Raw genomic sequence first — 48694 nt, 5'->3', positions numbered from 1 at the left:
CTGCTGGTTGGAACCTGCCGTCGGGGCCCTTCTGCGGGCCGGGCCCGGTCTTCACCGCGACGTCGGGAGCACACAGGCGACAGCGCTTGCCTCGTGCCAGCTGCTCGGCGCGTACCGGTAGGTGAATGGTGGGGGCGGCGCAGTATGGGTGATGCTGACACCCAGCGTCGAGCCACTGCTCGGCCTCGCGCAGGATTCGCTTGAGCACCGAACAGGACGGCTCATGGATCACCCCGTGCCCGGTCTGGACGAACCAGCCGTCGGGACTGGCAAGCGCTGCTTCGAAGGTCTCCAGTCCCTGTTCCGCACCTGCTGCCCAGGACTGGTACTCATGGCACCCGCGGCAGTGTCCCGTCGGCACACGGTAGTCGCAGGCGCACACGCCGCAGCACTCGCACACGATGCACTCGTGGAACGCGCCAGTGGCGTCGGCCCGAACAGGTCCCGCCGTGGGGTCGACATCGCCGACTCGGCGGACCTCGAAGCCACTGAAATTCCGCACGATGATCTCGTAACGTCCGGGGACGTCGATGTTGATCTCAGCGACCACAACGCGCTGCTCACCTCGCTCGTGAACCATGCCGCTCCCTACCTTGTCAGGCCAATATCCCAAGCTCAGCTCTGATTCTTGCGCGCCACGCAGCTCGGGGAGCTTCAGGTCGCGTCCTGGGCTCTCTGCCACCACAGGGTGGTGACGCCCCCCAGTGGGCCGCTCCTTCAGGAGCGGCACGTTCGCCCCGGGTGAACGTTCGAGGTCTGGCCCACTGGCGGAACGCGGCGTCCAGTACCGCCAGAGCGGGACGCGGGCCCGTCGCCCGCGCCCGCCGGGCGGCGCCTCATGAGGCGCAGTTCGGGGTCTGCGACTTGGTCACGGTTTGCGCGCGACCGCCCCCACACAGGAGACGTCGGGGTCCCGGCCCCAGAGAGTGGGGTCGGGCCGCCACCTCGACACCAAACCACGCCGGGCTCGAGTACGTCCAGGCCCTCGAAGGTGCGGGCGATCTCCTCGGGGCTACGGGGCGTATAGGGGACGCTGCGGCCACCGGCGTTGGACCGCTGGATGGCCTGCACATAGGCCAGGCCGGAATCGGTGAGGGGTGAGATCAGACTCCGAGTTCGGGTGAGGGACGAAGGAGTCCGGGCGAGGGGCCAGGTACCGGCAGCGGCCTCGGCCGACCTCCGTGAGGACTCCGCCGTTGCGTTCGATCACCGTGCGGGATCCCGCGTTCGTTTCGGCGCAGACCAGCACGACGGGGTCGATCCCCAGATTCCAGGCGATCGGCAGCGCCGCGGCCAGCATCGCGGTGGCGTGCCCCTCGCAGCGCCGACCGGGGCGGACCGCGTACCCGATGTGGTTGGCGTCCCGGACACCGGGGGTCAGGTCGGGGCGGATCGAGATCCGCCCGATGAACTCCCCCGCATCGTCCAGCCACCAGAAGCATCGCACCCAGGAGCCGGCGTACGTCCGCTGCCAGGGGAGACGCCCGTCACGCATCTGCTGGGCGTACTCCTCGAAGCGGCCGGGGACCGACAGGTCGGCCACCGACAGCCCGTCGGCGTCCGCGGTCCCGGACGCCTGCTCCCACTCCCGCATCGCCGCTATGAACGACGCCCGCAGGAGCGGGTTCGGAACCACCAGCACGCCCCTCACACTACGGGCCGCGGGCCGCTATGACCGACGCCATGCGGCGCCGGTGAGGTGCTGGCGTGGTGCGGGCCGGTTTCAGCGATCACGGCGGACAGGTTGGCCGTCAGGTAGGCGGCCAGCTCCGGCGGTTTGAGGTCGTTGGCCGCGAACCACCCAGATTGCAGAGGCGCGAACGCCAGGTCGTAGGCGCCGCGGGCGGCACGGTCGCGGGGCAGGCCGGTGAACTCCGGGCCCGACCGCGCCGACCAGTCGCATTCCAGGAGCTGCGCGACAAGGAAGTGCTGCACGCCGACCAGGCGGACACCGTCGTCGCTGATGCCGATCTGGTCGGTAAGCAACAGCACCTGGACCGGGTCGCCGATCGTGCCGCCGATCTCCTCCCGCACCTCGCGGCGCAACGCCGCCTCCACACTGGAGTCGGTGCCCTCGACTTTCCCGCCGGGGGTGACGAAGTACGGGGGCCGCTCCGGTCTGGTCCGTCTGATCAGCACCAGCTCACCCTTGTGAAGCAGCAGTCCGCGGGCGCTGCGCCGCACGATGACCTCCCCGGCTACCCGGGCGGCTCCTGCGGCGTCGCCGCCGTCGCCGCTGCTGTTGCCGTTGTTGTCGTGCCGTTCCGTCACGGGGCCACCTCTTCCTCTCACTGCTGGCGGGCTGCTCACCAGCGTGGCCTGGGAGAGCGACGGCCGCCTTGGACACGGCGATGATGCCGCGACAGGTCACGGTCCCGGGCATGCTGCGCTGGCTGGCCTGCCCGCGGGCCGGTGAGCTGTTCGACCCGCCGCTGCCCTGGCAGGAGCAGGCCCGCCGCCGCCCGGAGATCCGGCACGCCCGCAACATCGTGTTCGACCTGGCGGCCTCCTGCCGAGCGACCCCGCCCGGCAGGAGGCGAACGTGGTGTTCTCCGGCTGCACCCACCTCACCTTGGACGACCTTGCGGCCACCTGCGGCCTGATCGCACGGGGCGGGTTCGTGGTGATGCCGGGGCGGGGACGCCCTGGTTATGGTCACGACGGGACGCCGGACGCTGACGGGTGGTCGCTGATGAAGCAGCTCGGGCTCGCCTCCTACGACCGGCGTGTCTCCCGCGCCGCCCGCACCCTGCTGGACAGCCAGGGCTTCGACGGCGGCTGGGGCCTGACGCTCTCGTCGGTCTCCTCGATCGTCAACACCAGTGAGGTGCTGGCGATCCTGCGGGCAGCGGGGATCGGCGGGCAGCCGGTCCGAGACGCGCTGCGCTACCTGGCCGGCGCGATCGAGGAGCACTGCCGGCCGCGGCAGAAGGGCGGCCGCGGCGAGAACACCCGCTTTGTCTGTTTCGGCCTGACCGGCCTGCTGCACTACCCGGAGTTCGTCACCCAGCCGGAGGTCGCGCAGACCGCGGCCTGGTGCGTCGACTGGCTGAGCACCCACCAGATCGAACAGGGCTGGCCGGAAGTCGCCGGGATCGACGACGTGTCCCTCCACCAGACCGCTCTGGCGGTCCTGGCGCTGGCCCGGCTCCGCGACGCGGCGGCCGTACTCGGCCCCGGCCTGGAACTCCCCGGCGGCATCGACACCACACGGCTCACCTCCCGGATCGCCCCGCTCATCGGCCACGGCCTGGCCGGGCTCCTCTACCATCGGCGGACCTCCGGGGCCTGGGGGTGGCGGACCTACGTCGACACCGCGCCGAGCCCGAGCAAGACCGCGCTCTGCGCGATGGCGGTCGCCGCCGCGACCGGCCACACCATCGGCAGGACACCGGCCGACGACAGCCCGCTGGAGGTCGGCGGCGCATCCGACGGCATCGAGCTGAAACGCCCGTCGCAGATCATCGGCGAAGCCGGGCAGTGGCTGCTGCGCCACCACCCGCGCTGGGAGACGTTCGTCGAGGACGACAAGGACGTTCAGGGCACCGCCTGGGAGCACATGGCCTACGCCCTCGGCGTTCGGGGCGTCCTGCTGGCCGGAGGCAGCCCCTACGACCAGCGCCTGGCCCGCGCCTGGAAGCTGATGGACGGCCTCTGGGATGCCGAGGGCGGGCTCTGGATGGAGCCGGGCGCCTCGGGCCGGCGGCCGACGATCCGCGCCGCCTACTACACCGTCTGCGCCTATGAGGCCGCGCGGATCCGGGTCGCGCAGCTGACGATGGCCGGCCACGACGCCGCCGCGGCGGCCGGGCCGCTCACTACCGGCCACGCCGAGTTCCGCGAGGTCTCCCTCATCGCCGACGGCTGCCAGATCCTGGTCAGCACGACGGAGGAGTCGGTGGCCTGCACCGTCTCCGGCCGGCTCTTCGACCTGGCCGTCCTGCTGCACCGCGCCCCGCACGGCCTGACCACCCAAGCGATCGGGCGAGCGCTGGGAGTCGCGCCGTCCTCGATCCCGAAGTACGTGCAGCGCCTCAACGCCGCGATCACCGACGGGCTCGGCGGCGCTCCTATCCGGCTCATCACCGCCTGCCAGACCACCCATGGCAGCGGCTACGCCCTCGCCGCCTGCGCCCACGGCCGGAGCACCCAGCCCGCCCCACCCCGCACCGGCCAGTAGCCTCCCCCGCACCGCCATCTCGACCACGGGCCGGGCCCAGACCCACATCGGCGGGGGTAGAGCACGCCGAGCACCCGGGCGCCTACGCTTTCCCCGTGAACCCGCCGATCCCGCTGGGCTACTGCACGATCATCCCCACCGACAGCCCAGGCACCTGCTGCTCCGGCTGCCAGGAACACCTCGACCCCGGCGTGCTCGCGCGCCTGACCCAGGCCGAGGAACGGCTCCTCTGGCAGCGCGAGCGCGTCAAGCGCGAGCAGTGGCACGGCGAGATCGCGGGCATCGACCGCATCCTGGACCTCCTCCGCGCCGAGCAGACCGCCGCCGAGACCGCCCGCTGACCTACCGCCCCCGGGCACACCGGCGCGGTGTTCAGCCGCGTTCGGACGCGATCGGGTAGTTGCGGATCGCCCACCGGGCCAGCGAGCGAACCTGTTCGAAGGTCGGCAGATCGTCGAGCTCGTCGAGGCCGAACCAGCGGACGTCATACACCTCTGCGAGGTCGGCCTGCAGCTGCGCTTCGTCCTGGCCGGGCAGGCGGCGGACGAAGTAGAACTGGACGAGCGCGGGGACCCGGAACCCTTCCCGCTCGATATCGACATGGAACGGCACCGGCTCGGGAGTGGCGTTCCCATCCGCGGGATGGATGATCTCGGGCTGGAAGGAGATGGCCTCGACCAGCAGGCCGGTCTCCTCCTTGACCTCGCGGACGGCGGTCTCGGCGAAGCTCTCGCCGGGCTCGATATGGCCGCCGGGCGGCACCCACTTGTTGAACCCGTTGTGATGCACCAGCAGGACCCGGCCGCCCTCGACGAGATAGCCCGAGCAGATATAGACGAGCCCCGACGCTCTGGTCACGCCGTCATCGTCTATGAGGATCGTGCGCTGCACCATGCCCAGCAACCTAACCCACCAGCCATGCTCAACCACGGTGATCGCGGCACTCGATGACATGACACCCCCGCCCCGATGACAGGTCATCGCGCCGCCGGGGACAGGTCACCGGTCATGACATCGCACTGTCACCGGGAAACCGTCATCGACGGCCGCAACCTCAAGGCATGGACACCAGCGCCCCCACCCGCCGGACGAGGTTCGACGAGCGGATCGGCCGGAGTTTCCGGACCGTGATCCTGCAGCCCACCAGCCTTTGCAACCTCGATTGCGGCTACTGCTACCTGCCCGGACGCAAGAAGCGCTACGAGATCCTCCCGACCGTGGTGAAGGCGGCGGCGGCCTCGATCGCCGAGCAGAACGCCCCGGAGCCCGTCGGAGTCGTCTGGCACGGCGGCGAACCCACCGCCCTGCCCATCGCGACCTTCAAGCAGCGGCTGCTGGCGTTCGAGGACCTGCGGATCGGCGGGCGCGTTGAGCACTCGATCCAGACGAACGCGACCCTGATCAACGAGCAGTGGTGCGAGTTGTTCCGGACCTACCGGTTCCAGGTCGGGGTCAGCATCGACGGGCCCGAGAGCGCGAACGTGAACCGGGTCGACCGGGCGGGGCGGCCCGCGTTCACGAAGATCATGCGCGGCATCGGGGTGCTGCGCGACCACGAGATCCCCTTCAGCGTCATCTGCGTCGTCTCCCCCGAGACGATCGGCGACCCGGCCGGGCTCATGGAGTTCTTCGCCGGCCTCGGCTGCACGCAGGTCGGGTTCAACATCGAGGAACTCGAAGGAGTCAACGACTCCCGCGCCCTGGTCGACACCGGCCTCGCCGAGACGTTCTGGGCCGGGGTGATCGCCGCCCACCACCGCTTCCCGGACCTGCGGGTCCGGGAGATCGACCAGCTCGCCAGCTACCTGAACAAGGCCCGGACCGGGCGGAAGGAGGAATGGAGCAAGGCCAAACACGACCCGATCCCCACGATCGCCTGGAACGGAGACCTCGCCTTGATGTCTCCGGAACTGCTGGGCATCGACGCCCCCGAGCACCACGGCTTCGTCGCCGGGAACGTGCTGACCGAGTCTCTGCCCCAGATCCTGCGCCGCGCCCACCACGTCTCCTACATCGCCGAACTGCTCGACGGCCTGGACGGCTGCGAACAGACCTGCACGTTCTGGGACTTCTGCCGCGGCGCACACGCCGGCAACCGGTACTTCGAGCACGGCAGCTTCACCGCGACCGAGACCGCCCACTGCCGCAACACAAGGCAAGCCCTCGTCACCGCCTTCGCGGCCACCACCATCAGCCCGGCCGCGATCAACCCGAAGGAGAAGTGAACATGCCCGTCCTCGAACTGCTCGAGACCACCACCGCCGCTACGGTGGAGGACTTCCTCGCCGAAATCACCGCCGCGACCCCGGACCTCGCGCCCGAGGCCCACGACAACCGGCCGACCTGGGACAACTGGAACAACAAGAAGTAGCCCCGCCAGCACCACCACGACGGCGCGCCCCGGCCCTTCCTCGGACCGGGGCGCGCCCCACGACCTCGGAGGCATCTCGATGGACGTCCGGCAGATCCGCGACATCAAGGTCCTGCTGCCCTCCGACGACGAGCTCTTCCCCGCCGACACCCCGCCTGCCCGCGGCGACATCACCGGCCTCGCCGTCACCGGCGCCGACTGGTCCCGCCTCCAGCTCAACGGCCGTGCCCTCAGCGGCTGCCGCCTCACCAGGGTCTCCCTCGGCGAAGCCGCCCTCGAACAGGCCCGGCTCAGCAACACGACCTTCAACGACTGCAACTTCGCCTCCGCCCGCCTCACCGACACCAAGATCGACCGCTGCGTCTTCACCGGCTGCCGCCTCCTGGGAGTCAACGCACGCCAGCTCACCCTCACCGATGTGATCTTCGAACGGTGCCGGTTCGACTACGCGACCCTCACCGGCCTCACCGCGACCGGGTCAGTCGCGTTCGTCGACTGCATGCTCCGCGAGGCCACGATCGCCGAGTCCAAGCTGGAAAGCGTCGTCTTCGCCGACTGCCCCATGCCCAGCGCCACCCTGGCACGCACCCAACTGCGCGGCGCAGACCTACGCGGCAGCCAGATCAGCACCCTCGCCGGCGCGACCCAGCTCGCCGGAGCCGTCCTCGACCACGGCCAAGTCACCCAGCTGACCGACGCGCTCCTCACTGAACTCCAGATCAGCATCCGCGACTGACACGACGCCCGATCCGGCCCAAACCCAACCCCTCAACCCGGCCGTACCTGAAAGCGGCAACCCCTAGCCGGCCAAGCCCGACCCCTGGAGCGAGGCACGCCCCGCTCCGGCCCTACCGCCGGTAGCCGAACAGCAGGAGGTGACCCGTGCAGGGCGACGAGGCCGACGCCGTGCTCTCCACCGACATCCACACCGCACCGCACGGCGCCCGCCACCCCCTGGGCAGCGCCGAGCCTCGCGGGAGCCGGATCGCGCACCGAGTCGCGGGCCGGGCGCGTGCCGAGTCCGCCCGGATCACCGCGCCGCTGCGCACCTCGCCCGGGTACCGGCGGTACTACGCCTCCACGGTCGCCAACGCCCTCGGGTCGGGGATCGCGACCGGCGCGGTCTCGATGACGATCCCTGAACACCGGTGGCGGCGCGACCGGGATCGCGATGCTGCTGCTGGCGCAGATCGGGACGCAGGTGCTGCTGATGCCGGTGTCCGGGGTGGCCGCCGACCGGATCCCCCGCCGGATCCTGCTGGTCGGATCGTTGGTGGCGTTCGGGGCTATCGGCGCAGCCCAGACCGCGCTGGCCGCGACCAGGACGGCGACGGTCGCCGCCCTGGCGGCCTCGGGGCGGTCACCTTCGCGGTGTCCTCGTTCATCATCCCCGCCCAAGAAGGCATCGTCCGCTCACTGGTGAGCCTGGAGCATCTGCGGGAAGCGAACGCGTTGGCCAAGCTCACCCGATACAGCGCCACCATTGTCGGCCCGTCCGTTGGCGGTGTGCTGGTCGCCGCGTTCGGCACGCCGGTCACCCTCGGCATCGACGCGATGTCCTACTTCACTGCGGCCGCCCTCATGGCCCGGGTGCCGGTCCCTGCCCTGAAACGATCCCCCACCCGGTTCCGAACCGACGTCGCCGGGATGTGGACGATCGCCACCTCGACGCAGTGGCTGTGGGTGAACGTTCTGGCCGGGGCGTTCGGTGTCGCGTGCTGGCACATCGGCTACGGCATCGTCGGCATCACCTACGTCCGCGCGCACCTCGGCGGCCCGGCCGCCTGGGGCGTCATCGCCAGCTGCCTCGGTGGCGGGATGGTCGCGGGCGCGGTGATCAGCCTGGTCTGGCCGCCGGTGCGGGCGGGCTGGCGCAACCGTCCCGATGCTGCTCCCTGGCACGTTCATGGCCCTGCAAGCCCATCTGTGGACGGTCGGCGCCGGAGTGGCTGTCGCCGCGGCCGGGATGTCCATCGCGGCCGTCGCCTGGCGCGCCATCCTCCAGCAGGAATTCCCCGACGCGCTCCAGGGCCGCGTATCGGCCGTGGCATGGACGGGCGAGCTGGTCATCGCACCGCTCGGCTACCCGCTCGTCCCCGCCCTGCTCGCAGCCTTCGGGACCCGCGGGACACTCGCGGCGTGCAGCGCCGGAATGGCCCTGGCCGCGCTCGCCCCGCTGGCCGTCCCGTCCTGCCGGCGGCTACGCCTCCACGCCGGTCCCTGAATCGAAGCGTCGGCGGAAGTCGGCGAAGGTGGGGAAGGCGGCGGTGTCGACCGTTCCCGCGTGCTCGTACTGTTCCAGGCAGTTGGTGAACAGGTGCCGGCGGTACAGCCATTTGCCTGCCTTGCCGTCGCCCGCGACGTCGGATGCGCAGTCGGGTGAAGCGCTGGCGGGGCGGGTGAGCGCGAGGAAGAACGCGCTCTTGATGACCAGGAACTCCCCGAGGAACGCGCTGGGCGCCTGGTCGAGGAACGGGACGGTCGCGTTGTCGACGGCCGTCAGGTAGGTGGCGCGTTGCGCAGGCGTGGGTGAGTAGCGGCCTGTGCCGCCGTGGAACGCGATGATCTCCAGGGCTGGGGCGACGTCGTAGCCGACGGGGGCCAGGCCGTGGTGCTGCCAGTCGATGACACCGGTGGGGAAGGTGTTCGGCAGGCCGTAGTCCAGGCTGGACGCGCACAGCGGCAGGTCTTCCAGCCGCCGCAACGCGGTCGCGATCACCTCTCGGCGGTGCGGGGTGTCCAGGTCGGGGTTCTCCGCCCACACGTTGGCCACGTATCCGCCCTTCTCCGCGAACTCGGCCAGCAGGTCGGCGGAGGTGGCGACCGGGTGGGCGGCTTGGGCCCGCAGCAACTCGGCCGACACCTTCACCGCCGCCGCGACGACCTCGTCGGCGAGCACACCACCCGATGCGCCGGTGGAGGCGCCGCCCGCCAGGCGGTCGGCCATCTGGTGCAACGACAAGCCGGGCAACGCCTCCTCGACGAGAAAGCCCGACCCGGTGGCGTCAAGGCCCTCTTCCAGCACCCGCGGCACCGGGTAGCCCAACGCCCGCACGCGGCGCAGGAACGCCGCTTCGCCCAGGACGTCTGGTCCGGTCCGCTTGAAGCGGCTTCCGTCGGCTGACCGCCACACCGCACCGTCGGCCCCGGTCCGGTGCTGCACCAGCTCCCATGCACCGGTCATGACATCCCCCCTGCCTTGTCCTACCTGCCGATTGTCGGCCGTGAGCTTCGCCGGGGCCCTTGGGTGCCCACCGCCACGGTCACGGGCTCGCGCGCCTCCGCCCGCGCCGTCCTTGAGATCGTTGGTGTCAATCAGCACTGTGTGGATCGGCCAGGTGGGCGAGTCCGTCCAGCAGGGCGCTGGTCTCAGGTCCTCTCACCGGGATGAGCACGTCGGGGGTGTCGTCGCGCACCACGAACGCGACGTCGCCGGTGTGGCCGACCAGAGACCAGCCGTCGCCGTCAGCGCGCACGATCCAGCCCACCGTGCCCTCGGCCCGGTAGCGGCGGACCCTGCCCGCGGGCGGTGGGTCGAGCAGGTAGGCGCGGGCCGCCTCGAACGCGGCGTCCAGGCCCGCCAGGGCGGGGACGCCGGGCTCGCTGGTGTACTCCACCTCCTCCCGCCGGAAGGCATCGGTGACCGCGTCCCAGCCGAGTCGGACCCGGTGGGCCTCGAGCCGCCTCCGGGCGGGGGTCCAGGCGGGCGGCGGCAGGGGGCGGGCGCCGCGGTGGTTGCCCCAGAACTCCCGCCAGGCCGCCTGGACCGGCATCGGAACCCCGTCCCGCCCGCCGTAGCGGCGCAGCAGCCGGTGCCAGGCATCGCCGGTCCGGGCGTCGATCAGCTCGCGGCAGCCCTGACAGGCGGGCCAGTCGACGCACCCGGTGATCTCGGCGCCGAGCACCGGCGCCATGGTGATGTCGCCGGCCGGGTCGCCGAGCAGCACCTCGACATCAGCGGCCTCATACACCCAGGACGGTGCCGGATCCAGGCAGAACTGGCACCGCGGGCCGCCGCCGAACTCCTCCGGCCAGCCCGGCCGGACCTCGACCACGTGCCCGCTCCGAACCTCCCGCGCGACCGTGGCCAGGGCGCACACCAGCTCGCCGTTCGTTCTCTCCGTTCCTCGGGAGTCCAGGGCCTCGGCCACGGGAGCGGTGTGGGTGCTGATGCACGTGCCGCGCGTGTGCATCACATCCAGCAGGTAGAGCACCCATCCCGAGGTGGACTGCTCCAGTTCCAGCGCCTGGCACGCGTCGCTGTAGCTGCCGCCCACCTCGTCGGGGACGTGGCCGGGAGCGATGAGCTTGACCGTGACGTCGTCCATCGGTCCATGCTCGCCGCCAGGCGACCCCTCCGCCAGGCAGATGAGGAGTTGGCTACCGAGTCCACTCATCCTGCGCGTTCACCGGTGGCGTCTTTGACGGGTATCTGCGGGGCCGGGCTGGTGGTCTCCGGTTCAAGCGCTGCCGAGGGGATGTGGGTGTTCTGGGAGGGTTGCGGTGTTTCGCGTGGCGGATCCGGTCGATCGTCTTATGGTGGTCAGGAGCTTTCGAGTCGTGAGCGGTGTGAACGGCCGTGGCCGTTGACGGGGACTGCTCGGCTTCTTGTGAGGTGACGTGCGCGACCTGGACGGGTTCGACCGGATGATCCTGTCCGCCCTGCAGCAGGACGGACGTGTCACCTACCAGGCCCTGACCGATCAGACCAGGCTGTCTCGCACCAGCACCCGAACCCGCCTCCACATGCTCCTCGACCAGGGCGCCGCCACGGTCGTCGCGTCTGCACATCCCGCCCTGTTCGGCCAGGCGGTCCAGGCGCAGCTGCTGGTGACCGCCCACGCTGATCCCGCAGAAGCGGCCAAGACGCTCATCGCACACCGGTCGACGAGCGGCTGCCAACGCACCACCGGCGCGAACCACGACCTTGTCGTGCGGATCCGCGCCCGCGACGACGCCGACCTTGCGGCCGAGGTGGACCAGCTCCGCCGCCACCGCGCCGTCCACCGGCTCAAGGTGTTCCGCGCGGTGAACGTCATCACCGACGCCGCCGAACCCGCACCCCCTCCCTCCCCAGGACCGGCGGCAAGCAGTCTCGACGCGGTCGACTGGCAGCTGCTGGTCCTCCTCCAGGACGACCCGCGGGCGTCGTTCTCGACGCTGAGCCAGGGCGTCGGCCTGTCGCAGGCGGCGACCCGGGCCCGGGTACGGGGGTTGCTGGAGGCCGGTGTTGTCCGCATCGCGGCCGTCGTCCACCCGGCCGGGGCCGGGCTGCCACAAGCCCTTGGTTTCGCGGTCTCCCCTACCACGGCCGCCGAGGATGTCGGAGCCGAACTCGCGCAACGACCGGGCGTGACGGCCGTCGCGACGGGCTGGGGTCCCTGTGACATCCTCGGCACGGCCGCTGCGCGCTCCACACCTCACCTGGCGGCCGTCCTCGGCGGCATGAGGAGCGTCGGCGGGATCGACCGGTTGACCACCTGGACGGTGCTGGACACCCTCGCCCCGGTCACCCCGATCGCCGTCCGCCGGCACCGCCCACCTCGGACCCTCACCACCCTGGACGACCAGCCTTGGGCGCCGGTCTCGCCGTAGCTGGCTTCGGCCTCACCTTGCGGGTCAGACCGGCGTTCGCGCGCTTGGAGATGCACTCCCTGTTCCGCCCACGGCGATCGGGGACCTCACCACCGCAGAAGCCTGCCGTCGGCGCTTCGTCTTGAGCACTCGCGTCCTGACTGGAGCGGGCCGGAATGTCGGGGTCGCGTGTCATCATCGGCACGGGGAGGCGATGAATACGGCTCAACCGCGCAGTCGCAGGTGGGCTCAGGGACACGCCGCACGCTTGGCGCGGGACTCCCGGATCGAGGCCGGCCAACAACGCCGCGTCCTTCCGGCCGTCGTCTGCGAACACCAGCCCACCGACACCGCCCTCGTTCGCGCCTGCCGCGACCACGGCATCGCCCTCATCTGGCCTGAACACTTCGCCGCCTGGATCCACGAACACACCACGCCACCGGAGCCAACACCGCCACAGGGTGCGCGACCAGCGCGAACGAAAGACACCCCCAACAAGCCCGGGAACTCAGGACCGTCCCTGGAAGGTCGCGTGAACGCACCCGCGACCGAGCCCACCGAGAGGAACGTTGATGCCTTTCACAGCCGCTGACCTGAACCTGACCGACCCCACCAAGGGCTACTTCCACTTCGTCCTGTACGCCGAGCCACAGAACGGTGCCGCAGGGGCCGCATGGAACGCCACGATCTCCATCGAGCGGCCGTCGATGTACTCCCGAGAGTGGATGAACAGGCTCCAGCGGTGCGAGCCTGACACGCTGCACACCACGCTGGTGCACCCCCAGAAGATGCCCTCGCTGTTTCAGCCGTGCGTGGATGAGGACCCCGACAGCCCGTCGGCGTTGATGGGGTCGGGCTGCACCTGTCGCCGGACCTGGACCGACCCGCTGTTCGGCTTGCCCGTCGTCGGCGAGCACTACCGGACCGTCGGCGGGCAGATCGACCAGTGGACCTACTTCACCTACGCGCCCCTGGACCTGCGCCCTGACGACGTTCTGTCCGCGGTGGTCATCGACCGAGACAGCGGCCTGTTCTGGGCCCGCACCAGCACCGGCGACCTGGCTTTGCTCCCGATGTCCAACTCTCAGGGCTACGACGTCGGGCGGCGCGGCGGAGGGCCCGGCTACTTCGCCGAGTACCTCCACCAGGTCGTCGCCTCCAACGGTCGTGACACCGCCATCGCTCGCCAGCCCTACAACCCCGACGTCGACCCGAACCTGCTGGCCTGGGTCTCAAGCCCGCACTCCAACCGCACCCAGGAACTGACCTTGCCGGACCTCAAAGCGATCCAACGCGGCTGACGTGCCGCGCCGCCAGTCGGCCCTCAACCGATGCACCGCTCCTTCGGCGCAACCGGTCGCGTTCCCGCAGTTCACTCTTCCCCGGGCAGGAGGCGCCGCAGGGACAGCCGCCGCACGCCGGGTGCCGAGACGTGCACGGCGAAGCAGGTGTCGTCGCGGACAAGTGTGCCTGCGCCCGCCCTCACCAGCAGCTTGGGGACCTCGCAGCGGCACGGGCGAGCTGGTGCGTTGATCGCAAGCCCGCCTTCGGGGTCCAGGAGCCGGTCCACAACCGTCCGGTGGGTGACTCCCCCTTCCCATTCCAGGATGAGGTGCTGGTCGTCGGAACGCCACACGTGCCAGAACCGGGTGAAGTCCGGGCCGGCGCGTTTGTCGGCGGCATCGCGGGGAAGCTGATGGACGTCCCGGACCCGGCCGTGGTCGTGTACCGCAGCGACGCCGAGTACCACGCCGCGAACCCCGCCGCCGAGTTCCCCACCCGGTGGCTGCGGATGGTCGTCATACGTGTCGCCTTGGAGGTGCCCGCGCTCAGCATCGCCTACGCCGACCAGGTCGTCCGCACCGAGGCGCCATGACCATCCACCCGCGCGACCTGCCCGCCGCCGCAACCTGCTGCTCAAACACCTCACCGACCCCGCCAACCCGCTTCGCGCGGAGTCCGGGGACCAGAACCGGCCCGACACCCCCACCAGCACACCGGCCCGACCATGCCTGAAATGCCACACTGCACTATGCCCCTGAGCCCCTCACCCACCCTCATCGTGGTCAGCGGCCCTCCTGGCAGCGGCAAGACGACCCTGGCCCGCAAGATCGCCGCACAGATCGGCTGCCCGCTGATCGTCCGCGACGAGATCAAGCAGGGCCTGGTCATCGCAACACCCGGATACAGGCCCGGCGGCGAGGACCCACTCAACCTGACCGCGCTCGCAGCCTTCACCGACGTGCTCACCACGCTGCTGAAGGCAGGAAGCACCACGGTCGCCGAGGCCGCCTTCCAAGACCGCCTGTGGCGGCCCATCCTCGAAGGCCTCACCGGGACCGCCGACATCCGCATCATCCGCTGCGAACTCCCCGCAGGCACCGCCCACGCCCGGGTCTCCGAACGCGCCGCCACCGACGCACACCGAGCCGCCCACGGTGACGCCGGACTCCTGAACGCCATCGCCGCGGGCGCCAGCCCCATCGTTTCCTTCAGCCCGATCACGATGGACGTGCCGACCCTGACCGTCGACACCTCCGACGGCTACCAACCGGCCCTGCCCGACATCATCGCCTTCGCCACCGGCGAATAGGCGAAGGTCACCGCTGGCCAGTGCACCCCAACCACCAAAGGCCCCCATGACCCGCCCCAGCACCTGAACCGCCTCGCCGCCAGCCCGCCCTTCTCCCCCGCAACCCAGCACGGCGGCCGACTCGACTCCTCGAGACGGCCGCGGTTCGGCGTTCCGCGAGCACAACCCGTGCACGCACGCACACGTGGGGTCGTGATGAAACTGACGAAACCCTGGTCAGCGCGGCCTGGCGAACGCGGGCTCGTGACGTCGGTTCTTTGGCAAGGGCACCTCAACGTGGACCGGCTCACCCTTGCCGCTGGCTATCGGAGGGAGCCGCGCGGGAGGATCGGCGGATGGCATCGCAGGAGATCGACACCGATGTGCCGCATCAGGCGCGGATCTGGAACCACTGGCTGGGCGGAAAGGACAACTACCCGATCGACCGGCAGGTCGGGGACCAGGTCCGCGCGGTGTTCCCGGAGATCGCCGACATCGCGCGGCACAGCCGGGCGTTCCTGGCCCGCGCCGTGCGGTTCCTGGCCGAGGAGCACGGCGTGCGGCAGTTCCTGGATGTCGGGACGGGTCTGCCGACCAGTCCCAACACCCATGAGATCGCTCAGGCGCACGCCCCGGACTCGACGGTGGTGTACGTCGACAACGATCCGCTCGTCCTGGTCCACGCGCGCGCCCTGCTGACCAGCGGCCCCGGCAAGGGCACGACGACCTACATCGACGCCGACGTCCGTGACCCGCGGCGCCTGCTCGAGCAGGCGGGCGCGCATCTGGATCTGTCCCGGCCGGTCGCGCTCATGCTGCTGGGCGTGATGGGCAACGTGGCCGACCAGGATGACCCGCCCACGATCGTCGCCGGGCTGGTGGACGCGCTCGCACCGGGCAGCTGGCTGGTCCTGAACGACGGCACCGACGTCCTGGGCCGCCAACCGGGGCCTGCGCCGGACGAGACCGCGCGCGCCGCGGCGATCACGCTGTACGTGCAGGCCGGGGCCCATCGGTACTACGCGCGGACCCCCGAGTACCTGTCGCGGTTCTTCGAGGGACTGACCCTGGTCGAGCCGGGCATCGTCTCCACCCCGCTTTGGCGACCGGAGCCGACCCAGGTCGGTCTGCCGCGGCCTGTTGATGCGTTCGCAGGCGTCGCTCTCAAACCGTGACAGCGAGTTCCTGGCGGGGCATCGTCGGGTCTTGTGGACGACGCCGACGCGGCCCTTCACCCCGGCGGCGATGGTGCGGATGGGATTCCCCGCGTCGGCGGGGGCGAGGATCGCTGCGCGTTGGACCGTCGTCGACGACGGGGCGGCGGCGGCCGCCCCGTCTCGGTCTGGGGCTGTCCGCCGCTGTTCCTCGCTCCCCGGGCCCCGGCGGCCGTCGGCCGGGTCGGCCTCTGGGATGCAGTGACGGAGATCTGTCCGTCGGCCGGTTCTCGCGCGGCTTCGCCGGGGTGCCCGGGTGGGCCCCTACTTCTCCAGTGTGTAGCGCAGCTGGGCGAAGCCGCCGAGGTCGGCGGTGGAGTCCAGGCGGAGCGGAATGTCCTTGGTCAGCTCGCCGAAGAGCCGGTGGCCGGCCCCGATCAGGACCGGGGCGATGCTGATGATGAACGCGTCGACGCGACCGGCGCGGATGAAGCTCTGGATGAGTCGTCCGCCGTCGGGATAGACATGCTTGATTCCGCGCTGGTCGAGGTCGGTGAGGAGGCTGTCGATGTCCCGGTAGACGGTGATGCGCGGGTCGGCGTCTTCGGGCAGCGTGGTGCTCAGGACGCCCACGTGGCGGCCGTCGTAGTGCCAGTTCTCTTCGCCGAAGCCGACGACCTTGTCGTAGGTGTTGCGGCCCATGATCACGGCGTCGACCGAGTCGAGGAACTCGGTGAAGCCCAGGTCGAAGCCGAGGTCGCCGGCCTTCTCGCCGCGCGAGTTCAGCCATTCGATGTCGTCGTCGGGGCGGGCGATGTAGCCGTCGAGGCTGGTGCCGATGAAGACGGTGGCGCTGAAGGTCATGAGGTCCTCCCGATCAGGTGGTCAAGGTCGGCGCGGAGCAGGTCGGCGGGATCACCGTCGCCGGTGAGGGCCCACCGCAGCAGGGAGCCGTCAGTGGTGATCTTGATGGCGCGGGCGAGGCGCGGTACGTCGGTGCCGGGTGGGAGCTCGCCCTTGCTCACGGCGTCGGTGAGCAGCTCTTGCAGTGCGGCGTCCACCGCGCGGGTGTGCGCGGCGGCATGGACGCGGAACTCGGGATCGGACAGGTCGAGTTGGAGCATGCCGAGGTGGTTGGCCATCTCCTCGGGGGTGGACATGTGGCCGGCGAATTCCTCGGCGACGGCGTGCAGGGCCGCCAGGGGGGATTCGTGCCCGGCCCGCGCATTCTGGTAGGGCTCGGTGGCGTGCTCGGCGGCGTCCGCGGCGAACGCCAGCAGCAGGCCCCGCTTGGACCCGAAACGCTGCGACAGGGTCGCCGGCGAGACCCCCGCCTCGGCGCCGACATGCGCCAGGGTGAGCCTGCCCGGACCGTGCGCGCCGATGGCGCGCCCAGTGGCGGCAAGGATGTCGGCGTCACTGGTGGCACGTGGTCGTGGCATCGGTTCCTCCTCTCGGGGTCGACTGTAGCACATTAATAAATGGCTGTTCATTTATTAATGTGGCTCCGGGGAGGAGCCGGGGAGCGCCCGAGCGGCGGAGGTGAGGTGGAGCACCGCCCCGGGTTGTTCCATGGATGGTGAGCGGCGGCGCCGAACCGGTCGGACACGTCCGTCTCGGCTACGCCCGTGCCTCGACCGCCCGGCAGTCCCTCGACGCACAACTCGACTCGCCTGGCGAGGCCCAGGTCACTCGGGTTCTGTCTCGGGGAAGGTCTCGACCTGCGCCAGGAAGCTGCCGGAGTTGGAGGCCGCCGTGGAGCTCGCCGGGGGGATCCGCTCCTCGCGACCAGCAGCGCCGCGCCAGCCCGCGCGGCGGGCGTTCCAGGTGCTGACCGCGGCGCCGCCTCACGGCGGCTCCTGCCTCGCCGATCTCCTCGCCGACGCCGACGCCGACGCCGGGGCTGGGGCTGGGGCTGGCGGGGGCTGGCGGGGGTTCGCGCCGGCGGTCGCTGCAACGCCGTGCTGGCCCGGTTCGGCGAGCCTCACGTCCCCGACCCGGCCCCGCTCCCGGGGGGTGTGGGCTCCGGTGGTTCCTCGGAGGGGGGTGGGTGCCGGCGGGCCGGGAACGGCTGGTCCGGGGCGGTTCACTCCGCGGGTTGAACGGGGATGGTCAGGCGCGGGGGGCGCCGAGGGGTTGGCAGGTGTCGCACCAGAACACGTTGCGTCCCGCCATGACCTCGGTCCGGACCTCGGTCCCGCACAGCAGGCACGGCTGCCCCGCGCGCCGGTACACATAGACCTCGCCGCCGTGGTCGTCGACGCGCGGGGGGCGGCCCATGGCCTCGGGGGTGTGCTCGGGGCGGACGGTGTCGATGCGCCCGTCGCGGACGCCGTCGGCCATGAGGTGGGTCAGGTCGTCCCAGATCGCGTCCCAGGAGGCGCGGGGCAGGTCACGGCCGGGCAGGCGCGGGTGGACGCCCTGCCGGAACAGGACCTCGGCGCGGTAGATGTTGCCCGGTCCGGCGATGACGGCCTGGTCCATGAGCAGCTGCCCGATGGGGACGCGGCTGGCGTGGACGCGGCGCCAGGCGCGGCCGGGGTCGGCGTCGGGGCGCAGCGGGTCGGGGCCGAGGCGGGCGGTGAGCCGGTCGACGGCGCCGGGTTCGAGGATCTCGCAGGCGTTCGGGCCGCGCAGGTCGGCGTAGCCGGCGCCGCCGGTCAGGCGGAGCCGGACAGCGCCCCACGGGGCGGGCGCGGGCGCGTCCCCGAAGGTGAACGTGCCGTAGATCCCGAGGTGGACGTGGACGGTGAGGTCGCCGGAGAACCCCAGCAGCAGGTGCTTGCCGTGGGCGTCGGCGGTGTCGAGGGTGCGGCCGTCGATGAGGCCGGCGCCGTCGGCGAACCGCCCCTGGGGGCTGGCGGCGGTGACGGCGCGGCCGCCGAACACGCGCTGGTGTTCGGCGGCGAGGCGGTGGATGGTGTGTCCTTCAGGCATGTCCCCGCAAGGATACGGGCGCGGTCAGGACCGCAGCGGCGCGCCGACGTCGTTCATGTGCGCCAGGGCCTCCCGGTAGGACGCGTACGCGCCGGTCTCGGTGTAGGGCAGGCCGACGCGGGCGCAGTGCTCGCGGACGAGCGGCTGCAGGCGCCGCAGGTGCGGGCGGGCGACGCTGGGGAACAGGTGGTGCTCGATCTGGTAGTTGAGGCCGCCGAGCAGGTAGTCGGGGACGGGCCCGCCGCGCACGTTGCGGGAGGTGAGGACCTGCCGCCGCAGGTGGTCCCACCGGTCGCCCGGGCCGGGCATCGCCATGCCCTTGTGGTTGTGCGCGAACGCCGATCCCAGGTGCAGCCCGAACAGGCCCTGGTGGACGGCCAGGAACAGCACCGCCTTCCCCGGCGACAGCAGCGTGAACGCCAGCCCCAGGTAGGCGGCCAGGTGCGCGGTGAGCAGGACGCCCTCGACCAGCTGCTCGCGGCGCGCCTTCCCCCGCAGGAACAGGACGCTGTTGGCCTGCAGGTTCAGGCCTTCCAGGAGCAGCAGCGGGAAGAACAGCCATGCCTGGTGCGCGATCACCCAGGCGCCGGGGCCGCGGCGCCGCGCCGCCTGCTCCCGCGTCCACGCCAGGACGCCCTCGCCGACGTCGGGGTCCTTGTCGACGTGGTTGGGGTTGGCGTGGTGCCGGTTGTGCTTGTCGTTCCACCAGCCGTAGCCGAGGCCCAGGCCGAGGTTGCCCAGGAGCAGGCCGAGGAGCCGGTTCGCGCGGGGTGAGGCGGCGATCTGCCGGTGCCCGGCGTCGTGTCCGAGGAACGCGCGGCGGGTCGAGGTCAGCGCGAGGGGGACGGCGAGCAGCAGCGCCCACCAGGACGTCCCCCACCAGGCGACCGCGGCCCACAGGGCGGCGGTCGCGGCGAGGTTCAGCGTCACCGCCCGCGTGTAGTAGCCGCGGCGGCGTTCCAGCAGGCCCGCCTCGCGGACGCGTCGTGCGAGCGGCCCGAAGTCGCTGGCGACCCGCCCGGCCCGTCCGGCGCGCCTGCCGTGTTCGGGGCGGCCGTGTTCGGGGTGGCCGGCCGGTCCCGGGCCGGGCTCCCCGCCCGCGCCGCGGGTGTCCCCTTGGGGGGCGGGCGGGCCGAGGGCCTCGGGGCTCGCGCCCAGGGCCGGTTCGGTCATCGTCACGACGTACTCCTCACCACGGAGATCCATTACCGGGGACGGTACGGATCCGCGGGCCGGGCGGTCTCCCCCCTGAAGAGCCATCCCGGTGATCCCCCGCGGGTCTCATGCCGTGGGGGCCTGTGACCCCGCGGTCCGACCTGCGTCCCCGTGGTCTCCACCCTGGCCGCCGCGGCCGTCGCGGTCAGGAGGGTTGCCTCCCGGAACCGGGGTGGTGCTGGGCCCCCGGCGCGCGTTCGTGCCAACCCCACCCCAAGACGCCGTCAACAACGCCCTATAGGGTGACAAGTCATGAGCGAGCGCACTCGGTGGATCGGGCTGGAAGGGGCGGTCAACGCCCGGGACCTGGGCGGCCTGCCCACCACGGACGGGCGCGCCACCCGCAGAGGACGCGTCCTGCGCGCCGACAACCTGCAGGAACTCACCGTCACCGACATCCGCGTCCTGGTGGACGACTACGAGCTGAAGAACATCATCGACCTGCGCAGCGACGCCGAGGTCCGGCTCGAGGGCCCCGGCCCGCTCACCCGCGTCCCCTCGGTGACCCTGCACCACCTGTCCCTGTTCACCGAGAACGGCCGCATCGGCCCCGGCGACACCACCGGCGACGGGGACGCGGGCACAGACGCGGGCACAGTCGACATGGACAAGGTCCTGCCGTGGCAGACCGGCGACCAGGACCCCGAACACGAACGCCGCTCGGTCATCGCCTACCGCGGCTACCTGAGCGAACGCGCCGACTCGATCATCGCGGCCCTGCGCGTCATGGCCCGCACCGACGGCTCGTCCCTGGTGCACTGCGCCGCCGGCAAGGACCGCACCGGCGTCGTCTGCGCCCTCGCCCTGGAGATCACCGGCGTCACCCGCGAGGCGATCATCGCCGACTACGCCCAGACCGGCGAACGCATCGACGCGATCCTCGCCCGCCTGCGCTCCAGCACCACCTACGCCGCCGACATCGACTCACGCCCCGCCGACAGCCACCACCCCCACGCGGTGATCATGGAGCGGTTCCTCGCCCACGTGGACGAGGACCTCGGCGGCACCGCCGCCTGGCTCCACGGACACGGCTGGACCGCCGAGGACACCGGCGCCCTCCGCTCCCGCCTCCTCGACTGACCCCACCCGACACCCCCCCGCGCGCAAGGGCCCGACGAGCCGGGGTCAGGCGAACCAGGCGCAGGCGACGAGGGCAGCCTGAACGAGGGCTGGCAGAGGCGGGCGGGGGTCAGGCGAGCAGGTCGCGGACGGCGGCGTGCGCCGCCACCCGCATCTCACCGTGCAGGACGGCGTTCGCCTCACGGTCCGTGCGGGCCTCGACCACCCGCAGCCCCTCGCCCACGATCGCCTTCGGCAGATCCGCCGCCGCCTCCAGCCGCCGGTACGGCACACCATGCGCCCGCACCAGGCCCTCCAGGTCCACATCCTGCGGCGTCCCGAACACCCGCTCGAACGGATCCCGCAACGCCGCCTGCGGCAACAGCGAGAAGATCCCGCCGCCCCGGTTGTTCACCACGACGATCGCCAGATCCGGACGCCGCTCCCGAGGCCCCAGCACCAGCCCGTTCTGGTCATGCAGGAACGCCAGATCCCCCAGCAGCGCATACGAGCGGCCCGAATGCGCCAGCGCCGCGCCCACCGCCGTCGACACCAGGCCGTCGATCCCCGCCGCGCCGCGGTTCGCCACGATCCGGATCCCCCGCCGCGGCCGCATCACCTGATCCAGATCCCGGATCGGCATCGACGCCGCACTGAACAGCATCGACCCGCCCGGCAGACCCGCCGCCAGGTCCCGCGCCAGCCGCGGCTCGGTCACCCCCGGCGCCTCGTCCAGCACCCGGTCCACCGCCCCCGCGGCCACCTGGTCCGCCGTCCGCCACGACTTCAACCACGCGTCGTCCCCCGACACCACCGGGATCTCCACGTCCTGCGCCACCTGCGTCGCCGACCGCACCGGGTCCGGCCACCGCGACAGATCCGGCGACAGCACGATGTGCTCCTCGGCCCGCCGCAGCAACGCCAGCAGAGGACGCGACAACCCCGGCTTGCCCAGCGTCACCACCACCTCCGGACGGTGCCGCTCCACAAACTCCGGCACCCCCAGGAGAAAATGATGCGACGTCAGCGCGTGATCCCCGTACCGGGCGTTCCCGTTCGGCTCCGACAGCACCGGCCAACCCGCCATCGACGCCGCCGCCACATACCGCTTCACGTTCGTCGCGCCGTCCCCGACGACCAGCACACCCCGCCGCGTCGGCGGCACGTGCAGCACCGACCCCGGTGTCGCCGCCCGCACCTTCGTCCACGCCCCGGACGCGTCACCGTCCAACGGCTCACACCACGACTCGTCCCCATCGGGGATCAACGGCTCCCGGAACGCCACGTTCAGATGCACCGGTCCCGGAACCGGCGCCAGCGCCAGCCCCCACGCCCGCGACACCAGCGACCGCCAGTACGCCACCATCCCCGGGCGGTTCTCCGGAACCCCCACATCCGTCGACCACCGCGCCGCCGTCCCGTACAGCTTCACCTGGTCGATCGTCTGGTTCGCACCCGTGTCACGCAACTCCGGCGGGCGATCCGCCGTCAGCACCACCAGCGGCACGCCCGACTCGTGCGCCTCGATCACCGCCGGATGGAAGTTCGCCGCCGCGGTCCCCGACGTGCACACCAACGCCACCGGGCGACCCGACCGCTTCGCCAGCCCCAACCCCAGGAACGACGCCGACCGCTCATCGATCCGCACATGCAACCGGACCCGGCCCTCGACCTCGGCCGCATGCAACGCCAACGCCAGCGGCGCCGACCGCGACCCCGGCGCCAGCACCGCGTCGGTCATCCCGCACCGCAGCAGCTCATCGACCAGCACCGTCGCCAGCGCGGTGGCCGGATTCATCGCACAACCCCTTCACCCGCCGCGTCCCCCGCACGCCCGGTGCGCCCGGCGGCGCCCGCGGAGGGAAGCGAACCCAGATACCCCGACGCGCCGTCCCCGGCCGCCGCCAACACCTTCTCCGCCGCCGCCAGACGCGCGCGCCACGACGCCGCCGCCTCGGCGCCGGCCTCCGCCGCCGCCAGCGCCACCTCGTCCACCGCCGGACGACGCACCGCGATCTCCCCGCCGACCGGCACCAGCGGATCGTCCACCACATCACCGGTCAGCAACGACAACGTCCCCAGACCGCACGCGAACGGCAGCTCCGGCAGTGCCGCTGCCAGCGCCACCCCCGCCGCCAACCCCACCGACGTCTCCACCGCCGACGACACCACCACCGGCAGCCCCGTCGCCTCGGCCACCCGCAACGCCGCCCGCACTCCACCCAGCGGCTGCACTTTCAGCACCGCCACGTCGGCCGCGCCCGCCGCCTTCACCCGCAGCGGATCCTCCGCCCGGCGAATCGACTCGTCCGCCGCCACCGGAACGTCCACCCGCAGCCGCACCGCCGCCAGCTCCTCCAGCGACCCGCACGGCTGCTCCACGTACTCCAGATCGAACCGGTCCAGCGCACGCACCATCCGCACGGCGTGCTCCACGTCCCAGCCGCCGTTCACATCCACCCGGACCCGGCCCTGCGGGCCCAGCGCGTCACGCACCGCCTCGACCCGCGCCATGTCGTCCGCGTCGCCCTGCCCCCGCTCGGCGACCTTCACCTTCGCCGTCCGGCACCCCGACGCCCGCACCATCGCAAACGCCCGCTCCGGACCCACCGCCGGAACCGTCACGTTCACCGGTACCCGGTCGCGCACCGGCGCGGGCCATCCCACGAACGCCGCCTCCCGCGCCGCGGCCAGCCAGCGGGCCGCCTCCTCCGGGCCGTACTCCGCGAAGGGGGAGAACTCCCCCCACCCGGCCGGCCCCCGCACCAGAACACCCTCACGCCGCGTGACACCGCGGAACCGCGTGCTCATCGGGATGGAGAAGACCCGCACCCGCCGACCCCCTGCCGTCGAACGACGACGCGCCGGAACGGCACCCGGACCATCATCCGGACCACGCCCCGACCCGTCCACAGAACAGAACAATTAGTAGTACCACGGGTAACTCGACCAATCAGGGTCACGCTTCTCCAGGAACGCGTCCCTCCCCTCGGCCGCCTCATCCGTCCCATACGCCAGCCGCGTCGCCTCGCCCGCGAACACCTGCTGACCGACCATCCCGTCGTCCACCGCGTTGAACGCGAACTTCAGCATCCGCTGCGCCGTCGGCGACTTCCCGTTGATCTTCGCGCCCCACTCCAGCGCGACCCGCTCCAGATCCGCATGCGGAACGACCGCGTTCACCATCCCCATCCGGTGCGCGTCCTCCGCCGAATACGTGTCCCCCAGAAAGAAGATCTCCCGCGCGAACTTCTGCCCCACCTGCCGCGCCAGATACGCCGACCCGTACCCGCCGTCGAAGCTCGCCACATCCGCGTCCGTCTGCTTGAACCGCGCATGCTCCCGGCTCGCCAGCGTCAGGTCCGCCACCACGTGCAGACTGTGCCCGCCCCCCGCGGCCCAGCCCGGCACCACACAGATCACGACCTTCCCCATGAACCGGATCAGCCGCTGCACCTCCAGAATGTGCAGCCGCCCCGCCCGCGCCGGATCGATCGACGCCGACGTCTCCCCCTCCGCGTACCGGTATCCGTCCCGGCCCCGGATCCGCTGGTCACCACCCGAGCAGAACGCCCACCCGCCGTCCTTGGGCGACGGCCCGTTCCCGGTCAGCAGCACACACCCCACGTCCGACGACATCCGCGCATGATCAAGAGCCCGGTACAACTCGTCCACCGTGTGCGGGCGGAACGCGTTCCGCACCTCCGGACGGTCGAACGCGATCCGCACCGTCCCCTGGTCCACCGCCCGGTGATAGGTGATGTCGGTGAACCCGAACCCCTCGACTTCCTTCCACGCCGACGCGTCGAACAGCTCCGAAACCATGTGCCCCACTTCACTCGGATCCGATGACGATCACCGGACGACCACCCGCCGCAGCCCGCACGGCCCGGCGAAACGACCCAACCACACCACCGGCCGCACCACCGCACGACCCGCGCGACCCGAACCGCCGGGCGATCCACACCGCAGGCGACCGGACCACCGAACGGTCACACCGCCGGACGACCGGGCGCCCCCATTCAACCGCCCCGCCGATGTGAACGCGTTCAACAGGGTCGCCTAAACTGAGCCCGCCATGGAAGATCGCCGCCTGCACGCCCTCGTCCTCCCCCCCGGACCACGCCTCCTCCAGGCCCTCGAAGCCGCCCTCGACGGCACCGGCCCCGCGATCTGCCCCCTCCCCCCGGGCACCCCCGCCCCCGCACTCCGCGCCACCCTCGACGCCCTCGCCCCCCACGCCGTCGAAACCCCCGACGGCACCACCCCCCACCACCCCGGACCCGGCGCGCCCCCACCCACCCCCGTCCACCCCGACACCGCCGTCCTCATCGCCACCTCCGGCTCCACCGGCACCCCCAAATTCGTCGAACTCCCCACCCGCGCCCTCCACGCCTCCGCCAACGCCACCCACCACCGCATCGGCGCCACCACCACCGACCGCTGGCTCTGCTGCCTCCCCACCAGCCACATCGCCGGCGTCCAAGTCCTCGTCCGCGCCCTCCTCAACGGCACCACCCCCCACATCCACCCCCGCTTCGACCCCGCCCGCATCGCCGCCACCGACGCCACCCTCATCTCCCTGGTCCCCACCCAGCTCCGCCGCCTCCTCGACACCGGAACCGACCTCACCCGCTACCGCGCCATCCTCCTCGGCGGCGCAGCAGCCCCCCAGGACCTCCTGGAAAAGGCCCGCGCCGACGGCGCCACCGTCCACACCACCTACGGCATGAGCGAGACCTGCGGCGGCTGCGCCTACGACGGCCTCCCCCTCGACGGCGTCACCCTCGGCCTCACCCCCGACGGACGCGTCCGCATCGCCGGACCCGTCCTGTTCACCGGCTACCGCCTCAACCCCACCCTCACCACCCAGGCCCGCGACGGCCACTGGTACCTCACCCAGGACCTCGGCACCCTCGACAACGGGCGCCTGCGCATCCGCGGCCGCATCGACGACATCATCAACACCGGCGGAGAGAAGGTCGTCGCCGGGGACGTCGCCACCCGCCTCACCCGCCACCCCCGCGTCGCCGACGCCGTCGTCATCGGACGCCCCGACCCCGAATGGGGCGAACGCGTCACCGCCGTCATCGTCCCCGACGGCCCCACCCCCACCCTCGACGACCTCCGCGCCTGGGTCCGCGAGACCATGCCCGCCCACGCCGCCCCCCGCGAACTCGACGTCCGCACCGCCATCCCCCTCCTCCCCTCCGGAAAACCCGACCGCGCCGCCCTCCGCCGACCCGCCCCCTGACGCCACCCCTCTCTCGCCCCACCAGGCGCTTGCCGACGACCCCACCGGGTAAACACCCGGATGCCGTCCGTGACCGCCCGCCGGACGCGCGAGGAGGCACCCATGACCCGGAACGGCGACCACGACCCCGCCGACCCCGCCGACCGCACCGCCGCGCCCGGCACCGGCACGCCCCCCGGCACGCCGGACCCCGCCGACACCGCCCCCACAGGCACGGGCACGGCCGCGGACACCGGCCCGGGCACGGGCTCCTCGGGATCGGGAGGCGAGAGCACCCTCACCGTCGTCCTCGCCCTCGTCGCCAACCTCGGCATCGCCATCGCCAAGATCATCGCCGCGGTCCTCACCGGATCCGCCTCCATGTCCGCCGAGGCCGCCCACTCGGTCGCCGACACCTTCAACGAGGTCCTCCTCATCGTCGGCCTCCGCCGCTCCGAACGCCCCGCCGACCGCGCCCACCCCCTCGGCTACGGCAAGGAGCGCTACATCTGGACCCTCCTCGTCGCCGTCGCGATCTTCGGCATGGGCGGCCTGTTCGCCTTCCACCAGGGCTACGAGGCCCTCATCGGCCACCCCCAGGAAGCCGACCCCCTCGCCGGCTACATCGTCCTCGGCGTCTCCCTCGTCCTCGAGTCGATCTCCTGGCGGCAGGCCTTCGGCCAGGTCCGCGCCGACGCCCGCGCCGAACGGCGCCCCATCGCCGACCACATCCGCGGCACCGACGACCCCACCTCCGTCAGCGTCCTGCTCGAGGACTCCGCCGCCCTCGCAGGCCTGGCCATCGCCTTCGCCGGCCTCGGCCTGCACCAGCTCACCGGCAGCGCCCTCTGGGACGGCCTCGGCTCCATCCTCATCGGCGTCCTGCTCACCGCCGTCGCCCTGATCCTCGGCCGCATCAACCTCAACCTGCTCGTCGGCAACCAGGCCGACCCCCGCGTCGTCGAGGACGTCCGCGACCGCCTCCGCGCCGCCCCCGAGGTCGAATGGGTCGTCGACATCGTCACCCTGACCTTCGGCGCCGACCAGATCCTGGTCTGCGCCCGCCTGGACTTCCGGGACGACCTGGGCGCCGCCGACGTCGAACGCGCCTGCGTCCGCATGTCCCACGAGCTCCGCAGGGCCCACGAGAAGATCGACGAGGTGTTCCTCGAGCCCGTCCCCCGGGACGACCCGGACCTGCGCAGGCGCGTCATCGCCCGCTACGGCAGCACCCTCCCCCAGGAGTCGGCGGGGGACTCCCCCTCCTCGTCGCAGACGTGACGAAGGAGACCTTCAGCGGCCCCTTCCCGACCCGACTTCTTACGCAGTAAGGTTCCTGTGTAAGGCTCCTACCTGCGACGTTCCGGCGTCCCGGCGACCTCCCCCACAGGCCCCACACGACGCCGGACGCCACGCCGCCGGGAACAACGCCCCCCTCTTGCGACGTTCCGTCTAATGCGCGCGTCACCAGAGGGCGAGCACCAGGGAGCAAGCCTTTCCGCGCCGCCACCACCACGGAAGGGAGGGGGGTGTCCCCATGCCGCGAACCGCCGCAGAGACCCCGCTCACGGAGTCGCCGAGCCCTGCCCTCGACGACCTCCTCGAGCGTGGCCGTGCCCAAGGGCGCCTGTCGCTCGACGAGGTGCGCAGGGCGTTCGAGGCCGCCGGGATCAGCCCCGGCCAGGGCCGGTCGATCCTCCGCGAGCTGTCCGAGGCCGGGATCAGCCTGGCCGGCGAGGACGAGACCGCCGCCAAGAAGACCTCCCGGGGCACGCGCACGGCCAAGACGCCGACCACGGCCGGCAACGCCGGGAAGCCCGGCACCGGGAAGTCCACCGGGACGACCCGCAAGAGCACCCGCGCCACGGCCGCTCCCACCCCCTCCGACCCCGCCGACATCACTGGGATCACCGAGATCACCGACACCGCAGACCCCACCGGCGCCGCCGAGGACGGCGAGGCCCCCGCCGCGCCCGCCCGCCGCGCCACCCGCAAGCCCGCCGCCAAGGCCGGCGGCGCGAAGACCGGCACCGCGAAGAAGGCCCCGGCCAAGAAGCGCGCCACCACCGCCAAGACCGCCGTGAAGGCCGTCCCCGAGCCCGACTCCCCCGCCGACGAGGACGACGCCGACGACGACGGCACGTTCGAGCTGACCGAGGTCGAGGCCGCCGACACCGAGACCAACACCGCCGACCTGGACGACCAGTCCACCACCATGGGCGACTCGGTCCACACCTACCTCAAGGCGATCGGGCGCCGCCAGCTGCTCACCGCCGAGCAGGAGGTCGACCTCGCCAAGCGCATCGAGGCCGGGCTGTACGCCGAGCACCTGCTGGAGACCGGCGAGGACCTGCCCGACCGCTACCGCATCGAGCTGGAGTGGGTCTCCGGCGACGGCCGCCGCGCCAAGGCCCACATGCTCGAGGCGAACCTGCGCCTGGTCGTGTCGGTCGCCAAGAAGTACTCCGACCGCGGCCTGTCGCTCCTGGACGTCGTCCAGGAGGGCAACCTCGGCCTCATCCGCGCCGTGGAGAAGTTCGACTACTCCAAGGGCTACAAGTTCTCCACCTACGCCATGTGGTGGATCCGGCAGGCCATCCAGCGCGGCTTCGCCGACTCGGCCCGCACCATCCGGCTGCCCGTGCACGTGCTGGAGATGCTGAGCAAGCTCAGCCGCATCGAGCGCGACATGCACCAGCGGCTCGGCCGCGAGCCCACCCCGGAGGAGCTGGCCCTCGAGCTCGACAAGACCCCCGAGCAGGTCCGCGAGCTGCTGCGCACCAGCCGCCAGCCGATCAGCCTGGACTCCACCATCGGCGAGGACGGCGAGACCCGCATCGGCGACCTCATCGAGGACACCGACAGCCCCGAGGCGTCCGAGCTCGTCGACCGGCAGCTCATGGCCGACCAGCTGCGCCGCACCCTGGACATCCTGAACCCGCGCGAGGCCAAGATCATGGCCATGCGGTTCGGGCTGTTCGACGGGACGCCCCGCACCCTGGACGAGATCGGCAAGGCCCTCGGCCTGACCCGTGAGCGGATCCGGCAGCTGGAGAAGGAGTCGCTGTCCAAGCTGCGGCACCCCAGCAACGCCCAGCCACTCCTGGACTTCGCCGTCTAGACCCGGCCCGGACGGCCGTCCGGCCGCCCTCGTGAGCAGGCCCCCGCGATCCGACCCGGACCGCGGGGGCCTGCTCACGTCCTGGGCCACCCGAACAGGCTTGTCGAACAACGCCCGGTCGAGCAGGAGAACGACCAGCGGTCTGCTCACGCGGTCGTACTCATGACGAGTTGGTTCTTGCGGTGGTTGCCGAGGCCGACAAGGAAGTCGACCTTGCGATCCTTGCCGAAGCAGTTGGGTGAGAGCCGGTACTTGCCGCCGAGCTGGGTCTTACCGGTGACTCCCAGCCGCACTGACTGCTGAAAGATGGACCAGGTGAGATCGATCTTCTGCTTGCCCAGAACGGCGGTGCCCTTTCCGTCCTTGGTCAGGGACACCTTGAAGCCGGTGACGTTGCCGGGATCGCCGACGCTGAGGATGCTCCCGTAGTAGTCGCCGGCGACGTCTTGGCGCGCGGCGCCGCAGAACGCGTTGTCGGCGTGGGCGCCGGTCATGGCGACGACGGTCCCGGCGGTGGCTCCGGCGATCAGCGCCAGCGCGAGGGCCGCGGCCGGGCGCGGCAGGGAACGGGTGAGGTTCACGGGGGCTCCATTTCCAGAGAACTACAGAAAGTGAACCTCTAACTACTATCCGTGATATGCCGGGGTGAGAACTGGTTCCATGGCCAGATCATCCTGGCTTCCCCCTCATGCGGGCCGCTCGCCGGTGGACGCGGCGTCCCCCGGCGCACCCCGGCGGCCCGGTCACCGGCGGGCCTTCCGGAGCGTCCGGACGTGGGCAGAGGCCCGAGCGAGGTCCTCGTTGGTCACTGCCGGGACGACCCCGTGGAGCGGCATCGGCCTATTCGGGGACGGCGGCGGGCCAGCGGCCCGTGGTCTTGGCGGTCTCGATCGCCGCGTGCCCCGCGGGCCGCATGCGGCCCGCGGCCGTCAGCGCCTCGGCCTTGGCGACGTTGATCCGGGACCAGGGGCTCCGGCGGACGCGCGGCGAGTAGCGCTGCAGGTAGTAGTCGCCGTCGAACGCCCTGCGGTGGCTGTCGATCCAGCCGTGGCACAGCGCCTCGTCCAGCGCCTCGTCGATCGTGACGGACGTCGCGGCACTGCTCTTCTTGGCGATCAGCAGCCAGATGTCGGCGGCGGTCCGGTGGTGCTCGGCGAGCCACGCCTTCCAGGCGGCGGCGTCGTCCAGGAGCAGGGGGTTCGCGGTCATCGTGATCAGCCCTTCCGGCCCGCGGGGACCTCGCCCCGGGCCTTGTGGAATCGATGCTTCCGCGCAAAGTGCTCATCGAATGAGCACTTTTCTGGGATCGTCGGGCCATGAGAGCGGATCGTCTGGTGGCCGTCCTGCTGCTGATGCAGTCACGCGGGCGGGTGACGGCGGCGGAGATCGCCACCGAGACCGAGGTCTCGGTCGCCACGGCCCGCCGCGACCTTGAGGCCCTGTCGGCCGCGGGGATCCCCGTCTACCCGCAGCCCGGACGCGGCGGCGGCTGGGCCCTGCTCGGCGGCGCCCGCACCGACCTGTCCGGCCTCAAGGCGTCCGAGGCCAGAGCACTGTTCCTCCTGCTCGGCCCGGCCGCCGCGATCGCACCGGAGGCCAAGGCGGCGCTCCGCAAACTCGTCCGCGCCCTGCCGGCCACGTTCCGGCAGGAGGCCGAGGCCGCCGCGGGCGCGGTCGTGGTCGACCCGGCCCGCTGGGGCGAACACCGCCGGACACGGCCCGTCCTGGTCGACCTGCTGGAGGACGCGGTGGTCCGCCGCCGCACGGCCCGCCTCACCTACTCCGGACGGGACCGCCTCGTCGCACCGTACGGCCTCGTCGACAAGGACGACATCTGGTACCTGATCGCCGGAACCCCCGACGGACGGCGGACCTTCCGCGTCGACCGGATCACCGGCGCCGAGGTCACGGACGAACCGGCCGAACGCCCGGCCGGCTTCGACCTCGCGGCCGCCTGGGACGAGGTCGTCACCGCGATGGAGGCACGCCGCGCGACGACCACCGCCACCGCGACCCTCGACGCCCACCACCTGCCCGTCCTGCGCCGCCGCTTCGGCCGCCACTGCGAGGTGCTCTCCCACGGCGACCGGGCCCGCGTCGCGCTCACCGCACCGACCGCCCTGGACCTCGCCCGCCAGCTCGCGGGCTGGGGCGACCTGGTCACCGTGGAGGGCCCCCAAGACGTCAGGGACGAGCTGGCGAACCTGGCCGCCCAACTCACCACCCTCTACGGCCGGCCCCGCTAGCGCCCTCCTTCCTCCTTGAGGAGGAGCCACGAGCCCACCAGGGCCCGGGTTTCCTCCGCGCGGCGGAGGCCCGCCCACCAGGCGCGTTCGTAGCTTCGTCCGCAGGAGAACACACGCGACCGAAGCGAGGCGACCATGATCGAGGCACAAGGACTGACCAAGAGATACGGCCGCAAAGCGGCCGTCTCGGGACTCGACTTCCGCGTCGAGCCCGGCCGCGTCACCGGCTTCCTCGGCCCCAACGGCGCAGGCAAGTCAACGACGATGCGCATGATCCTCGGACTGGACCTGCCGACCTCCGGGACCGTCACCGTCAACGGCCGCCGATACCAGGGAACGGTATGGCCGCTCCACCAGATCGGCGCGCTCCTGGACGCCCGCGCGGTGCACCCGGGACGATCGGCCTACAACCACCTGCACAGCCTCGCCGCCGCCAACGGCATCCCCCGGAGCCGCGTCGAGGCGGTCCTGGACCAGGTCGGTCTCACCCCCGTGGCCCGCAAACGGGCCGGCGGATTCTCCCTCGGCATGGCGCAGCGGCTGGGCATCGCCGGCGCGCTGCTCGGCGACCCCGGCATCCTGCTGTTCGACGAACCGGTCAACGGCCTGGACCCCGACGGCATCCTCTGGATCAGGACCCTCATGCGCTCCCTCGCCGCCGAAGGACGCACCGTCCTGGTCAGCAGCCACCTCATGAGCGAGATGGCACTGACCGCCGACCACCTCCTGGTGATCGGCCAAGGGCGCCTCCTCGCCGACACGCCCCTGAACGAACTGATCGCCCGCGACGCCGCGAACCGCGTCGAGGTCCGCGCCGTCGACCACCACCGCCTCGCCGACGACCTGCGGACGCTCGGCGGCGACATCACCCTGAAACCGGACGGAACGCTACTGGTCACAGGCCTGGACTCGGCGTCCGTCGGCGAACTCGCCGCCGCACGCGGCCACGTGCTGCACCAGCTGCGGGACGTGACGTCCTCACTGGAGGACGCCTACTTCCGGCTCACCGAGAACAGCGTCGTCTACCGGACACCGGTACCGGCATGAACCCGACGCTGCCAGCAGAGCGGCGGCACAGCATGCCGACGCGGCTGCGGGCCACGGCCCGCAGCGAATGGGTGAAGCTCTGGTCGGTGCGGTCCGCGCCGACCGTGCTCGCAGCCACGGCCCTAGTAATCGTGGCCGGGGCGTTCGTCCTCTGCTCCGGCTACCGGTCCGGCTGGGCGTCGATGTCCGCCTCCGAACAAGCCGCCTTCGACCCCACCTTCACCAGCCTGCGCGGCATCGAACTGGCCCAAATGCTCATCGGCGCACTCGGCGTTCTGGCGGTGACCAGCGAACACGGAACCGGTCTGATCCGCGCGACACTCGCGGCGACACCCCAACGCGCCCAGCTCCTCACCGTCAAAGGACTGGTGCTCGGCGCGGTCGTCTGGGCCCTGAGCACGGCCTCATCGTTCGCGGCCTTCACCGCCGGCCGGCACCTCCTCACCGGACCCGTACCCCATGCGTCGCTGGACGACCCGGGGGTGCTGCGCGCCGTCCTCGGCGGCGGCCTGTACCTCACCCTGATCGCACTGTTCGGGACGGCCCTGGGGGCGCTGACACGCTCCACCCCGCTCGGACTGACGACGCTGTTCGGCGTGCTGCTGGTCCTCCCACTGACCGCGGGCCTGCTGCCAGGCGACCTCACGGACACGATCCTCCCCTACCTGCCCGGCGAGGCCGGCTCCCAGATCTGGCACGTGAAACCGCCCTCACCGCACAGCCTCACCCCCTGGCACGGCCTCTCCCTGCTCACCCTGTACGTCGCCGCATCGGCCGCCGCCGTCCTGACACTGCACCGAAAGAGGGACGCGTGACACCCACCGACCCACCGGCGGCACACCGCCCACACGCGACGCCACCCCGCGCGACGCCACTGGCCCGCGGACGCGCCGTCCTGACCAGCGAGTGGATCAAACTCCGCTCCCTGCGGTCACTCTGGACGACCGCCCTGACCGGGTTCACGGCCAGCGTCGGGCTCTCGCTCCTGGTCTGCTCCAGCTACCGGTCACGCTGGCACCACCTCGGCGCCCAGGCACGGGCCCACTTCCACCCGACCGACACCGGCCTCGGCTTCCTCCAGATCACCGCCCTGTTCTTCGGCGCCCTCGGCGCGCTCGCCGTGACCACCGAATACGGCACCGGGCAGATCCACGGCACCCTCATGGCGACACCACAGCGACCACTGGTCCTGGCCGCCAAAACACTCCTGCTCTTCGTCCTCGGCTCCGCCCTGGCCCTCGCCACCGTCTCGGCCGCGTTCCTGCTCGGCCAAAGCCGCCTGACCGGGACGATGCCCCACGCGTCCCTGACCGACCCCGGCGCGGCACACGCCGTCCTCGGCGGCGCCCTCTACCTGACCCTGACCGGACTGCTCGGCCTGTTCCTCGGCACACTGGTGCGCAGCACCGCGATCGCACTCTCCACCCTGCTGGGCCTCTTCACCATCCTGCCCGTGCTGGTCGACGACCTCCCGAAAAGCCCCGCATGGCGGCACACGGTCCCCTACCTGCCGTCCAACCTCGGCCTCTCACTGTGGCACTCGCACATCGGGTTCCTGGTACGGCCCGCCCCCGCCGCGGGCACCCTCGCCCTGTACGTCCTCGTGGCCGCCGCCGCCGCGCTGACCCTGCTCCGGACACGGGACGGGTGACGTCGGGCATGCTGAACCGCATGAGGCAACCGGCGTGGAGCCCGACCGCCGCCGACACGGTACTCGCCACGGCCGGCGCGGCGATCGTCGCCTGCGGCATGACGAACCGGCTGGTGCCCTGGCTGCCCGGCTCCTCACTGTGGCTGCTCGCACCGGCCCAGGCCGCACTGATCCTCGCACGCCGCCGCGCGCCCCTGACCGTCCTCGCGGCGGCCACCACCCTCGGCGCCCTCATGATCGCGACAGGCTTCCCGGGACTGGCCGCCATCGCCGCGCCCCTGGCCGCGGCCTACGCCGTGGCCGCCCACGGAGCCGCCGGAGCCGACGGACGCGGCGCCCTCGCCGCACTCGCCTCCGCCGCCGTCCTCATGACCTCCGACCTCTCCCCCGGCGCCCGCATCCGCCCGTCCGACGGCGCCCTCTGGGCCGTCCTGTCCATCGGCCTGTGCATCGCCCTCGCCTGGGTCTGCGGCTACGCCACCCGCACCCGCCGCGCCTACATCCACCAACTCCAGGAACGGGCACTCCGCCTGGAACGCGAAGAAGGCGAACGCGCCGAACGCGCCGTCGCCGACGAACGCCTCCGCATCGCCCGCGAACTCCACGACGTCATCGGACACTCGATCAGCCTCATCACCGTCCAGGCCGAGGCCGCCGGACGCTGCGTCCGCACCCGCCCGGACGCCGTCCCCGGCCACCTCGCCACCATCTCCGCCACCAGCCGCGAAGCACTCGCCGAAATGCGCCGCGTCCTCGCCGTACTACGCCCCGACGACGACGACCCGCTCCAGCCACGACCGGGCCTGGCGTCCCTCCCCGAACTGGCCGCGAAGATCGAGTCCGCTGGCGTGCCCGTCCACCTCACCGTGGAGGCACCGACGCTCCCTCCCGGCATCGGCCTGACCGCCTACCGCATCGTCCAGGAAGCACTCACCAACACCCTCCGCCACGCCGGACGCCCCACCACCGCCTCGGTCACCATCACCCGAACCGGACCCACCCTCCACATCCGCGTCACCGACGACGGCCACGGCCCGCAGAACCAACCACCCGCCACCGCCCACGGACTCGTCGGAATGCGCGAACGCACCGCCATGTACGACGGCACCCTGCGCGCCGGCCCCCACCACGACGGCGGCTTCGAAGTCCACGCCACCCTCCGGATCACCGGGGACGCACCATGACTCAGCAGCCCACCACCGACCAGCCCACCCCCATCAGCATCCTCATCGCCGACGACCAGACCCTGATCCGCGCCGGCCTCCGCGCGACCCTCGAATCCGAACCCGGCTTCACCGTCATCGGCGAGGCGGCCGACGGCGCCGAAGCCGTCGAGGCCGCCCGCCGCCTGCGACCCGACGTCACCCTGATGGACATCCGCATGCCCGGCCTCGACGGCGTCGCCGCGACCCGCGCCCTCCTCGCCCGAAACCCCGCCCCCTGCCGCGTCCTGGTCCTGACCACCTTCCACCTGGACGACTACGTCGCCCGGGCACTGCGCGCGGGAGCCTCCGGATTCCTCCTCAAGGACTCCACCGCCGACCAGCTCATCGAGGCCGTCAAGGTGATCGCCGCCGGCGACGCCATCCTCGCGCCCCCGGTGACCCGCCGCCTCCTCGAACGCATGGCGGCCGACCCCGACCAACCCGACGGCCAGGACCTGCGGAAACTCCTCACCGCACGCGAGATCGACGTCCTGCTGCTCCTGGCCCGCGGACTCTCCAACGCCGAGATCACCCGGTCGCTCCACGTCGCCGAGACCACCGTGAAAAGCCACGTCCAGAGCCTGCTGCTCAAACTCGGCGTCCGCGACCGCCTCCAAGCCGCCGTCGCCGCCTACGACTCAGGCCTGGTCAGACCACGCGGACACCGAACCGGCGACCGAACCGGGACTACTCCGAACGACGGAACTCGATGATCGCCACACCCATCAGCACCAAGCCGATCAGCAGCACCAGGACGATCTCCAACCCCACCGGAACCCGCCACCCCCACCACGTCACACCCGGATCGAACGTCCGCCGCAACTCCGGCGTCAGCGACAAATGCGAGAACACCGCCTGCCGCAACGGATCCACCGCGTACGTCAACGGATTGAACCGCGTCAGAACCGTCAGCCACACCGGCAGACCCGCCAGCGGATACAACGCCCCCGACAGGAACATCATCGGCATCATCGCCATCTGCATCAGCCCGAAGAACGACTGCATGCTCTGGATCCGCGCCGCCATCATCACCCCGAACCCGGTCAGCGCGAACGCCCCCAGGAACATCAACCCCAGCAACTCCAGCAACAGCACCGGGTCGTAGGGAACGCCCGCCAACCCCGCCAGCGCCAGGATCACCGCGCCCTGCAACGTCGCGACCGTCGCACCACCGATGCACTTGCCCACCACGATCGACGACCGGCTCACCGGCGCCACCAGCATCTCCCGCAGGAACCCGAACTCCCGATCCCACACGATCGACCCGGCCGAGAACATCGCGGTGAACATCACCGTCATCGCACACACACCCGGGAAGATGAACGTCTTCAGGTCCACATGCGACCCGGCCGCACCACCCCCGCCCGCCGTCATCAGATTCGACAGGCCCGTACCCATCACCAGCAGCCACAGCACCGGCTGCACCAGCCCCGACACCATCCGCATCCGGTCCCGCCCGTACCGGATCAGCTCCCGGTGCAGGACGATCTTCACCGCCCGCAGATCATGCACGATGCTCCGCTCGGGCACCGCCACCCGCACCACCGGGCCCACGACCGCCCGCGCCTCGTCCCGCCGCGCCTCGTCCCGCTCGGTCGTCGTCAACGGATCCGCCTCCTTCACCGCGAGCGCCCGCGCATCGCCATCCGCATCCAGTCCTTCGACGACCCCTCCGCGTCACGGATCGTCGACCCGGTGAACGACATGAACACATCGTCCAACGACGGACGCGACACGCTCACCGACCGGATCGGCATCCCCAGCTCCGCGAACAACCGCGGCACGAACGCCTCACCCGACGACACCGCGAACGTCACCGCCCCCTCGGCCACCGTCGCCGCCAGACCGAACCGCTCCGCCAGCGCGCCGATCGCCGCCTGGTCGTCGTCGGTGCGGATCTGCACCCGGTCCTTCCCGACACCCGCCTTCAACCGCTCCGGCGTGTCCAGCGCCACGATCCGCCCCGAATCCATGATCGCGATCCGGTCGCAGTACTCCGCCTCGTCCATGTAGTGCGTCGTCATGAAGATCGTGATCTGCTCCGTCGCCCGCAGATCACGGATGTAGTCCCAGATCGACGACCGTGTCTGCGGGTCCAGGCCCACCGTCGGCTCGTCCAGGAACAGCACCCGCGGCGAATGCAGCAGCCCCCGCGCGATCTCCAGCCGCCGCTTCATCCCGCCCGAGTACGTCTGCACCCGGTCGCCGCGCTTGTCCCACAACCCGACCATCTCCAGCACCCGCCGCATCCGCTCCGGCAGCACCGCCCGCGGCACCCCGTACAGCTCCGCGTGGAACCGCAGGTTCTGCTCACCGCTCAGATAGCCGTCCAGCGTCGGATCCTGGAACACCAGGCCGATGTTGCGGCGCACCTCGTCCCGCTCCCGCACCACATCGAACCCGGCGACCCGCGCCGACCCCTCCGTCGGACGCAACAGGGTGCAGAGCATGTTGATCGTCGTGGACTTGCCCGCGCCGTTCGGACCCAGGAACCCGAAGATCTCCCCCGGCCGCACCGCGAACTCGATGCCCCGCACGGCCTCCACCGAGCCGAACCTGCGGACCAGCCCGGCCACCTCGACGGCGGGTGCCCCGTCCTCCGGCATACAGCCTCCTCACAGGTCGGCCGCGCCGGACGGCCCGGCGCCACCGCCGTACCCTACGCGTCCGCAACTCCGCGCTCCCCTCCACTCTTGCACATCGCCGCAAATGACTTTCGCCCGAAAACCAGGCAAATCCCGGGGCTTCCGGGCCGTTCAAGCAGTCCCGCCCGTCAGGCGGCCCCCGCACCCGGCGCACGCGGATCACACGCCAGCCGGTACCCCCGCTTCACCACCGTCTCCACGATCCCCGCCCGGCCCAGCCCCCGCCGCAACCGTGCCACCGCCATCTCCACCGCGTGCTCGTCCGCCCGCGGACGCGCCCCACGCCCCCGCACCGGCCCGTCCACCAGCGCACGCCCCGGCAGCACCCCGCACAGCTCCGCCCGCGACACCACATGCCCCGGACGCCGCGCCAGCGCCCGCAGCACCGCCATCGGCGCCGGCGCGATCGGACGCAGCAGGCCGTCCAGCACGACCGCGTGCCCCCGCAGCTCCAGCAGGCCGCCCCGCACCCGCAGCCGCCGCGCCCGCGACCTCGGCAGGGCCACCGCCAGCGCCCGCACCAGCGCCCCGATCCACGGCCACTCTGGCTGCACCGTCGGCACGTCCCGCCCGGTCAGCGCCCGCGCCGTCACCGGGCCCACACACGCCGCCACCACGCCGTCCCGCAGCGCCTCCAGGAGTGGTCCCTCCAGGCCGTCCGCCGCCGCGACCGCCAGCGTCGCCGCCACCGCCGGGGCGCTGGTGAACGTGATCGCGTCCACCGTCCCCGCCACCGCCTGCCCCACCAGCCGCCGCAGCGGCGTCGCGTCCTCCACCCGCGTCCACCCGTACACCGGGATCTCGATCACCTCCGCGTCCGGCGGGCGCGGTTCCGGGTCGTCGGTGAGCAGCGTCGGCCGGATCGCCGGAGCGTGCACCACCCGCGCTCCCCGCCGCTCCAGCAGCAACGTGAGCTCCTCATGGCGCCAGGCCGCCGTGACGCCTACCGTGAACCCCGCCAGCGCCGCGGCCTCACCGTCCATGGGACATCACCACCGCCCACGATCTTGACAAAGTAAGGTTCAGGCGGTCGACGATCTCGCGGAGCGCACCCTCCAGGTCACCGTTCATGACTCGATCCTCAACAGGGGCCGTTTCGCGGCCGCGTCTCCTTTGTCACCGGCGTGTTAAAAGGGCCTCACTCTCCTTCCCTGCACTCCCCCGCCGAGGTCAGGAGCCCGGAGAACGGTCCTGACCGACCCCGTGTCAAGCGTTGTCGATCGCGGTCAAGGTCCTTTCGGCAGCGGCCCGGTGACGCTCCGAACGGATCCACGGCGGGACGGGGCGCCCGGCATGTCCGGGACCACCGCCCCACGGCGCCACCGGGAGGCGCCCGTCTACGCTCGGACCATGCCGGATCTCGCCTACATCGCCTCACTCCCCCGCACCCGTGGCGCCGCCGCGGCCCTCCTGCTCGACGACCTCGGCCGGATCGTCCTGGTGAAACCCACCTACAAGGAGGGCTGGTTCCTGCCCGGCGGCGTCATCGAGGAGGGCGAGTCGCCGCTGGCCGCCTGCGAGCGCGAGTGCCGCGAGGAGCTGGGGTTCACGCCCCGCCTCACCGGCCTGGTCTGCGTCGACTGGGGACCGCCCCGCGACGGCGTGGACGCCGTCAACATCTTCGTCTTCGCCGGGCACGTCTCCGACGCCGAGCTCGCCGCGATCACGCTCCCGCCGGACGAGCTGTCCGACCACACCCTGGCCGCCCCCGAGAAGGTCGCCGAGCTGGCCCCCGCCCACATCGCCCGCCGCATGGGCCCGGCCCTGCGCGGCATGGCCGGGCACCGCGCCTTCTACCTCGAGGACGGCCGCGACCCCGGTCTCCCCGACCAGGCCACGGCCCCCTGACGTCCCAGGCATGCCGTCCCGGGACGGCACACCGTCCCGGGACCGAAACACCCCAAAGCGGTCAAACGTCGCCTACGGCCCGCCAGTGGACGCCCAGCGTGGACGATGAGACGCCAGGGAAGCGGGAAGGGAACCACCATGAACCGGTGGATCCTGGCCTACGACGGCTACGAACCCGCCTCCGAGGGCCTCCGCGAGGCCCTGTGTACCCTCGGCAACGGCCACTTCGCCACACGGGGCGCCGCCCCCGAGGCGTCCGCCGACGGAGTGCACTACCCGGGGACCTACATCGCGGGCTGCTACGACCGGCTGTCCACCGAGATCGCCGGGCACCACGCCGACAACGCCGACCTGGTCAACGTCCCGAACTGGCTGCCGCTGACGTTCCGCGCCGCCGGAGGCGAGTGGTTCGACCTCGACCGCGCCTCCGAGGAGGGGCGGCTCCTCTCCTACGAACAGGAACTCGACCTGCGCCGCGGCGTCCTCACCCGGCTCCTGCGCTGCCGCGACGAGGCGGGCCGCACCTTCCGCCTCGCCCAGCGCCGCATCGTGTCCATGGACGATCCGCACCTGGCCGCCCTGGAGACCACGATCGTGCCCGAGGACTGGAGCGGCACCCTGGAGATCCGCTCGGCGATCGACGGCCGCGTCGCCAACACCGGCGTCGACCGCTACCGGAACCTGCCGGGCGAGCACCTCACCGGCGGCACCCCGCCCCGGCCCGACGACCCCGAGACCTCCGCGCTGAGGACCACGACGGTCGCGTCGAGGATCACCATCGCGATCGCGACCCGCACCCGGACCTCCGCCCCCGCCGCACGGACCCACCGCACCGGACCGGGCTGGACGGCGCAGGACCTCGCCCTCCAGGCCGCCCAGGGCGCACCCGTGACGATCGAGAAGGTCGCGGCCGTCCTCACCTCCCGGGACCGCGCGATCGAGGAGCCCGGCGAGGCGGCGCTCGCCGCCGCCCGCGGGGCGGGCGGCTTCGACGCCCTGCTGGAACGCCACGAGCTCGCCTGGGCCCACCTGTGGCGGCGCGCCCGGCTCAGCCTCGACCACGCCGACGTGCAGCGCGTCCTCAACCTGCACATCTTCCACCTGCTCCAGACGGCGTCGCCGCACAGCGTCGACCTGGACGCCGGCGTCCCCGCCCGCGGCCTGCACGGCGAGGCCTACCGCGGCCACGTCTTCTGGGACGAGCAGTTCATCCTCCCCTTCCTCACCACACGCTTCCCCGAGATCGCCAAGGCCCTGCTGATGTACCGGTACCGGCGGCTGCCCGCGGCCCGGCGCGCCGCCGCCGCGGCGGGCGGCCGGGGCGCCATGTACCCCTGGCAGAGCGCGGCCGACGGACGCGAGGAGACCCAGCTCGTCCACCTCAACCCGCGCTCGGGACGCTGGCTGCCCGACCACTCGCACCTGCAGCGGCACGTGGGGCTGACGATCGCCCAGAACGTCTGGCGGTTCCACGAGACGACCGGCGACCTGGAGTTCCTCGCCGAGTACGGCGCCGAGATCATCCTGGAGGTCGCACGGTACTTCACCGGCCTCGCCCGCTACGACCGCTCCCTCGACCGGTACCGGATCCGCGGCGTCATGGGTCCCGACGAGTACCACGACGCCTACCCCGGCCGCGCGGAACCGGGCCTGGACGACAACGCCTACACCAACGTCCTCACGGCCTGGGTGCTGCGCAAGGCCCTGGAGGCGCTGGCCCTCATCCCCGAGGACCGCCGCACCGAGCTGTGCGAGCGCCTCGCGCTGACCCGCGAGGAGATCACCCGGTTCGAGGACGTCGGACGGCGGATGTACGTCCCGTTCCACGACGGCGTGATCAGCCAGTTCGAGGGATACGGCGACCTGGAGGAGCTCGACTGGCGCGGCTACCGCGAACGCTACGGCGACATCCGCCGGCTCGACCGGATCCTGGAGGCCGAGGGCGACTCGCCCAACCGCTACAAGGCGTCCAAGCAGGCCGACGTGCTGATGCTCTACCACGTCCTGTCGGCGGACGAGCTCGACGACGTCCTCCAGCGCCTCGGCTACGAGCACGGGCCGGAGCAGGCCGCGCGGACGACCGCCTACTACCTCCCCCGGACCTGCCACGGGTCGACCCTCAGCTCCCTCGTGCACGCCTGGGTCCTGGCAGGCGCCGACGCCACCGACGGCGGCGGCGGCGAGGAAGCGTGGCGGGTCTTCCTGGAGGCGCTCGGCTGCGACATGGAGGACCCCCGGCACGGCACCACCGCCGAAGGGATCCACCTGGGCGCCATGGCCGGGACCGTGGACCTCGTCCAGCGCCGCTACGCCGGGATGAGCACGCGCGGAGGCGTCCTCCACCTGGACCCGCGCCTGCCCCCGGCGATCGGCGAACTGCGGCTGGGACTGCGCTACCGCGGCCACTGGGGCGTCGACCTCACCTGCCGCCAGAACCGGCTCGAGGTCGCGCTCCATCCCGGCGCCGCCTCGCCCATCCGCGTCGTCTTCGGCGACGAGACCGTCCTCATCCGCCCCGGCGACCGCTGGGAGGCACCGCTCCGCCAGGGCAGACCGGTCCCGGACCACGACTGAACGCCACCCCTCGCATCGACCCCGCCCTGCCACCGGCACCATGATGGGTCAGGCGTGATCTTGCAGGCGCGAGGTCGGGCACCAGGCCGGGCACGAGGCCGGAGACGAAAGGGCTTTCTCATGCGCGTCATCTCGGAGCAGCACCTCACCCGGATCCTGGCCGGGCTGCCGGGACGCCCCCGCGTCGTCGCCGGAGGCAACTTCGCCGCCCCGCGACGCGCCCTGGAGATCGCCGACGCCGCGATGAGCGAGTACCGGCTGTTCATGCTCAACGCCCAGGGCGACCTTCCCGACCGGGAGGGCGTCATCCTGGAGACGCCCTTCGTCGGCTCCGGCATGCGCGACCACGCGAACCTGCGCTACTACCCCTCGCGGCTGTCCCTGGTGCCCAACCTGCTGAAGGGGGCGCTGCCGCCCGACGTGGTCATCGTGCAGACCTCGTCCCCGATGTCCGGGACCGTCTCCCTCGGCATCGAGGTCAACATCCTCCCCGCCGCCATCGAGGCGGTCCGTGCCCGCGGCGGCCTGGTCATCGCGCAGCTCAACCCGCGCATGCCCTACACCTTCGGCGACGCCGTCCTCACGGACGACGAGATCGACTACGCGATCGAGGTCGACGAGCCCCTCGCGTCACCCGCGCCCCGGCCGCCCGGCGAGACCGCCCGGCGGATCGGCGAGCGGATCGCCCGGCTCGTCCCCGAACGCGCGACCTTCCAGCTCGGCATCGGCGCGATCCCCGACGCGGTCCTCGCGTCCCTCCTCGACCGCCGGGGCCTCGGCATCTGGTCGGAGATGTTCAGCGACGGCGTCCTGGCGCTGGAGAAGGCGGGCGCGCTCGACACCGGGACCCCCATCACGGCCTCGTTCGCCTTCGGCAGCCCGGAACTCTACGACTGGGCCGACCGCAACGACCGGATCCGGATGCTGCGCACCGAGAAGACCAACGATCCCGCCCTGATCGCCCGCAGGCCCCGCATGATGTCGGTGAACTCCGCGCTCCAGGTCGACCTGTACGCGCAGGCCAACGCCAGCCGCGTCCGCGGCGCGATCTACTCGGGTTTCGGCGGCCAGACCGACTTCGTCGTGGGCGCGCTGCACTCCCCCGGCGGCCACGCCGTCATCGCCCTGCCCTCATGGCATCCCCGGGCGGACGTCTCCACCGTCATCGCGCGGCTCGCCGGACCGGTGACCTCGTTCCAGCACAGCTACATCGTCAGCGAACAGGGCACCGCCACGGTCTGGGGCAACGACGCCGCGACCCAGGCCCGGCAGATCATCGACAACGTCGCCCACCCGTCCGCGCGGGACGAGCTGCGCGAACAGGGCCGCGACCTCGGTTTCCCGGTCTAGAAGCCCTGTGTCCGGGCTCAGACGCCCACGGGGACGCTGTCGCGGGCCTCGGCGCCGCGTTCGGGCTGGGCGGCGCGCGCGCAGTGCGCCGAGCAGTACATGTTCCGGTCCACCGCGACGCCGTGCCCGACGACCCGGCAGCCGCAGTGCTCGCAGATGGGCGCCATCCGGGTGATCGCGCACTCGAACGAGTCGAAGACGTGCACCGCGCCCTGCGCGTGCACCTCGAAGCTCATCGCGTAGTCGTTGCCGCAGACCTCGCACCTGGCCATGTCGTTCGTCTCCCCCATGTCCCCCGCCGCTGACCAGGGATCTACCCAGGTCGGCGGCGGGTGATGCGCGGAGGCGCCGGGGGCGGGCCGGTCAGGTGCCGAGGAAGCCGATGAGGGCGGCGTTCACGGCCTCCGGGTTCTCCAGGTGCCCGTAGTGGCCGCAGTCGGCGATCTCCAGGAAGGTGGCGGACGGGATGTGGTCGGCGACCTCCCGGGCGAAATGCGGGGGCGCCACCAGGTCGTCGGAGAAGCCGATGACCAGGCAGTCGGCGCGCACCCGGCCCAGGTCCGGCAGCCGGTCGGGGATGACGTCCAGGGTGAGCTGGGCGCGGCTGGCTGTCAGGCTGACCGGTGACAGCTCGAAGACGTCCAGCCAGTCCCGGACGGCCAGCGGGTCGTTCAGGGTGGCCCGGGAGAAGCCGCGCATGACGCCGGTCACCGCCTCGTAGGACGGCGGCAGCTTCACCCCGGAGTCGAACAGCTCCAGCTCCGCGCGGGACGCGGCGGCGCCGAGCGGGTCGGTCCGGCCCCGGGTCGCGATCAGGACCGCCTCGCGCACCAGGTCCGGGCGGGCGATCAGTAGTTCCTGCGTCACGATGGCGCCCAGGGAGAAGCCGACGACGGCGCACGGGCCGACCCCGAGGTGCTCGATGAGCCCCGCGCAGTCGGCGGCCATGTCGTCCAGGGTGAACCCGCCGGCGCACTCGTCGGAGGGCGCGATGCCCCGGTTGTCCATGGTGATCACCTGGAAGCCGGCGCGCAGCAGCGCGGGCACCTGGTGGGTGCGCCACACCCGGCCCGGCGCGCCGGTCCCGGCGACCAGGAGCACCGGCGTCCCGGTCCCGTGGACCTCGTGACTGAGCCGGATTCCGTTGATCTCGCTGATCGGCATGTTCGTCGTCCCTTCCGACGGTCAGACGGTCCGCAGGGCCTCGGTCGGCTGCATCCGGGCGGCGCGCAGCGCGGGGACGAGCCCGGCGATGACGCCGATCGCCACCGCGGCCCCGACGCCGCCCGCCCACGCCTCGGGCGGGATGACCACCGCCCAGTTCTTGGTGGCGGCGTACGCCATGGTGGCGAGCACTCCGGCGGCGACGCCGACCGCGCCGCCCAGCCCCGCGAGCAGGATCGCCTCGGCCAGGAACTGGACGCGGATGTGGCCGCGGGTCGCCCCGAGCGCGCGCCGCAGTCCGATCTCCGAACGGCGTTCCAGCACCGAGATGATCATCGTGTTGGCGACCCCGACCCCGCCGACGAGCAGCGCGACGGCGCCGAGCCCGAGGAACAGGCCGTTCAGCGCGGACTGCGCGGCGGCGCGCACGACCAGGGCGTCCGACGGGTTGCTCACCGTGACCTGGCTGGGATTCTCCGGGTTGGCGGTCCCCGCCAGGACCGAGTGGACGTTCTTGACCTGGTCGGTGTCGGAGCGCACGTAGATCGTCGACGGGTGCCCGTCGAAGCCGAGGAACCGCATCGCCGCCGGGTAGCCGACCAGGACCGAGCTGTCGATCTCCGGCGCGAGCGCGGCGGGCCCGAGGATCCCGACGATGTAGAACCACTGCTTGCCGAGCCAGACCCGCTGGCCGAGCCACACCCGGTCCATGCCGAGCCGCTGAGCGGCGACGTAGCCGAGCACGGCGGTCGGCTCGTTGGCGGTGGCCGCGTTGAGGAATCGGCCCTTCAGGACACCGGTGCGGACGATCTCCGGCAGCCGGAGGCTGGTGGCCTGGACGGTGAGCGCGTTGGTGTTGACGTCCGGGATGAGCGGGCTGCGGTACACCTTGGTGTCGACGGAGCCGGTGCTCTGCACCTGCTGCACCGGGCCGATCCGGGAGATCATGCCGGGCGCGGTCAGCGGCAGCTCGGCGTTGGCGCCGGACAGGTCCTTGCCGGTGCCGACGGTCAGCATGTTGGTGCCGAGCCGGTCGATCTGGGCGAGCAGCCCGGCCTGGGACGAGGCGGACAGCCCGAGCACCGCCACGATGGAGGCGACGCCGATCGCGATGCCGAGAGCCGACAGCGCGGCGCGCAGCCGCCGGGTGCGCAGGCCGACGCTGGAGATCCGCATCAGGTCGGCGGCCTGGAGCCGTCCGGCGGGGAAGGCGGCGGTGGTCACAGGACGCGCCCCTCCACTGCGGCGGGCGCGGCGGACGCGTCCGGACGGTTCGGCGACTCCGGAGGTTCCGGCGGCGCGGGTTCGTCCTGCCGGACGTCGGCGACGATGCGGCCGTCGAGCACCTCGATCCGGCGGGGCAGCCGGGCGGCCAGGTCCCGGTCGTGGGTGATGACGACGATGGTGGCCCCCTCGGCGTTGAGATCCTGGATCAGCGCGAAGATCGCGGCGCTGTTGCGGCTGTCGAGGTTGCCGGTGGGCTCGTCGGCCAGCACGATGGCCGGGCGTCCGACCAGGGCGCGGGCGATCGCCACCCGCTGCCGCTCGCCGCCCGACAGCTTGGACGGGATGTGCCCCGAGCGGTGCGCCAGTCCGACCCGGTCGAGGGCGTCGGCGGCGGCCCGGCGGCGCAGCGACCGCGGGACGCCCGCGTAGAGCAGGCCGTCCGCGACGTTCTCCAGCGCCGTGGTGTGGTCGGCGAGGAAGAACTGCTGGAACACGAAGCCGATCGTGCCCGCCCGCAACCGGGACAGGTCCTTGTCGCTCATCTGCTCGACCTCGGCCCCGGCGACCCGGACGATCCCGGTGGTGGGACGGTCGAGCGTCCCGATGACGTTCAGCAGGGTGGACTTCCCCGAGCCGGACGGCCCGACGATCGCGACGAGCTCGCCGCGGCGGATCGTGAAGCTCACCCCGCGCAGCGCGGGCACCGGCGGCTCGCCGGGGTAGAGCTTGCTCACCGACTCCAGCTCCAGCACCGGTTCGGCTTCGGGCAGGACCCGGGGCCCGGCGGCGAGCGCGGGGCCGGTCGGGGCGTTCGTGTCGGCTGAGGTCTCGATGTCCATCGTCTCGGCGGTGGTCTCGTCGGCGGTCGTCTCGGTGGTCGTCTCGGCGGTCGTCTCGGGGAGGGTCCGGGTGCTCTCGGCGCCGGCCGCGAGAGCGTTCCCGGACGCGGTCTCAGGCGGGCCTTCGGAAGGGGTCTCGGACGCGGGGACGGCGGGGAGGTCCGGGGTCGTCGTGGCGGGGTCGTCGGCGGTCATGAGGTCGGCACCACGACCTTCTGGCCCGGCACGACGCCCTTGCCGGTGATCTGTACCGTCCCGGCCGTGCCGTCGAACAGCCCGAGCGTCACCGGCATCAGGTGGTGCGAGCCGTCCGCGCCCACCACCTCGATGCCGTAGCCGCCGCCGAGCAGCGCGAGCAGCGCGTTGACCGGGACCATCAGCGCGCCGTCGACGCTCTCAGTGGTGATCGACACGCCGACGGGGGCCTGGTCGAGGTCACCGGTGGCCTTGGAGTCACCGGGCGTGATGGCGACGGAGACGGTGGACCGGCCGCTGGGGGCCTTCTTGACCACGGTGCCGACCGACGCCACCGAGCCCTTGGCGCTCGAGCCGTTGGGCAGCGTGATCGTGACCTTCTGGCCCTCCTTCAGCTTGTCCTGCAGGGACGCGTCGACGTCGACGTTCACCTGCCGCTGGGTCGAGCTGCCGGTGATGATCGCGGCGCCCGGCTGGGCCTGGCCGCCCAGCTTGACCTGGAGGCCGGTGATCCTGATCTTGGCGGCGCCGACGAACACCACGTCGCCCTTGCCGAGCTTGCCGGTCTGCTTGACGTCGAGGTCGTACTGGAGCCTCTTGACGGCGGCGACGGTCGCCGCCGTGTACGTGTCGGAGTCGGAGGAGATCGAGCCGTCGACGTCGTATCCGGACGCGACCAGGGCGGCGTTGAGCTCCTGGACGTCCAGGCCGGTCATGTCCCGCTTCAGGTCGCGGTACATGGGGGTCTTGCGGCCCTTGAAGAACACGACCGGCTTGCCGTTGACCCGGTAGAGCACCTGGCCCTGGCGGACGACCTGGCCGAGCTTGGGCAGCCCGGTGATGACGCCGGGCGCCTGGTTGACGGCCTGGTAGCTGCCCGCGTAGGTGAGGGTTCCGCTGACCGAGGTGCGTGCGGTCAGGGTCCCCCGGGTCACGGTCGCCATGCCGGTGGTGACGGAGGACGGGGTCTTGGTCTTGCCGCCGCCGTGCCCGGCCGTCGCGGTGTAGTACCCGGTGCCGCTCACGACGATCATGACCACGGTGACGGTCATCACGATCCGCCGGCGCCGCCTCCGGGACGCCACGGCGGTGCGCAGCGACCGGGTCTCCGGTTCGCTCTCCAGAGCGGTTGGTGCGGCATTCATCGAGCGGAGCCCTCCATTGTTCCCCCTCGCATTCTTCGGCGCATTCGGTTCGATTCTGCCGGAGCCCGGGTTTCAGCCGGGTATCGTCGCCGTTCCCCTTCGGGCCGACGTCTCCGAAAAGGCGGACGGCCTTTTCGGAGAC

General features: G+C 72.0%; 51 protein-coding genes and 1 pseudogene. 28 read left to right on the top strand and 24 right to left on the bottom strand.

Going from position 1 to position 48694, the window contains the following annotated elements; all coding sequences use genetic code 11:
* From EBO15_RS43750 to EBO15_RS28170, 3 genes are all read right to left on the bottom strand, one after another.
* A partial coding sequence (locus EBO15_RS43750; RefSeq protein WP_147481683.1) for a hypothetical protein occupies positions 1 to 580 on the bottom strand: 580 nt, incomplete at its 3' end.
* A gap of 432 nt (positions 581 to 1012) precedes the next feature.
* Entirely contained in the window at positions 1013 to 1642 is a 630-nt protein-coding gene (locus EBO15_RS28175) for a GNAT family N-acetyltransferase (protein ID WP_199744857.1), read from the bottom strand.
* 5 nt (positions 1643 to 1647) lie between these two features.
* Positions 1648 to 2271 (bottom strand): NUDIX domain-containing protein, encoded by a 624-nt coding sequence (locus tag EBO15_RS28170; RefSeq protein WP_122197475.1) that lies wholly within the window; start codon positions 2269 to 2271, stop codon positions 1648 to 1650.
* Positions 2272 to 2351: 80 nt separating this feature from the next.
* Between EBO15_RS28170 and EBO15_RS43745 the strand changes: the two genes are divergently transcribed.
* From EBO15_RS43745 to EBO15_RS28160, 3 genes are all read left to right on the top strand, one after another.
* Complete coding sequence (locus EBO15_RS43745) at positions 2352 to 2603, top strand: hypothetical protein (RefSeq protein WP_147481682.1); 252 nt, start codon at positions 2352 to 2354, stop codon at positions 2601 to 2603.
* Complete coding sequence (locus tag EBO15_RS28165; protein WP_122197474.1) at positions 2543 to 4180, top strand: hypothetical protein; 1638 nt, start codon at positions 2543 to 2545, stop codon at positions 4178 to 4180. The genes EBO15_RS43745 and EBO15_RS28165 overlap by 61 nt, the downstream gene beginning before the upstream one ends.
* 95 nt (positions 4181 to 4275) lie before the next feature.
* A complete protein-coding gene (locus EBO15_RS28160; protein ID WP_122197473.1) occupies positions 4276 to 4521 on the top strand; it encodes a hypothetical protein in 246 nt (81 codons plus the stop codon).
* Positions 4522 to 4552: 31 nt separating this feature from the next.
* On the opposite strand, the gene EBO15_RS28155 is transcribed toward EBO15_RS28160, so the two are convergent.
* A complete protein-coding gene (locus tag EBO15_RS28155) occupies positions 4553 to 5074 on the bottom strand; it encodes an NUDIX hydrolase (protein WP_158628369.1) in 522 nt (173 codons plus the stop codon).
* 167 nt (positions 5075 to 5241) lie between these two features.
* Between EBO15_RS28155 and amcB the strand changes: the two genes are divergently transcribed.
* The 6 genes and pseudogenes from amcB (at position 5242) to EBO15_RS46270 (ending at position 8775) form a co-directional block, all read left to right on the top strand.
* A complete protein-coding gene (gene amcB / locus EBO15_RS28150; protein WP_122197471.1) occupies positions 5242 to 6405 on the top strand; it encodes a cyclophane-forming radical SAM peptide maturase AmcB in 1164 nt (387 codons plus the stop codon).
* Between the two features lie 2 nt (positions 6406 to 6407).
* Positions 6408 to 6551, top strand: a complete 144-nt coding sequence (locus tag EBO15_RS44485; protein WP_158628368.1) for a hypothetical protein — start codon at positions 6408 to 6410, stop codon at positions 6549 to 6551.
* A gap of 79 nt (positions 6552 to 6630) precedes the next feature.
* Positions 6631 to 7287, top strand: a complete 657-nt coding sequence (locus tag EBO15_RS28145) for a pentapeptide repeat-containing protein (RefSeq protein WP_122197470.1) — start codon at positions 6631 to 6633, stop codon at positions 7285 to 7287.
* A gap of 435 nt (positions 7288 to 7722) precedes the next feature.
* Positions 7723 to 7974 carry a hypothetical protein gene (locus tag EBO15_RS46275; protein ID WP_233616478.1) on the top strand — a complete coding sequence of 84 codons (252 nt, stop codon included), beginning with the start codon at positions 7723 to 7725 and terminating at the stop codon, positions 7972 to 7974.
* Positions 7923 to 8330 (top strand): annotated as a pseudogene (locus tag EBO15_RS47355) (MFS transporter); the annotation flags it as partial. The gene EBO15_RS46275 and the pseudogene EBO15_RS47355, both read left to right, overlap by 52 nt.
* Before the next feature lie 106 nt (positions 8331 to 8436).
* Positions 8437 to 8775: an MFS transporter gene (locus tag EBO15_RS46270; protein WP_233616477.1), complete on the top strand. Its 339-nt coding sequence runs from the start codon at positions 8437 to 8439 to the stop codon at positions 8773 to 8775.
* On the opposite strand, the gene EBO15_RS28135 is transcribed toward EBO15_RS46270, so the two are convergent.
* On the bottom strand, positions 8752 to 9735 hold the full coding sequence (locus tag EBO15_RS28135; protein WP_122197468.1) for a phosphotransferase: 984 nt from the start codon (positions 9733 to 9735) through the stop codon (positions 8752 to 8754). The genes EBO15_RS46270 and EBO15_RS28135 overlap by 24 nt on opposite strands.
* Positions 9736 to 9862: 127 nt before the next feature.
* Positions 9863 to 10879 carry a hypothetical protein gene (locus tag EBO15_RS28130; RefSeq protein WP_122197467.1) on the bottom strand — a complete coding sequence of 339 codons (1017 nt, stop codon included), beginning with the start codon at positions 10877 to 10879 and terminating at the stop codon, positions 9863 to 9865.
* Positions 10880 to 11171: 292 nt separating this feature from the next.
* Here EBO15_RS28130 and EBO15_RS28125 point away from each other — a divergent pair, with 292 nt between their 5' ends.
* Both EBO15_RS28125 and EBO15_RS28120 read left to right on the top strand, forming a co-directional pair.
* Positions 11172 to 12146 (top strand): Lrp/AsnC family transcriptional regulator, encoded by a 975-nt coding sequence (locus tag EBO15_RS28125; protein ID WP_122197466.1) that lies wholly within the window; start codon positions 11172 to 11174, stop codon positions 12144 to 12146.
* A 551-nt stretch (positions 12147 to 12697) separates the two neighbouring features.
* Positions 12698 to 13426, top strand: a complete 729-nt coding sequence (locus EBO15_RS28120; RefSeq protein ID WP_122197465.1) for a hypothetical protein — start codon at positions 12698 to 12700, stop codon at positions 13424 to 13426.
* A gap of 71 nt (positions 13427 to 13497) precedes the next feature.
* On the opposite strand, the gene EBO15_RS28115 is transcribed toward EBO15_RS28120, so the two are convergent.
* Entirely contained in the window at positions 13498 to 13761 is a 264-nt protein-coding gene (locus tag EBO15_RS28115) for a hypothetical protein (protein WP_122197464.1), read from the bottom strand.
* Between EBO15_RS28115 and EBO15_RS28110 the strand changes: the two genes are divergently transcribed.
* The 3 genes from EBO15_RS28110 (at position 13762) to EBO15_RS28100 (ending at position 15872) form a co-directional block, all read left to right on the top strand.
* Positions 13762 to 14001 carry a hypothetical protein gene (locus EBO15_RS28110; protein WP_122197463.1) on the top strand — a complete coding sequence of 80 codons (240 nt, stop codon included), beginning with the start codon at positions 13762 to 13764 and terminating at the stop codon, positions 13999 to 14001.
* 141 nt (positions 14002 to 14142) lie between these two features.
* A complete protein-coding gene (locus EBO15_RS28105; protein ID WP_199744856.1) occupies positions 14143 to 14718 on the top strand; it encodes an AAA family ATPase in 576 nt (191 codons plus the stop codon).
* A gap of 335 nt (positions 14719 to 15053) precedes the next feature.
* Positions 15054 to 15872: an SAM-dependent methyltransferase gene (locus EBO15_RS28100; protein WP_122197461.1), complete on the top strand. Its 819-nt coding sequence runs from the start codon at positions 15054 to 15056 to the stop codon at positions 15870 to 15872.
* A 303-nt stretch (positions 15873 to 16175) separates the two neighbouring features.
* On the opposite strand, the gene EBO15_RS28095 is transcribed toward EBO15_RS28100, so the two are convergent.
* The 4 genes from EBO15_RS28095 to EBO15_RS28075 form a co-directional block, all read right to left on the bottom strand.
* The gene (locus EBO15_RS28095) at positions 16176 to 16715 is read right to left on the bottom strand and encodes a dihydrofolate reductase family protein (protein WP_122197460.1); all 540 of its coding nucleotides are present in this window, start codon (positions 16713 to 16715) and stop codon (positions 16176 to 16178) included.
* Entirely contained in the window at positions 16712 to 17293 is a 582-nt protein-coding gene (locus tag EBO15_RS28090; protein ID WP_122197459.1) for a TetR/AcrR family transcriptional regulator, read from the bottom strand. Before EBO15_RS28090 ends, EBO15_RS28095 begins: the two co-directional genes overlap by 4 nt.
* A 670-nt stretch (positions 17294 to 17963) precedes the next feature.
* Positions 17964 to 18788, bottom strand: a complete 825-nt coding sequence (locus EBO15_RS28080) for an Fpg/Nei family DNA glycosylase (protein ID WP_122197458.1) — start codon at positions 18786 to 18788, stop codon at positions 17964 to 17966.
* Positions 18789 to 18812: 24 nt separating this feature from the next.
* Entirely contained in the window at positions 18813 to 19994 is a 1182-nt protein-coding gene (locus EBO15_RS28075) for an acyl-CoA desaturase (RefSeq protein ID WP_233616476.1), read from the bottom strand.
* Positions 19995 to 20255: 261 nt separating this feature from the next.
* On the opposite strand from EBO15_RS28075, the gene EBO15_RS28070 reads away from it, so the two are divergent.
* The gene (locus tag EBO15_RS28070; RefSeq protein WP_122197457.1) at positions 20256 to 21083 is read left to right on the top strand and encodes a tyrosine-protein phosphatase; all 828 of its coding nucleotides are present in this window, start codon (positions 20256 to 20258) and stop codon (positions 21081 to 21083) included.
* A 109-nt stretch (positions 21084 to 21192) separates the two neighbouring features.
* On the opposite strand, the gene menD is transcribed toward EBO15_RS28070, so the two are convergent.
* The 3 genes from menD to EBO15_RS28055 form a co-directional block, all read right to left on the bottom strand.
* Complete coding sequence (menD, locus tag EBO15_RS28065; RefSeq protein ID WP_122197456.1) at positions 21193 to 22860, bottom strand: 2-succinyl-5-enolpyruvyl-6-hydroxy-3-cyclohexene-1-carboxylic-acid synthase; 1668 nt, start codon at positions 22858 to 22860, stop codon at positions 21193 to 21195.
* Entirely contained in the window at positions 22857 to 23894 is a 1038-nt protein-coding gene (locus EBO15_RS28060; RefSeq protein WP_122197455.1) for an o-succinylbenzoate synthase, read from the bottom strand. Before EBO15_RS28060 ends, menD begins: the two co-directional genes overlap by 4 nt.
* 93 nt (positions 23895 to 23987) lie before the next feature.
* A complete protein-coding gene (locus tag EBO15_RS28055; RefSeq protein WP_122197482.1) occupies positions 23988 to 24887 on the bottom strand; it encodes a 1,4-dihydroxy-2-naphthoyl-CoA synthase in 900 nt (299 codons plus the stop codon).
* Positions 24888 to 25140: 253 nt separating this feature from the next.
* On the opposite strand from EBO15_RS28055, the gene EBO15_RS28050 reads away from it, so the two are divergent.
* The 3 genes from EBO15_RS28050 (at position 25141) to EBO15_RS28040 (ending at position 29416) form a co-directional block, all read left to right on the top strand.
* The gene (locus tag EBO15_RS28050; protein ID WP_122197454.1) at positions 25141 to 26316 is read left to right on the top strand and encodes an AMP-binding protein; all 1176 of its coding nucleotides are present in this window, start codon (positions 25141 to 25143) and stop codon (positions 26314 to 26316) included.
* A 102-nt stretch (positions 26317 to 26418) separates the two neighbouring features.
* Positions 26419 to 27576, top strand: a complete 1158-nt coding sequence (locus EBO15_RS28045; protein ID WP_122197481.1) for a cation diffusion facilitator family transporter — start codon at positions 26419 to 26421, stop codon at positions 27574 to 27576.
* 256 nt (positions 27577 to 27832) lie between these two features.
* Complete coding sequence (locus EBO15_RS28040; protein WP_122197453.1) at positions 27833 to 29416, top strand: RNA polymerase sigma factor; 1584 nt, start codon at positions 27833 to 27835, stop codon at positions 29414 to 29416.
* Between the two features lie 146 nt (positions 29417 to 29562).
* On the opposite strand, the gene EBO15_RS28035 is transcribed toward EBO15_RS28040, so the two are convergent.
* The gene (locus EBO15_RS28035) at positions 29563 to 29997 is read right to left on the bottom strand and encodes a hypothetical protein (RefSeq protein ID WP_122197452.1); all 435 of its coding nucleotides are present in this window, start codon (positions 29995 to 29997) and stop codon (positions 29563 to 29565) included.
* A 259-nt stretch (positions 29998 to 30256) separates the two neighbouring features.
* On the bottom strand, positions 30257 to 30625 hold the full coding sequence (locus tag EBO15_RS28030; RefSeq protein WP_122197451.1) for a YdeI/OmpD-associated family protein: 369 nt from the start codon (positions 30623 to 30625) through the stop codon (positions 30257 to 30259).
* Between the two features lie 107 nt (positions 30626 to 30732).
* Here EBO15_RS28030 and EBO15_RS28025 point away from each other — a divergent pair, with 107 nt between their 5' ends.
* The 6 genes from EBO15_RS28025 (at position 30733) to EBO15_RS28000 (ending at position 36278) form a co-directional block, all read left to right on the top strand.
* Positions 30733 to 31662: a helix-turn-helix transcriptional regulator gene (locus EBO15_RS28025; protein ID WP_122197450.1), complete on the top strand. Its 930-nt coding sequence runs from the start codon at positions 30733 to 30735 to the stop codon at positions 31660 to 31662.
* A 135-nt stretch (positions 31663 to 31797) separates the two neighbouring features.
* Positions 31798 to 32709 carry an ABC transporter ATP-binding protein gene (locus tag EBO15_RS28020; RefSeq protein ID WP_122197449.1) on the top strand — a complete coding sequence of 304 codons (912 nt, stop codon included), beginning with the start codon at positions 31798 to 31800 and terminating at the stop codon, positions 32707 to 32709.
* A complete protein-coding gene (locus EBO15_RS28015; RefSeq protein ID WP_147481680.1) occupies positions 32706 to 33524 on the top strand; it encodes an ABC transporter permease in 819 nt (272 codons plus the stop codon). The genes EBO15_RS28020 and EBO15_RS28015 overlap by 4 nt, the downstream gene beginning before the upstream one ends.
* Entirely contained in the window at positions 33521 to 34360 is an 840-nt protein-coding gene (locus tag EBO15_RS28010) for an ABC transporter permease (RefSeq protein WP_122197447.1), read from the top strand. Before EBO15_RS28015 ends, EBO15_RS28010 begins: the two co-directional genes overlap by 4 nt.
* Before the next feature lie 20 nt (positions 34361 to 34380).
* The gene (locus EBO15_RS28005; RefSeq protein ID WP_147481679.1) at positions 34381 to 35544 is read left to right on the top strand and encodes a sensor histidine kinase; all 1164 of its coding nucleotides are present in this window, start codon (positions 34381 to 34383) and stop codon (positions 35542 to 35544) included.
* Entirely contained in the window at positions 35541 to 36278 is a 738-nt protein-coding gene (locus tag EBO15_RS28000) for a response regulator (RefSeq protein WP_122197445.1), read from the top strand. The genes EBO15_RS28005 and EBO15_RS28000 overlap by 4 nt, the downstream gene beginning before the upstream one ends.
* On the opposite strand, the gene EBO15_RS27995 is transcribed toward EBO15_RS28000, so the two are convergent.
* From EBO15_RS27995 to EBO15_RS27985, 3 genes are all read right to left on the bottom strand, one after another.
* Entirely contained in the window at positions 36253 to 37119 is an 867-nt protein-coding gene (locus EBO15_RS27995) for an ABC transporter permease (protein ID WP_199744855.1), read from the bottom strand. The two genes, EBO15_RS28000 and EBO15_RS27995, sit on opposite strands and share 26 nt — an antisense overlap.
* A gap of 65 nt (positions 37120 to 37184) precedes the next feature.
* On the bottom strand, positions 37185 to 38171 hold the full coding sequence (locus EBO15_RS27990; RefSeq protein WP_122197444.1) for an ATP-binding cassette domain-containing protein: 987 nt from the start codon (positions 38169 to 38171) through the stop codon (positions 37185 to 37187).
* 167 nt (positions 38172 to 38338) lie between these two features.
* The gene (locus tag EBO15_RS27985) at positions 38339 to 39193 is read right to left on the bottom strand and encodes a uroporphyrinogen-III synthase (RefSeq protein WP_122197443.1); all 855 of its coding nucleotides are present in this window, start codon (positions 39191 to 39193) and stop codon (positions 38339 to 38341) included.
* Positions 39194 to 39560: 367 nt separating this feature from the next.
* Here EBO15_RS27985 and EBO15_RS27980 point away from each other — a divergent pair, with 367 nt between their 5' ends.
* The 3 genes from EBO15_RS27980 to EBO15_RS27970 all read left to right on the top strand — a co-directional run bounded on the left by EBO15_RS27980 (position 39561) and on the right by EBO15_RS27970 (position 43982).
* Entirely contained in the window at positions 39561 to 40058 is a 498-nt protein-coding gene (locus tag EBO15_RS27980; RefSeq protein WP_122197479.1) for an NUDIX domain-containing protein, read from the top strand.
* 138 nt (positions 40059 to 40196) lie between these two features.
* Complete coding sequence (locus EBO15_RS27975; protein ID WP_122197442.1) at positions 40197 to 42632, top strand: glycoside hydrolase family 65 protein; 2436 nt, start codon at positions 40197 to 40199, stop codon at positions 42630 to 42632.
* A 120-nt stretch (positions 42633 to 42752) separates the two neighbouring features.
* On the top strand, positions 42753 to 43982 hold the full coding sequence (locus tag EBO15_RS27970; RefSeq protein ID WP_122197441.1) for an acetyl-CoA hydrolase/transferase family protein: 1230 nt from the start codon (positions 42753 to 42755) through the stop codon (positions 43980 to 43982).
* A 17-nt stretch (positions 43983 to 43999) separates the two neighbouring features.
* Here EBO15_RS27970 and EBO15_RS27965 read toward each other — a convergent pair whose 3' ends face one another.
* The 5 genes from EBO15_RS27965 to EBO15_RS27945 all read right to left on the bottom strand — a co-directional run bounded on the left by EBO15_RS27965 (position 44000) and on the right by EBO15_RS27945 (position 48459).
* The gene (locus tag EBO15_RS27965; RefSeq protein ID WP_122197478.1) at positions 44000 to 44254 is read right to left on the bottom strand and encodes a hypothetical protein; all 255 of its coding nucleotides are present in this window, start codon (positions 44252 to 44254) and stop codon (positions 44000 to 44002) included.
* Positions 44255 to 44345: 91 nt separating this feature from the next.
* Positions 44346 to 45146 carry an alpha/beta fold hydrolase gene (locus EBO15_RS27960; protein WP_122197440.1) on the bottom strand — a complete coding sequence of 267 codons (801 nt, stop codon included), beginning with the start codon at positions 45144 to 45146 and terminating at the stop codon, positions 44346 to 44348.
* Between the two features lie 21 nt (positions 45147 to 45167).
* Positions 45168 to 46370 (bottom strand): ABC transporter permease, encoded by a 1203-nt coding sequence (locus EBO15_RS27955; RefSeq protein ID WP_233616475.1) that lies wholly within the window; start codon positions 46368 to 46370, stop codon positions 45168 to 45170.
* The gene (locus EBO15_RS27950) at positions 46367 to 47407 is read right to left on the bottom strand and encodes an ABC transporter ATP-binding protein (RefSeq protein WP_325051943.1); all 1041 of its coding nucleotides are present in this window, start codon (positions 47405 to 47407) and stop codon (positions 46367 to 46369) included. The genes EBO15_RS27955 and EBO15_RS27950 overlap by 4 nt, the downstream gene beginning before the upstream one ends.
* Positions 47404 to 48459, bottom strand: coding sequence for an HlyD family efflux transporter periplasmic adaptor subunit (locus EBO15_RS27945; protein ID WP_233616474.1), 1056 nt, complete (start codon positions 48457 to 48459; stop codon positions 47404 to 47406). Before EBO15_RS27945 ends, EBO15_RS27950 begins: the two co-directional genes overlap by 4 nt.
* On the opposite strand from EBO15_RS27945, the gene EBO15_RS46265 reads away from it, so the two are divergent.
* A partial coding sequence (locus EBO15_RS46265; protein WP_233616473.1) for a hypothetical protein occupies positions 48449 to 48694 on the top strand: 246 nt, incomplete at its 3' end. The genes EBO15_RS27945 and EBO15_RS46265 overlap by 11 nt on opposite strands.

The organism is Actinomadura harenae (assembly GCF_003696215.1).
Classification (GTDB): domain Bacteria; phylum Actinomycetota; class Actinomycetes; order Streptosporangiales; family Streptosporangiaceae; genus Spirillospora; species Spirillospora harenae.
The sequence above is the reverse complement of the archived record's forward strand: the minus strand, read 5'-3'. Positions and strand labels throughout refer to the sequence as shown.

Bases quoted from the DNA above. Each gene is read 5' to 3' on its own strand.
- amcB (WP_122197471.1), top strand. From the start codon at position 5,242: ATGGACACCAGCGCCCCCACCCGCCGGACGAGGTTCGACGAGCGGATC.
- EBO15_RS27965 (WP_122197478.1), bottom strand. From the start codon at position 44,254: ATGGCCAGGTGCGAGGTCTGCGGCAACGACTACGCGATGAGCTTCGAG.
- EBO15_RS44485 (WP_158628368.1), top strand. From the start codon at position 6,408: ATGCCCGTCCTCGAACTGCTCGAGACCACCACCGCCGCTACGGTGGAG.
- EBO15_RS28050 (WP_122197454.1), top strand. From the start codon at position 25,141: ATGGAAGATCGCCGCCTGCACGCCCTCGTCCTCCCCCCCGGACCACGC.
- EBO15_RS28095 (WP_122197460.1), bottom strand. From the start codon at position 16,715: ATGACCTTCAGCGCCACCGTCTTCATCGGCACCAGCCTCGACGGCTAC.
- EBO15_RS28020 (WP_122197449.1), top strand. From the start codon at position 31,798: ATGATCGAGGCACAAGGACTGACCAAGAGATACGGCCGCAAAGCGGCC.
- EBO15_RS27990 (WP_122197444.1), bottom strand. From the start codon at position 38,171: ATGCCGGAGGACGGGGCACCCGCCGTCGAGGTGGCCGGGCTGGTCCGC.
- EBO15_RS28070 (WP_122197457.1), top strand. From the start codon at position 20,256: ATGAGCGAGCGCACTCGGTGGATCGGGCTGGAAGGGGCGGTCAACGCC.
- EBO15_RS28075 (WP_233616476.1), bottom strand. From the start codon at position 19,994: ATGGATCTCCGTGGTGAGGAGTACGTCGTGACGATGACCGAACCGGCC.
- EBO15_RS28120 (WP_122197465.1), top strand. From the start codon at position 12,698: ATGCCTTTCACAGCCGCTGACCTGAACCTGACCGACCCCACCAAGGGC.
- EBO15_RS27970 (WP_122197441.1), top strand. From the start codon at position 42,753: ATGCGCGTCATCTCGGAGCAGCACCTCACCCGGATCCTGGCCGGGCTG.
- EBO15_RS28005 (WP_147481679.1), top strand. From the start codon at position 34,381: ATGAGGCAACCGGCGTGGAGCCCGACCGCCGCCGACACGGTACTCGCC.
- EBO15_RS28090 (WP_122197459.1), bottom strand. From the start codon at position 17,293: ATGCCACGACCACGTGCCACCAGTGACGCCGACATCCTTGCCGCCACT.
- EBO15_RS46275 (WP_233616478.1), top strand. From the start codon at position 7,723: ATGCTGCTGCTGGCGCAGATCGGGACGCAGGTGCTGCTGATGCCGGTG.
- EBO15_RS27985 (WP_122197443.1), bottom strand. From the start codon at position 39,193: ATGGACGGTGAGGCCGCGGCGCTGGCGGGGTTCACGGTAGGCGTCACG.
- EBO15_RS28080 (WP_122197458.1), bottom strand. From the start codon at position 18,788: ATGCCTGAAGGACACACCATCCACCGCCTCGCCGCCGAACACCAGCGC.
- menD (WP_122197456.1), bottom strand. From the start codon at position 22,860: ATGAATCCGGCCACCGCGCTGGCGACGGTGCTGGTCGATGAGCTGCTG.
- EBO15_RS28025 (WP_122197450.1), top strand. From the start codon at position 30,733: ATGAGAGCGGATCGTCTGGTGGCCGTCCTGCTGCTGATGCAGTCACGC.
- EBO15_RS27950 (WP_325051943.1), bottom strand. From the start codon at position 47,407: ATGACCGCCGACGACCCCGCCACGACGACCCCGGACCTCCCCGCCGTC.
- EBO15_RS28055 (WP_122197482.1), bottom strand. From the start codon at position 24,887: ATGGTTTCGGAGCTGTTCGACGCGTCGGCGTGGAAGGAAGTCGAGGGG.
- EBO15_RS27945 (WP_233616474.1), bottom strand. From the start codon at position 48,459: ATGACCGTCACCGTGGTCATGATCGTCGTGAGCGGCACCGGGTACTAC.
- EBO15_RS27980 (WP_122197479.1), top strand. From the start codon at position 39,561: ATGCCGGATCTCGCCTACATCGCCTCACTCCCCCGCACCCGTGGCGCC.
- EBO15_RS28130 (WP_122197467.1), bottom strand. From the start codon at position 10,879: ATGGACGACGTCACGGTCAAGCTCATCGCTCCCGGCCACGTCCCCGAC.
- EBO15_RS28135 (WP_122197468.1), bottom strand. From the start codon at position 9,735: ATGACCGGTGCATGGGAGCTGGTGCAGCACCGGACCGGGGCCGACGGT.
- EBO15_RS28145 (WP_122197470.1), top strand. From the start codon at position 6,631: ATGGACGTCCGGCAGATCCGCGACATCAAGGTCCTGCTGCCCTCCGAC.
- EBO15_RS28155 (WP_158628369.1), bottom strand. From the start codon at position 5,074: ATGGTGCAGCGCACGATCCTCATAGACGATGACGGCGTGACCAGAGCG.
- EBO15_RS27975 (WP_122197442.1), top strand. From the start codon at position 40,197: ATGAACCGGTGGATCCTGGCCTACGACGGCTACGAACCCGCCTCCGAG.
- EBO15_RS28105 (WP_199744856.1), top strand. From the start codon at position 14,143: ATGCCACACTGCACTATGCCCCTGAGCCCCTCACCCACCCTCATCGTG.
- EBO15_RS46270 (WP_233616477.1), top strand. From the start codon at position 8,437: ATGCTGCTCCCTGGCACGTTCATGGCCCTGCAAGCCCATCTGTGGACG.
- EBO15_RS27960 (WP_122197440.1), bottom strand. From the start codon at position 45,146: ATGCCGATCAGCGAGATCAACGGAATCCGGCTCAGTCACGAGGTCCAC.
- EBO15_RS28100 (WP_122197461.1), top strand. From the start codon at position 15,054: ATGGCATCGCAGGAGATCGACACCGATGTGCCGCATCAGGCGCGGATC.
- EBO15_RS28040 (WP_122197453.1), top strand. From the start codon at position 27,833: ATGCCGCGAACCGCCGCAGAGACCCCGCTCACGGAGTCGCCGAGCCCT.
- EBO15_RS28045 (WP_122197481.1), top strand. From the start codon at position 26,419: ATGACCCGGAACGGCGACCACGACCCCGCCGACCCCGCCGACCGCACC.
- EBO15_RS28030 (WP_122197451.1), bottom strand. From the start codon at position 30,625: ATGACCGCGAACCCCCTGCTCCTGGACGACGCCGCCGCCTGGAAGGCG.
- EBO15_RS43745 (WP_147481682.1), top strand. From the start codon at position 2,352: ATGATGCCGCGACAGGTCACGGTCCCGGGCATGCTGCGCTGGCTGGCC.
- EBO15_RS28000 (WP_122197445.1), top strand. From the start codon at position 35,541: ATGACTCAGCAGCCCACCACCGACCAGCCCACCCCCATCAGCATCCTC.
- EBO15_RS28015 (WP_147481680.1), top strand. From the start codon at position 32,706: ATGAACCCGACGCTGCCAGCAGAGCGGCGGCACAGCATGCCGACGCGG.